The organism is Micromonospora sp. NPDC047756 (assembly GCF_055587245.1).
In genome coordinates this window covers 407,826-461,120 of the sequence record NZ_JBVJGQ010000006.1, presented here as the reverse complement: position 1 = coordinate 461,120, position 53,295 = coordinate 407,826, and the positions used below count along the sequence as shown (strand labels likewise).

Below are 53,295 nucleotides of genomic sequence, written 5' to 3'. Positions count from 1 at the left end.
GGGGTGGGCCGGGTGCTGGTGGTGATCCCCACCTACAACGAGGCCGACAACATCGCCGTGATCGTGGGCCGGGTCCGGCGGGCCGCCCCGGCGGTGCGGATCCTCATCGCCGACGACAACAGCCCCGACGGCACCGGCGCGATCGCCGATGCCCTCGCCGACGGCGACGCGCACGTGCAGGTGCTGCACCGCCAGGGCAAGCAGGGCCTCGGCGCGGCGTACCTGGCCGGGTTCGAGTGGGCGCGCGAGCACGGCTACCAGGCCGTCGTGGAGATGGACGCCGACGGCTCGCACGCCCCGGAGGACCTGCCGGCGCTGCTGGACGCCGCCCGCGACGCCGACGTGGTGATCGGCTCCCGGTGGACCAGCGGCGCGCGGGTGCTCAACTGGCCGCTGCGACGGCTGCTGCTCTCCCGCGGCGGCAACCTGTACGCGCGCCTGGCGCTGGGCATGCCCGTCTCGGACGCCACCGGCGGTTACCGGGTGTACCGGATCAGCGCGTTGGACGCCATCGACCTGGAGTCGGTCACCTCGCAGGGCTACTCGTTCCAGGTGGAGCTGTCGCGGCTGGCGCACCGGGCCGGGGTACGGATCGTGGAGGTCCCGATCACCTTCGCCGAGCGGGAACGCGGCGACAGCAAGATGAGCCCGAAGATCGTGGCCGAGGCGCTGTGGCGGATCACCGCCTGGGGGGTGCGCGACCGGCGCCAGGCGGTACGCCGGGGCCTGAACGGCACCGCCACCGGCCAGGCACGGTGGCCGTGAGCGGTTCGGGCACGGCGGCTGTGGGCGGGGCCGTGTCATGCTGGATGAGCGGAACGCGTCCGTGGTGTCCGCAGGAATGGCGATGAGGTGAGATGCGCCGAGGACTGAGGTTCGTACCGTTGGCACTGTTGCTGGCGGTGGTGCTGGAGCTGGCGGTGTTCGTCGGTGTGGGACGGGCGCTGGGGTTCGGCGCGGCGGTGTTGCTGGTGTTCGCCGCGTCGCTGCTGGGGTTGGTCCTGCTGCGTCGCGAGGGGATGCGCGCCTGGCGGGGGTTCCGGGCCGCAGCGTCGGCCGGGCAACCCCCGGGTGGGCAGGTGACCGACGGGCTCGTCGGGCTGGCCGGGGCGCTGCTGCTGGCGGTGCCCGGCCTGGTCAGCGGGCTGGTCGGGTTGCTGCTGCTGGTGCCGCCGGTGCGTCGACTGACCCGCGCCGGGGTGCGCCGCGCCACCGAGCGGCGGGTGTCGTCGATGGTCGCCGGTGACCTGTTCGGGCCCCGCACGGTGCGGGTGCGCCAGGGTGCGCCGCAACCGACCCCGCAGCCGGAACAGCCCGTGGTGGTCGACGGCGGTCGGGCCATCGAGGGCGAGATCGTCGAACCCGGCCGGCACTGACGCCACGCCACACACTTGGACACGATGGCGCCCCCGGGGAAGAACCCCGGGGGCGCTGTCGTCGTAGCTCGTGCGGCTCAGGCGCGGCCGCGGCGGGTCCGAACCTCCTGCAGGCGTTCCTCCAGGATGTCCTCCAGCTCGGCGATGGAACGCCGCTCCAGAAGCATGTCCCAGTGGGTACGCGGCGGCTTGGCCTTCTTCTGCTCCGGCTCGCTGCCGTCGACGAGTCGGGCGACGCTGCCGTCGAACTTGCATTCCCAGGTCGTCGGGACCTCGGCGTCGACGGCGAACGGCACCTCGAACTGGTGGCCCTTGGCGCAGAGGTACTCGCGGGTCTGACGCGGCGCGAGCTCCGTGTTGCGGTCGGATTCGTAGCTCACCGCGCCAAGGCGGCTTCCGCGCAGCATACGCTCGCCCATGATCGACTTCCCCTCGTTCGTGGTGCTGGTCTTCTGGGTGTAACGGTGTGTCCCCGTCGAGCCATTCCCGCCCGAGGGCGTGAGGCGTCCACGGGTGGGCCGGGACCAAGGGTAGCCGGCCGGGACGCTCACCCGGTGAGGTGATCCCCAGGCGGGTCGGGACAACGGTGCGTGTCCGCTGCCACCGGGGAGGTTAACCGCTTGAGCCTACCGAAGGTTGCGCCACGATCCTCAGGTGGCGTCGCCGGCAGAGGTGGCGCCGAGGCGGGCCAGCGCCAACGCCAGGTCGCTGACCTGGTCGCCGAGCTGCGCCACCCGCCGCTGCGCGAGATCACGGTCGGTCTCGGCGGCGTCGAGTCGTACCGTCAGGGCGGTGCGGTGGCCCTCGGCGGTCGCCGCGGCCTGCCGGGCCACGGTCAGCTCGGCGGTGAGCGTGTCGCGCTGGGCGGCCAGGGCCGCCACCTCCGCGCGCAGCCGCGCCGCGACCTCGGCGGCTTCCTGCCGGGCGTCGTCGGCCTGCCGGGCGGCGACCTCGGCGCGGTCGCGGGCCCGGTCGGCCTGCTCACGCGCGCGGGCGGCGTCGGCGGCCTCGGCGCGGGTCCGCGCCGCGTCGGCGCGCGACTGCTCGATCTGGCGCCGGACGTCCGTCACCTCGGCCTGCCACCGCCCGGCCCGCTCGGTCGCCTCGGCGGCGGCCCGGCTGGCCCGTTCGGCCTCGGCGCGCAGCGCGTCGCGTTCCACGCCCAGGTCGGCCACCCGCTGCCGTTCGGCGTCGCGCTCCGTGCGCAGGTCGCGCGCCTCGACGCGGGCCTGGTCGCGGTCGCGTTCGGCCTGGGCGCGCAGGGCCTCGGCGGCGCTGGCGTCGTGGCGCGCCTGGTCGCGGGCGGCCTCGGCGTGCTGCGCCCGCTCGTCGGCGGCGGTGCCCTGCCGCTGGGCCAGCTCGGCGCGGTGGCGGGCGTCGTCGGCCTCGGCGCGGGCCTCGCGGGCCTGCTCGCGGGCGCGCGCGGCGTCGGCCGCCGCGGTTTCGGCGTCGTCGCGGGCCTCGTCGCGTTCGGTCTGCGCCGAGGCGATCTCGCCGGCGGCCTCCGCGCGGACCTGCGCGAGCTGCCGCTGCACACCCAGCGGGGACAACTCGGCGTGCAGGGACTCGGTCAACGTCTCGACGATCTGGTCGAGCCGGTCCACCGCCTCCCAGGTGCGGGCCACCTGCCCGGGCAGACCGGGGGCGTTGCGGTGGCGCATCCGGCTGTTGCGCGAGGCGCGCTGGCAGGCGCCGTCGTTGTCGCGGCAGTAGCGAAACGGTCGACCCGCGCCGACACGCTGCGGCACCGGCGCTCCACAGTGGGCGCACGGACGGGTCTCGGTGGTGCTGGGCTGGGCGTCCATCGAGGGCGAAGTCTAGTGCCGGCCGGTCAGCTCGCCGCCCGGGCCGTCGCGTCCAGGGTGTAGCGGCGTTGCAGCAGCACCGCCGCCAGCATCGCCACCGCCGGCAGCAACCCGAAGCCGTAGCGGACCGCCGCGAGCGCGGCGTCGGGCTGCGCCGGCGACTCACCGGCCGTCGAGGCCACGAAACCACCCACGGTCAGGCACAGCGCGTACGCGTACGGGCCGAGGGCCGCGCCGGTGGCCTCGGTGGCCGTCCACACCCCGGTGTAGGTGCCGGCCCCGGTGCCGCCGGCGTTGCGGATCACGTCGGGCAGCATCGAGAACGGCAGCAGCTGCATGCCGGCGAACGCCACCCCGAGCACCGCCACCGCGCCGATGAGCACCGGCAGGCCGGCCGGTCGGCCCACCGCCAGCACCAGGGAGCCGATCGCGAACGCGCCCTGCGCGCCGAGCAGCGCCCGCTGCTTGCCGACGCGTCGGGCCACCACCAGCCAGGCCGGGGTGACCAGCAGCGCCGGCGCCACGAACGCGGCCACCAGCACCGTGGTCAGGCCGGGGGCGCGCAGCTCGTACTCGGCGTAGTAGGGCACCCCGGCGAGCACCAGGTGGGTGGTGGTGGACATGGCCAGGTACGCGGCGACCAACCACCGGAACTGCGGATCGCGCAGCGCCGTGCGCAACGCCCGCCACCCGCCGTGCCCGGACGCGGTGCTGGCCGGCGCGGACCCGCGCAGCCGGGCGATACCGGCGACACCGACCAGCATCGCCACCAGCATTCCCACGGCGAGGACCGCGCCCATCCGCTGGTAGCCGGCGCGGGTCGCGGCGTCGCCGCCGGTGAGCAGCGGAGCCAGCAGCCCGGAGACCAGGATGCCCAGGGTCAGCACCACCATCCGGAACGCCATCAGCCGGGTGCGTTCGTGGTAGCCGATGCGCAGGTCGGCCGGGGTGGACAGGTAGGGGACCTGATAGGCGGCGAAGAGCAGGTTGCCGGCGATGAAGAACACCGCCACCCACGCCGCCGCCGGCGCACCGGTCAGGCCGCCGGGCACCGCGAAGAGGGCGGCGAACGCGACCGGCAGGGCGCAGCCGAGCAGCAGCAGGCGACGACGGTCGCCGCGTCGGGTCTGCTCCACGTCGGCGCGGTGCCCCACCCACGGGTGCAGCACCACGTCGGCGATCTTCGGCAGCAGCAGCGCCAGGCCGGCCAGCCACGGCCCGACGGCCAGCACGTCGGTGAGGAAGTAGAGCAGCAGCAGGCCGGGCACCGTCACCCAGACACCCATGCCGAGCGAGCCGGCCGCGAAGCCCGCCAGCGGGCCGCGTGGCAGCGTCGCGTCGGTGGCGGCCGCGGGCCGCCGGTCCAGCCCGGTCATCGCCGCATCCTCTCCGCAATCCAACGGTTGCTGGATTCTAGGGGCAGAATGGCGGCCATGACCATGCCCCGCCGTCGCCCGGGTCGGCCCCGCCGCGACGAGACCCGGCCGACCCGCGAGGTGGTGCTCACCGCGGCGACCGCGCTCTTCGCCGAGCGGGGTTTCGACGCCGTCGGACTGCGGGAGGTCGCCGCCGCCGCCGGGGTCGACGTCGCCACCGTCGCGCACCACACAGGTACGAAGGCAGCGCTCTACGACGCGTGCTTCGCCCGGGTGTTCGCCGCCGAGCGGGACGTGCTGACCGAGGCCGCCGAGCAGGCCCGCGCCGCTCTCGACGCCGGCCCGGACGCGGCGCTACGGGCCCTGCACCAGCTGGTCGACGTCTTCGTCGACTTCCTGGAGGACCACCCCGAGACCACCGCGCTGTGGTTGCGCCGCTGGTTGGAACCGCAGCGGCACGCCGAGCTGGACCAGCGGTACGCCGACCCGTTGTACCGGCTGGTCGCGGAGTTGCTCACCGCCGCCGCGGCGACCGGCGCGCTGGCCGAACCGACCCCGCACATCACCGTGCGCAGTCTGGTGTGGGCGACGCACGGGCACGTGGTGGCGCTGGCGGCGGGCGCGCCCGGCGCTCGGGAACGGCGCGAGTTCCGGGCGTTCGTGCATCGCCTGCTCGACGGGCTCTACGGGTCGCCGACCCCTTGACGGGCCGCCGCCACGCGACGATTATCCATCGGACGTTGGATTAATGGGGGCGGCAATGGGCGTACCACCTCGGGTGGCGGTGATCGGGGCCGGCGCCGCCGGGCTCGCCGCGGTCAAGGCACTGCGCGACGTCGACGTGGCAACGGTGGGCTTCGAGGCCGCCGACCAGGTCGGCGGCCTCTGGGTGTACGGGGCGCCCGACTCGCCCGCGTACCGCACGCTGCACCTCAACACCAGCCGTGGTCGCACCCAGTTCGCCGACCACCCGATGCCGACCGACTGGCCGGACTACCCCGACCACCGTCGTGTCGCCGGTTACCTCGCCGACTACGCCGCGCGCTTCGGCCTGGCCGACACCATCCGGCTGCGGCACACCGTGCGGCGGGTCACCCAGCACTCCGCCGGCACCTGGACGGTGGCCGCCAGCGGCCCGACCGGCCCGGTCGAGGTCACCGTCGACGCCGTGGTCGTCGCCAACGGGCACAACCGGGTGCCGCGACTGCCCGACCCCGGCTACCCCGGCACCTGCACCGCCGAGCAGATCCACAGCCACGACTACCGGGGCCCGGAGCAGTTGGCCGGGCGGCGGGTCCTGGTCGTCGGCGGTGGCAACTCCGCGATGGACATCGCCGTCGACGCGTCGTACGCCGCCACCCGCACCCTGCTGTCGTTGCGCCGGGGCGTCTGGGTGGTACCGAAGTACCTGCTGGGACGACCCTCGGACACCCTCAACGGGGCGTTGGCCCGCCGACTGCCGTGGCGTCTGCGCCAACGCATCACCGAGACGATGCTGAGCGCCACCGTCGGCAACCCCAACCGCTACGGGCTGCCCACGCCGACGCACGGCTTCCTGCAGGACCACCCGACGCTCTCCGACGGGTTGCTGTCGCGGCTGACCCACGGTGACGTCGAGGCCCGACCCGGTGTCGCCGCCCTCGACGGCGACCGGGTGGAGTTCACCGACGGCCGCAGCGACACGGTCGACCTGATCATCTGGTGCACCGGCTACCGGGTGGACGTCCCGTTCCTCGACCCGGCGTTGCTCGCCGGAGGCGCCGACACCCTGCCGTTGTACCGGCACGTGTTCCACCCCGACGCCCCCGGGCTGAGCTTCGTCGGGTTGATGCAGTCCACCGGCTCCGCGTTCCCCCTGGTCGAGGCGCAGGCCAAGCTGATCGCGGCGCACCTCGCCGGCCGGTACGCGCTGCCGGACCCGGCCCGACAGCGCGCCGCGTGCCGGGCCGAACTGCGGGCCGCGACCGCCCGCTGGGGTCAGCGCCGCCCGGCGATGCGGGTGGACTTCGACGTCTACCTGGCCGAGCTGGCCCGGGAGTTGACCGTCGGGTCCCGCCGCGCCCGCTCCACCGCGAGCGGAGCCGGGCGGTGACGAGATCGCTGAGGAGTCGGCGGGTGCTGGTCACCGGGGCGAGCGGGACCTTCGGCCGCCACCTCGGCGCCGCGTTGAGCGCTGCCGGCGCCCGGGTGGTGGGGCTCGACCTGCACGCCCGTCCCGACCACGACGTGCCGGTGCTGGCCTGCGACCTCACCGACGCGGACGCCGTACCCGCCGGGGTGCGGGCCGCCGTCGACCGGCTCGGCGGGCTCGACCTGCTGATCAACAACGCCGGCGTCGGTGGTCCCGCTCCGGCCGAGTTGCCGCCGGACGAGGTGGTCCACCGGCAGCTGGAGGTCAACCTGCTGGCCGCCTGGCGTACCACCGCCGCGGCGCTGCCCCCACTGCTCGCCGCACGCGGACGGGTGATCTTCGTGGCCAGCCGGATGGCGGTGCTGCCGCTGCCGCTCGCCGCCGCGTACGGGGTGAGCAAACGGGCCCTGGTCGCCTACGCCGACGCGCTACGCCACGAGGTGGGCACCCACGTCGGGGTCAGCGTCATCTACCCGAGCATGGTCGCCTCACCGATCCACGACAGCACCGCCGCGGCCGGGCTGTCCCTGCGAGGGGTGTCGCGCCCCGAGCCCGTCGAAGGGGTCGTCGCGGCGATCCTGCGGACCGCCACCGCCCGGCGGGCGCCCCGGGACGTGGCGACCACCGCACGCGGTCGGCTGGAGCTGGCCGTCGGCCGGCACGCGCCCGCGCTGGCCGACCGGCTGGTACGCCGTACCCTCGCCGCCCGGCTCGCCGCCGGTGACCTGGACGCCGCGCCGCTGGCCACCGGGATGCTCGGCCGCCACCGGGAGCGCTGACCGCCCGGGTCAGGGCGTGGCGACGGCAGCGCGCGAGCGGTCGGCGGCGATGCGCACGGCCAGCGCCGCGAGGGCCGTGCCGGTGACCCACCGCTGCACCCGCAACCACACCGGCCGGCGGGCGAAGAACCCCGCGAGGGCGCCGGCGCTGAGCACGATCAGCGCGTTCACGCTCAGCGCCACGATGATCTGGGTCAGGCCGAGCAGCAGGCTCTGCGTGGCCACGTGCCCCCGCGTCGGGTCGATGAACTGCGGTAGCAGCGACACGTAGAGGATCGCGATCTTCGGGTTCAGCAGGTTGGTGACCAGGCCCATGGTGAACAGCCGCCGGGGCGGGTCCGGTGGCAGCGGCGCGGGCCGGAACGGTGACTGCCCACCCGGACGCAGCGTCCGCCAGGCCAGCCACAGCAGATAGCCGGCGCCGGCCAGCTTCACCACCGCGTACAGCGTCGGCACCAGGACGAAGACGGTGGCCAGGCCGGCGACCGCCGCCGCCAGGTAGACGCCGAAGCCGGCGGCGACCCCGAGCAGGGAGATGAGGCCGGCACGGCGGCCCTGCGCCACCGAGCGGGACACCAGATAGACCATGTTCGGGCCGGGCGTGAGCACCAGCCCCAACGCCACCAGCGCGATGCCCAGCAGCGCACCCGTACTCACCATGACAATTCCCCCGTCCGATGGATCCCTCACCGACCGTAATCGGATTGAACGTCCCTACCCAGGGCCACCTGGCCGGCGGTGGCCTGCGATCCGGGGTGATCCACTCGCGTTCGGGGCGGCGGCGGCACCGTTGGCGGGAATGCTCACCGTCGCGGGCGTGCTGACCAGTGGCGAGGACGTGCCGCCGGCCGCAGGCGGCGCGTTACGGTGGCCAGGGAGGTGCCGCACGGTGACCGAGGCGTGGAAAGCGTCAGTGGAGGCGAAGATCCAGGACGCCGTTCAGCGCGGCGAGTTCGACGGCCTGCCCGGCATGGGCAAGCCGATCCCCGGTCGGGGCACGCCGTACGACGAGGCGTGGTGGATCAAGAGCTTCATGGAGCGCGAGGCGCTCCACAGTGACCTGCTCCTGCCCACGTCGCTGCAACTGCGCCGACGCATCGAGCAGGTCCCCGACGAGGTCCGTGACCTGCCCACCGAACAGTCGGTCCGCGACTTCGTGGGGCAGCTCAACGCGCAGATCGTGGCGTGGTTGCGCTTCCCCGACGACGGCCCCCGGGTCGCGGTGCGCCCGGTGAACACCGAGGACGTGATCCGCCGCTGGCGCGCCGAACGTGCCCGCCCCAGGGTCAGCACAACCGTCACCGAAACGGCGGACGTGCCGCCGCCCGCACGCCGACCCCGCCGGAGCTGGTGGCGGCGCTGGCGTCGTCGGGGCTGACCGCCGGGCCACCGCCACGGCAGACTGTGCCGATGCTGATCGAATCGCGGTCACCCGGCACGCCTTCGACGCCGGGTGTCGCCCTGCGTCAGTGGTGCGCCGACGACCTGGACGAGCTGGTGCGGGCGTACCGGGATCCGGTCCCGACGTGGCGCGTCTCGACCTGCTGCACCAGGTGGACAACGTGGCGTCCTGCCGGGTGGCGCAGAAGTGCGGCTTCGTGTTCCAGGAGGTGATGCCGGCCCGGCCGCCCTTCCCGCTCGACGGCCACCGGCACTCGCTGCACGCCGGCTAGCCGGGCGGCGCCTGTCCGCGCCGACCGTCCGCACCTGTCGCGAACGGACCTGACCCTGACGCTCCAACCGGGTGGTCGCCTTCCGGGTGACCACCCACCCCGCACCACCGGTGCGATTCAGTCGACAGCGGCCTGCCAGCTCCAGGAGGTACGCCGGGCCCGGCCGGGTAGCTCCCCGCGACCGGTCATCCAGAGCAGCACCTCGGGCGCCGCCCCGGACGGGGCGTCCGGGAAGAGTCGTCGCAGCACCAACGCGCTCAGCCGCTGCGACGGCTGCCACGGCACACCGAGACCGAGGGTGATGTCGTGGGTGTGCAGCACGGTCTCGGCCACGCCCATCGCGGCGAAACCGGCCGGATCGCACGGGCCCCAGTGCCAGGCCCGCGTGTCCGGCGAGGCGGCGTCGACGGCGGCGGCGAGCAGACCGGCGCAGGCGCGCACCACCGTGAGCACCTGCGTCGGGCTCGCGTCGGGGGAGACCCGCAGGTCGTACGGCAGATAGCCGTCATCGGGGCGGCCGGTGACCTGGCCCGCGTACGCGAGGAGGTCGTGCGCGACGTGCGCCGTTGTCGTCCAGCAGCTCCAGCTCAGCGAACCGGCCGGCACCGACCAGTCGCGGTCCTGGTGGGGCAGCAGCACCCTGGTCATCTCGTCGGCTGCCTCCCGCAGGTCGGCGCCGGTCACCGCCGACACTCGCCGACCCCCCGGGTAGCCGCGGGCTTGGGAATTCCGTCGTGGAGGATGAACGTCGAGGCATGCAAGAATCCATCTTCGCATATGCGGGGAGGCGAGCGGAGTGTTGCCCAACCATGTGGTGGACACGACGGTGTTGCCTCCGGCGGACCGCTTCGCGTTCTGGTACGCCCTGGTCGCTCAGGAGACGGCGCCGGCGCACATCAGCAGCGGTCACCTGGACAACTTCGTGGCCTATGCGCAGGCCATCGATCTCGGCCGCATCCGGATGACCTCGTTGCGCTACCCGTCGTTGGACTCGATCCGGCCCACGACACTGGTCCGCAGAACCGAGGGGGAGGTCTACCAACTCGCGTTGCCACTGACGGGTCTCAGCACGTTGATCCAGGACCGCACCGAGTCCGCGCTGGAAGCCGGGAACCATTTCACGCTCCTGGACACCGCGCGGCCGCACGTCGCCCGACACCGCGCCGACGGCTCCGGTCCCGCCACCACGATCACCGTGCAGATTCCCCACACGGCGCTGCCCCTGGCACCGGACCAGCTCCGCCGCCTGCTGGCCACGCCGATGCCGTCGCACCTCGGCGTCGGTGGGCTGCTGTCCCATCACCTACGCAGCATCGCGGCGCACCCGGAGCAGTTCGAGCCGGCCCAGGCCGAGATTCTGGGCGGGGTGGCGGTGGACCTGCTCACAGCGGCGCTCGCCCAGTACCTCGACATCGAGGACACCCTGTCGCCGGAGGCGCGGCAGACCGCGCTGCGGGCCCGGGTTGTCGACTTCATCGACCGCCACCTCGACAGTGACGAACTCGACCCTCGCAGCATCGCCGCCGCCCACCACATCTCGGTGCGGTCGCTGCACCGGCTGTTCGAGGCGGAGGCGACAACCGTTGCCGAACTCATCCGCGCCAAGCGCCTCGAGCAGTGCCGGCGTGATCTAAGCAACCCGCTGCTCCGGCAGCCCATCCAGGCCATCGCCGCCCGCTGGGGTTTCCCGGACAAGGCACACTTCAGCCGCCTCTTCCGCGCCCACTACGGGCGTTCGCCGCAGGAGTACCGTACCGGCGTCGCTCGCCAGGACCGGTGATCCGGCCGATCGTCACCGGCGGCGGTCGGTCGGGTCGTCGGCGACGAAGTCCCGGACCGCGGCGCGGATGCTCTCGCCGTACGGGTCGTCCGGCAGCCGCACCAGGTGTTCGCGGGCTCGGGCGAGGTGCTCCCGGGCCGGGCCGACGTTGCCCAGGCGTCGGTGGCAGTCGGCCAGGTTGAGGTACAGCGACGGCAGGAACGCCTGGACCTGGAGCGAGGGCAGATACCGCTGGGCGCGTTCGTCGGTCAGGTCGCGGACGGCGGCCAGGGCACGCTCGTCCCACGCCAGCTCCGCCTCGGTGGTGTCCTGCAGATCGGCGAGGTAGTGCGCCAGGGTGCAGCGGTGCAGGGCGTCACCGGTGGGGCCGAGTTCGTCCCACAACGCGGTGAGCAGCTCCCGGGCTCGGGCAGGTGCGCCGTTCTGGCCGAGCTGCACGGCCTCCACGATGCGGGTCATGGTCGGGTCGGCGGTCGTCTGGTCGGTCATGTCGCCGATGGTCGGGCCTTGACCAGGTCGAGGGTCAAATCCGGGTTACGTTAGAAAATTACAATGATCTGCTCAGATCTTGCACTCCACTGTCGACTCTCTCTAGACTGCCGGGGGTGAGCGAACATTCGCTGGTCGAGGCGAGAGATCTGACGAAGGTCTATCCGGCACGTGGGTCCACGGCGGAGTTCCGCGCTGTCGACGGCATCGACTTCGCGCTCGAACGGGGTGAGTCGTTCGGACTCCTCGGCCCCAACGGCGCGGGCAAGTCCACCACCATGCGGATGATCGCCGCCACGTCGCCGATCAGCGGCGGCAGCCTGCGCGTGCTGGGCATGGACCCGATGAGGCAGGGCCCGGAGATCCGGGCCAGGCTGGGTGTCGTCACGCAGGACGACTACCTGGACAACGAACTCACCGTGCGGGAGAACCTGCACATCTACGGGCGATACTTCGGCCTGCCGCGGGCCGTCATCCGCGACCGCGCGACCCGGCTGCTCGACTTCGCCCAGCTTCAGGAGAAAGCCGGCGACCAGGTCGAGACGCTGTCCGGCGGCATGCGGCGGCGGCTCACCATCGCCCGCTCCCTGATCAACGAACCGGACATCCTGCTGCTCGACGAGCCGACCACCGGCCTCGACCCGCAGGCCCGACACGTCCTGTGGGACCGGCTCTTCCAGCTCAAACAGCAGGGCGTCACGCTCATCCTCACCACGCACTACATGGACGAGGCCGAGCAGCTCTGCGACCGCATCATCGTGGTCGATCACGGCCGCATCGTCGCGCAGGGCTCACCCCAAGAACTGATCACCCGGTACGCCACCCGGGAGGTTCTCGAACTCCGCTTCCGCCTCGACGAACGCGACACCGCGGCGGAGAAACTGCGGATGTCGGCGCTGGCCACCGGCGGCAACGACACCGACGGCCGCGTCGAGCCGCTCCCCGACCGAGTGCTCGTCTACACGGCAGACGGCGAGGCGGCCCTCGCCACCGTGCACGCCATGTCGCTCACGCCGCTCACCGCCCTCGTCCGCCGGGCGACGTTGGAGGACGTGTTCCTCAAGCTCACCGGCCGATCGCTCATCGAGTAGCAGGAGAACCACTGGTGTTTCGTGTGTTCGGGTACTGGTTGACCCGCTACCGGCGTACCTGGCGGGGCTCGATCGTGATCAACGTGTTGAACCCGTTGCTGTTCCTCATCGGCATCGGCGCCGGGCTGGGCGCCCTGGTCGACGACAACGCGCCCGCCCAGATCGCCGGCGTCTCGTACGCGGCGTTCTTCGCCCCGGGCATGCTGGCCGCCGCCGCGATGCAGAACGCGTTCCTGGAAGGGGCCCCCGGCGTCGCCCGGGCTGCCGGCTTCGGGGCCTACCGCAGCGCCACACCGACGCCACTGCGGCCCGAGCAGCTCGCCGCCGGTCACCTGCTCTTCATCACCTTCCGGGTGCTCATCGCCAGTGCCGCCTTCATCGCGGTGATGGCCGCGTTCGGATTGGTCGGCGGATGGTGGGCCCTCGGCGCCCTGCTCGGCGCGACGCTGACCGGGGTCGCGTTCGCGGCGCCCGCCGCCGCGTGGGCGGTCGGCGTCCGCAAGATGCGCCACATCGACACGGTGTTCCGCTTCGTCATCATGCCGCTCTACATGTTCTCCGGCACGTTCTTCGCCGTCTCGCAGCTACCCGAGTGGATCCGACCGGTGTCCTACCTGCTGCCGCTGTGGCACGGGGTGGAGCTGTGTCGCACCCTCAGCCTCGGCACGGCGACGGTCGTCGGCAGCTCCGTGCACATCGGCTACCTGCTGGCACTCGCCGTCGGTGGCTTCCTGGTCGCGAGGGTCACCTACCGCCGGCGGTTGCATCCGTGACGGCCCACGCCCGAAGCCTCCTGGAGGCACCATGACCACCGTCGCCGTACCCACCTGGACGAGACGCCGGGCCCTGGCGCTCATCGAACGCAACTTCATGATCTACCGGCGGTCGGTCACGCCACTGCTCAACGCGCTCGTCGAACCGATCCTGTACCTGCTGTCCATCGGCGTCGGCGTCGGGATGCTCGTCGGCACGGTCCCCGGGGTCGACGTCCCGTACGCCGCCTACGTGGCCCCGGCGATCCTGGCGACCACGGCGATGAACACGGCATTCAACCAGACGAGCTTCGGTGTGTTCATCCGGATGAGGGTGGAGAAGACCTACGAGGCGATCCTGCCGACGCCGCTCTCCGTCACCGACCTCGCCGTCGGCGAGGTGACGAGCGCGATGATCAACGGACTGCTGACGTCGATCGGATTCCTCGCCCTCATGGCCGTCGGTGGGCTGGTCACGTCGGCCTGGGTGCTGCTGGCCCTGCCGGCGTCGTTGCTGATCTCGTACGCGTTCGCGGCCGGCGGGCTGGCCGTCACCACGTACCTGCGCGATTTCCCTGACTTCCAGTACATCCAGCTGTTCATGCTGCCGATGTACCTGTTCGCCACGACGTTCTACCCCCTGTCGGTCTACCCGGAGGTGGTCCGGCCGGTGATCCAGGCGCTACCGCTCTACCACAGCATCGAGCTGGTCCGGGAACCCGCGTTGGGCCACGTCGGCTGGGAGTTGCTGATCCCGGTGGCGTACCTCGTCGCGTTCGGCTCGATCGCGATGTACGTCGCCACCCGTCGCATGACCCGGGCGATGCTGCGCTGACCGGCTCGAGGAAGCCTCATCGCCGGGCCACGATGGCTTCGATCACGGAGCGGACGGGTGACGGTGGGGTTCCAGCATCCTGGCGACAACCCCAGCGAACACCCGACACCACCGCGAACGCCGTCGCGGTGACCTTCGCGACGGCGCTACCGGACCTCCCGGCGCTCACCGACGCCGAACGCGCCCTGATGGCCGAGTGGCTCCACCGATCGCTGACCCACCCGACCCCGTGACCAGATGGCGGTGAAAGCACTCGACGGGATCGGGCCGGGGGAGATAGCTTGCGGGTGACCGCGACACCGCCTGAGGAGGTGAGACCCATGAACGTTGCAGCGATGTGGGTGCTCCCCCTTGCCGTCACGGTCGGGCGATCGACGTAGGTGTCGCCGGGAGCGCCCTGCCAACACGGCACTCCCGAAAGGCAACACCTGTGCACCCTTCGCAACTCTCTACCGAGTCACCATCGACCGATCGCACCTACGACGTGATCATCGTTGGTTGCGGGGCGACCGGCGCGATGCTGGCCGCCGAACTACGACTGCACGACGTACGGGTCCTCGTGCTGGAGAAGGAGATCGAGCCGCCGTCGGCTGTCCGCATCGTCGGCCTGCACATCCGCAGTCTGGAGCTGATGGCGATGCGTGGGCTGCTGGAACGCATCCTCCCGCACGGGCGGCGGCGTCCGGCCAGCGCCTTCTTCGCCGCCATCCCCAAGCCCGCGCCGGAGGGCCTGGATTCCCGGTACGCCTACCTCCTGGGTATCCCGCAGCCGGTCATCGAACGTCTGCTCGAAGAACATGCCGTAGCGCTGGGCGCGCAGGTCCGGCACGGGTGCGCGGTCGCCGGTCTCGCGCAGGACGACGAGGGTGTGACCGTCGAACTGGCCGACGGGGAACAGCTGCGTTCGCGCTATCTCGTCGGCTGTGACGGCGGGCGCAGCACGGTGCGCAAACTGCTCGGCGTCGGCTTTCCCGGCGAGCCCGCCCGGACCGAGAGCCTGATGGGCGAGATGGAAGTAGGCGTGCCGCAGGAGGAGATCGCCATCAGGGTGGCCGAGATCCACGAGACCCCACAGCGATTCTGGCTTCGGCCAGCGGGCGTCGGGGTCTACAGCGTCCTGGTGCCCGCCGCCGGGATCAGCGACCGCGCCGAACCGCCCACCCTCGACGATGTCAAGCAGCAGTTGCGCGCCATCGCCGGGACCGACTTCGGCGTGCACTCACCGCGCTGGTTGTCCCGCTTCGGCGACGCCACCCGGCTGGCCGACAGGTATCGGGTCGGGCGGGTGCTGCTGGCCGGCGACGCCGCGCACATCCATCCGCCCATCGGCGGGCAGGGCCTCAACGTGGGCGTCCAGGACGCAGTCAACCTCGGCTGGAAACTGGCCGCGCGGATCCGCGGCTGGGCACCGGAGGCACTGCTGGACACCTACCAGGCTGAACGCCGCCCCGTCGCCGAGGCGGTGTTGGACAACACCCGAGCCCAGACGGAGTTGCTGTCCACCGAGCCGGGCGCACAGGCGGTGCGGAGGCTGCTCATCGAGTTGATGGACGTCGACGAGGTGAACCTCCGTCTGCTGGAGAAGATCACCGCCATCGGCATCCGTTACGACTTCGGCGCCGGCCCCGACCTGCTCGGTCGCCGCCTGCCCGACATCGCCGTGAAGCAGGGCCACCTCTACGGGCTGCTGCACCACGGCCGGGGCCTGCTGCTGGACCGTACCGACCGCCTGGCCGTCGACGGCTGGTCAGACCGGGTCGATCACCTGGCGGATCCGAGTGCGGCACTGGACGTCGCCGCTGTTCTGCTGCGCCCCGACGGGCACGTCGCCTGGATCGGAGACGACCAGCAGGACCTGGACGCGCACCTCTCCCGCTGGTTCGGCGAGCCCGCCCACTGATCCCTGGCCGGCGGCATCGACGCCGACGGCGGCGGGCCGGACCAGCCAGCGGCGACCGGGCACGGGGCGACTCTCTGCTGGGTCGCCCCGCGCCCCGGTCACTCAGGTGCGGTTGAACCGCCAACGAGTCGCGGTCAGCCCGTCCGGGCCGTAGCCAAAAGCCCGGACGGGGGAGACCTCGTAGAAGGCGTACTGGGGCGATCCCGGCAGACTGTCGTCATGGACTCGGCCATCCCTGATGGCGAACGTCCAGTCGTACTTCGCGGCGAAGGCGGCGGCCACCCGGCGCAGTACGGCGTCGCCCGACACCTGGTGGGCCTCACCGCTCACCACCAGGTCGAGGTCGTCGCTGCTCACCGTGATGACAGCGCGCCGGTTGTGGGCCAGGTTGCGGCTCTTGCGGGAACTCGGGCGGCTCGCGATGCACGGAGCCCCGTCCACCAGCACCGACATCACCGGGGCGGCGTGTGGACGCCCACCCGGTCCCACCGTCGCCAGCCAACACGTGGGCGCCGACTCCAGACAGGCCAATGCCTGGCTCCAGGGCTTGACTGTCGCCACGTCGGTGTTGAAAGGTGTCGCATCCTCCTGCCGGAAGAGGAGTTCGACGACCGGTGTGTCGACTGTCATGACGGATCCTCTGTCGTGTCGTACTCGTCGTGCAGCCGCCACCACTGGTACGGCTGGGTCTGCGGCCAGCCTTCCGGCGAGTCCTCCCAGGTCTCCTGCCGGCCGTACGGCGTCAGATCGAGAAAGGACCAGTTGCTGCCGAGTCGTTCCACGCCGCGGGAGGTGGTGGTGTAGGTGCGGAAGATCCGGTCGTCGGCGCGGAGGAAGACGTTCAGCGCGAACCCGTCACCGGTTCCCATGTCGGCGTTGAAGTTGTTGTTCAGTGACGAGTACCAGGGCAGGGCCCAACCCATCCGCCGCCGCAGCGCCTGGAGGTCGTCCAGCGGGCCATGGGACGTCAACGCCAGAGTGGTGTCGCGGGCATTGAGGTGGGCCGGATGTCCGACGTTGTCGGTGAACAGCGAGCAGCCGGAGCAGACAGCGTCGACGCCGTGCCACATGAAGGTGTAGACGATGAGCTGACGGCGGCCTTCGAACAGATCGGTCAGACTGGCAGGCCCGGACGGGCCCTCGAACACGTAGTCCTGCTCGACCGGCGTCATCGGCAGCCGGCGGCGCGCCGCGGCCACTGCGTCGAGCTGGCGGGTGAGTGCCTTTTCGCGGACGCGCAAGGTGTTCACTGCGTCTTGCCAGTCCCCGGTCGGCACGATCGGCGGATGGTTCATGCGGGCCTCTTTTCGGCTTCCACGCAGGCGTGGAGGGGGCGCAGACCAGTCAGTTCCTTGAAGAGATGGACTGATGTGACGCTAACAGAGTCAGTTCCCTGAAGGAACCATCTTGCGTATCGTGGTGTCATGCAGCGAACGCAGTTCGGCGCCATGGCGTGCTCGATCGCCCGCACCCTCGACGTCATCGGTGAGCCGTGGTCTCCGCTGATCCTGCGGGACGTCTACGCCGGCACACACCGCTTCGAGCAACTCCAGCGAGGGCTCGGCATCTCCCGCAAGGTGCTCACCGAGCGGCTGAACTGGCTGGTCGAGCAGGGCGTCCTGGCCCAGCGTGAATACTCGGCCCGGCCGGTCCGACACGAGTACCTGCTCACCGACAAGGGCCGGGAGCTGTGCGATCTGCTGCTCGTCATGGTGCGCTGGGGTGACCGGTGGACGGCGGGCGACGCCGGCCCGCCGGTGCTCTACCGCCACCACGCCTGCGGCAAGATCAGTCACGTCGAACTACGGTGCTCGGAGTGCGAACAGCCCATGCGGGCTACGGACATCGATCTGCTGCCCGGGCCTGGGGCACACCCACCATCGTGACCATCGGCGCGGTCAACACCCTTCGTCCGGTCCCGTCGACAGCGGCCGATCGACCGCGGCGAGTTCGGTGAGAACCGGATGTAACCGACCGGCCAGCGTCGGGTCCGTACGGGTGAGTTCCGCGGTCAGGGCCGTCACCGCGGCCGAGAGCGCACGGCGCAACTCGGCCTCGTCAGTGGAACGGACCAGTGCCGTTTCCAGCGGGCCGGTGACGTCGGCGGGCAGAAGGTGGGCGCCCTTGGCGTAGCTGGTGGGGTGGCCCAGACGCTGACAGGCGAGTGCGATTGTCTGGGTCCGCATGGCGCTGATCCAGTGCTCCGCCTGCCAGAATCTGCCTCGTTCGATGCTGATCCGGGCGTGCAGCGCGTGGTGCCAGGGCAGGCCGGCCGTGCCGTCGTGGCCGCTCGACGCCGTGGCCCGCGATGCTGTGCAACGGTCCCTGGTGTTTCGGGGATGCTGGCACACTGCTCCTGTGCCAGCTCTGACCGCCGAACTCGTGGTCGATGGTCGTGACCCGCGAACCCCGGCACTCGCCCCGAACGGGCGCCTGCTCTGCTACGTCCTCGCACCGAGCAGTCGCACCGGCGACCACCTCGACACCGAACTCTGGCTCGTCCACACCGATCCCGCCGTCGCGCCGCGCCGGGCGACCGACGACACGGCAACCGAGTCCCAGCCGCGCTGGTCGGCCGACTCGGAAACGCTGTTCTTCCTCTCCGACCGCGCCGAGCGCGGCATTTCGCAACTGCACGGGCTGACCCTCGCCGACGGCACGGTGACCACGTTGACGAGGTGGCGCGCGGGTGTCCTCGACCACCTGCCGCTCACCGACCCCAACCTGGTCGCTCTGCTCGCCGAGGACGAACCCACCGAGCAGGACAATCGCCGAGCCCGCGACCGCGACGACGCCATCGTCGTCGGCGAGCGCGAACCACGTGCCCGGTTGCGCCTGCTCGACATGCGCACCGGCCAGGTCACCACGCCGCAGGCGTTCGGTGACCGACACGTCGTGGACCTGCGGCAACGTCCCGACGGCGGTCCCCTGGCCGTCCTGTCGTGGGCCAGCGCCGACAGCGACCACGGCCCGCGAAACGGCCACCTGCACCTGTTCGACCCCACGACCGGGACCGCGGAGAACCTCGGACCGGTCGAGGTCGACGCACGGTCTCTGGCCTGGTGGCCGGGCGAGGACGGTTGGCACCTCGGTTACCTCGCGCTCACCCCACCGCTGTTGCAGGCCGGCACCGCCGTGTTCGACCTCGCCATGGAGACCCGCGTCCTGCGCAACCGCACCGCTGGCCTCACGATGTGCCCGACCGAACTGTGCCAGACCGACGCCGCTCCGCTGGTGGTGTTCGCCGACGGCCTGAACACGACACTGGCCAGGCTCGACCCCACCGGCCTCACGACCCTGTCGCACCACCCCGGACGCCTCGACAATCTCACCACCACCCCTGCCGGCGACGAGATCGCGGTCCTGACCTCCACCCGCTATCAGCCCGCGAATGTTCACACCGGAGCGCCGTCCGGCCCGCTGCGCAGAATCACCAACACCCGACCGGAACTGGACGGCATCGCACTCGGCACCCAACAACCGCTGGCTTATCGCGCCGCCGACGGCCTTGCCCTGGACGGCCTGCTCGTACTGCCGGTTGGCAAAACCGCGTCGGAGGGCCCGTTCCCGCTGGTCACGATCGTGCACGGCGGCCCGTACGACCGCTACGCCGATCGTTGCCAGTTGTTCTGGTTCCCCAGCGCGCAGTGGCTGGCCGCAGCCGGCTACGCGGTGTTTCTGCCCAACCCGCGCGGTGGCCAGGGCCATGGTCACCCGTTCGCGGCCAGCGTCGCCGGCCAGGTCGGCCAGCAGGAGTGGACCGACATCCTGACCGGCGTCGACCTGCTCATCGCCGAAGGCATCGCCGACCCTGACCGGCTGGGCATCGCCGGCTGGAGCCACGGCGGCTTCATGTCCGCCTGGGCCGTCGGCCAGACCGACCGCTTCCGCGCCGCGCTGGTCGGCGCCGGAGTCGTCGACTGGGGCATGCTCGCCGCGACCGGGGAGAACGGCCAGTTCGAAGCCGCGCTCGGTGGCAGCACCGGCTGGTCCGGCATCGGCCCCCACCCGCACGACGCGGTCAGCCCGATCTCCTTCGCCAGCCGCATCCGCACGCCGGTGCTCATCCTGCACGGCGCCGAGGACACCAACGTCCCCCTCGGACAGGCCGTGTACCTGCACCGGGCGCTGCGCCACTTCGACGTCGAGCACGAGTTTGTGATCTACCCGAGAGAGGGCCACTCGATCCGGGAACGCCACCACCAACTCGACGTCCTGCGACGGACCCGCGCCTGGTTCGATCACTGGCTCCGAGTCTGATCGGAGGCACATGGACGAGATCCTGTTCACCTGACCGGCCTTGGGGCAATCACACGACGCGGCGCTTGTCGGCTGGATGCGACACCTGGGACAGCGCTGCCGCAAGGTCGGTAGCGGCCTCATACGCAGCCGCAGCCCGTGTGGTTTCGTCCGCGGTCAACGCGACACGGTCGACACGGGCCAGCATCTCGATCGCCGTGGCCGGATCGTCCAGGACCATCGCGATCTCGGCGCGGTACACGAGCACCTCCACCAACGCGACCGGGTCGTCATTTGTATCGGGATGGCCCAGCGCACTGTCGAGAATCCGAGCCGCCTGCCGGGCGTCCCCTCGGGAGTCGGCCTGCACGACGGCGTTCGCCATCGCCTTGCCCAACCGCCCAGTCGGCGTCGGCGCGGGGGCGACCGAGGCGTTCTGGAAGACGCGGATCCAGTTGCCGCCTGGGTCGACGATGCTGAAGCCGCTCAGCCCGTCGGCGTTCTTCCGCGCGCGGGGCCGGGTCATCCGGGGCGTCCCGGCGACCAACACCTTGCCGTACGCGGCGCGCATTCCGGCCGCGAAAGCCCGGTACAGCTGCCCCGTGTCCGAGGTCAGCACGAGACACGAACCGTAGGACTGCGCCGGATCGAACCCCGCGATCTCGAAGAACTGCAGATGTAGATCTTCGCGTTGCAATCCCACGCACGGGTTGGGTTTGCGCTGCTGGTAGGTGGTGTGGAAACCGAGCACCTCGTAGAAGGCGACGATGTCGTCGATGGACGCGCAGGGCAGCAGGGGAACGGTCACCTCGTTGGTCACCCGTACTTCGTAGCCGTCGGGAGCAGGCACACGCACATGGAAATGACCGATCGGCGGCCGCGGACGACTGAACGGCCGATACAGCGCGAGCTGTAACGCGTCGCCGGTTGGGGCCAATTCCTCAACCCTGCAGCTGGTCGGCGTACGTGGTGATCCACAGCGCGTCGCGTTGGTAGAGCCCGACGTGACGGCGAATGTCCTCCTGGCCCTGATCAGCCCGCTCCTCGGTGAAGGCGGCGAGGTCGTGCAGTCGGTGGACGGCGACCTGGAGGACATGGGCAGGGTCTTGCGCCGAGCCGTAGGCGTCGCAGAGCATGCGCAGACGACGCGCCCGCTCGGCCAGATCACTGTCGATCGCGTCGCCGTTGTCGGGGTGGGCCAGCGGCACCAGCCGGTAGGCGAGGTAGGCCAGATCCCACGACCGGGGACCGGGCGAGGCCGTGTCCCAGTCGATGATTCCGGTGAGCCGCCGGTCGGTGAAGACCATGTTGTAGGGCGCGAAGTCGTTGTGACAGATGACCTCAGCGGGCTGTCGCACCGGAAACCGCCACACTCCGCCGGCGGTGTCGAAGCCGGCACTGGCCTGGTGAAGTCGTGCGAGGTGAAGACCTGCATCGGCGAGGATGCCGTCGCTCCAGATCCAGTCCGGCAACGGGTACTGCGGCACGATGCCCGGCAGGAAGGAGACGCTGTCGCGTCCGTGCTCATCGGTTCCGAGCGGTTGCGGAACCCAGGTGACGCCGCGCTCCCGAAGATGTCGTAGTAGGCGCTGGATTGTCGGGCTCCATGCCCCATGACCGCGCCGAACAGTGGCACCCACCCGGGTCGCACCCCCCATGTTGCCGCCGGGCAGCGCTTCCTCCTGCTCGTCGGCTGCGTTCGGGCTGTGGTCATCCATGGCGACATCCTCAGCGCGGGAGGGCCGGGATGCCACCACGTTCCCGAGCCGGACTGAAGCGAGGGGCTACGGCCAGCCCAGGCAATTACAGGATTAGCGTTAATAAAAATCCAGTAATTACCTGGGACAAAAGGTACGTAACATGCATGCACCATAATGACAGTTCTTGTGCGTAAGGACTTAGGTTGGTGTACGCGTCTGGGTTGTTCGCTGCGCGCGTGTTGGCCGGAAAGTCAGCTGGCCTCTCGGGGCGGCACCGATGACGGCCCCGACTGGAGGTACACCAGTGCGCGGCGCAGCGCCTCAGGGCTGTCCCGGAAGTGCCCAAGTGCCGAGTTGCACCCGTTGCAGAGGAGCCCCCGAACGGTGTTGGTGCCGTGGCAGTGATCCACGACCAACCGGAACGCCTGGGCGGAGGGTTTGCCGTCCTTCCGGGGACGGCCGGCGAGAGTTGCCGGGAGGTCATCCTCATGGATGCCGCAGATGGCGCATCGGAACCCTTGCCGTGACCTCAGTTCATCGTAGAACGGCTCGGTGATCCGGTACTTGCTCCAGAGATTCATCGCTCGATTGGAGCCCGGCCGGGAATCCCTACTGGCCTGATTCACACGACGGGAATAGTCGCGGCACGGTTGACAGGAGAGCATCGTGCGACCGGTCGCGCCGACGAAGGACTCTGCCGGCCGAAGCTGCTTGCACCGCCCGCAGATCTCTGACTCGTTCACGATCCTCACACCCTGACAGCTTGAGTGGCGCTACCGGCATCGGAAAGCGTTGGAGGGCGACTACGAGCGGCCGTACGCGGCGCGGGCCTGGGCCACCTCGACTGCCTCGCGTTCACGCCACCGGCGCTGTGCCTCCCGGTTGCACGTCCGGCAGACCCGGCGGTACCGGCCGGTCGCCGGGTCGAGCTCACGATCGTGGCCGTTGCGGCACTGCGCCGCCTGGTTCCGGCGGCGGCCGGCCTCGGCACGACTGAGCTGCCGCAGATGAGTCGGCTCGATACAGTCGGCGGCGCCGCAGGTCTGGTCGACGTCGAGGGCGGGGTCGTACCCGCCGAGAAAGACGACGTACGCGGCGATGTGCGCCCACGCCCGGCCCGCGACCTTCTGGTGCACCCCACGTCGCTGCCCGTAGCCTTCGACGACCAGGCAGCCGCTCTCGGTACGGTGTGAGCGCTCCAGCAGGTAGGCGCGCAGCGACTCCTCGGTGTGGTAACGGGACAGACCCTTCACGGCCGCGAGCACCGTGTCACCGTACCCACGTCATGCACCATCGTCGACTGACGCTGACACGATCAGTAGGTGTGAAGCCGCTCAAGGAATCTGGTCCGCTCACGGCGCGGCTGGGTGGCCGTCGCCAGCATGAGGTGATCGCCCGGGGTCCCACGTCTGACGGGTATCGTCTCGATCCATGCCCCGTGGAGCGGTGTTCTTTGATGTCGATGGAACGCTGACGCCGACCAGTAGCGGCCAGCACCTCGCCGAACTCGTCGGCAATGCCACGGAGATCGCACAAATACAAGCCGGCTACGGAGCCGGCATCTTGAGCAGTGACGAGTCTTGCGTGCTCGAGGCTCGTGGGTGGGCAAACAGGACACCTACTGAAGCTCAGGCGTTTCTGGAGTCGATGCCGCTGGTGGACGGCATAGCAGAGACGGTTTCGTGGTGCCGGGCCCACTCGCTCGTGCCTGTGCTGGCCACGCTGGCGTGGGACTTCGTCGGTACCTACCTGTGCACCCGCTTCGACTTCGACCGGGCGTGCGGGCCACGCTTGCAGATAGTCGACGGCCGCTACAGCGGCGAGGTCGCCGAGCAGTTCGACGAGTACGCCAAGCGCGACTTCGCCGTCAGGGTGGCCGCCGAGTTGGGTGTCGACCTCCGGCATTGCGCGGCCCTCGGCGACGGGCGATCGGATGTGCCGCTGTTCGGCGTGGTTGGCTGTGCCATCGCGTTCAACGCAACCCCCGAAGCCCGTGCCGCCGCCAGCACAACGGTCGATGGCCCTGATCTTCACGCCGTCGTGCCCGCTCTGAGCGCCTGGCTGGAGACCATCGCCTTGCCCGTTGACTGACAAACGCTGGGAGAAGCGTCCTCCCGGCAGCTACCGAGGCGCGCTTGCAGTTAGGGGTGGAGGAGCGGTGTGAGCGTCGTACGGCGGCAGTTGCTCGGCCATGTCGCTGATCTGGTGCCGACGTTCCCCGCGCCGCGGTGCGTGCGGGTGGCCGTTGACGGGGTCGACGGGGTGGGTAAGTCCACGCTCGCCAGCGAGTTGGCCGCGTTGTTGAGCGACCGAGGACGTTCTGTCGTGGAGGTCGTCCCGGGCGGAGGCGGTTGACGGTTGGACGGCCGCCGGCGGATGATCCAGCGATGTCGCTCCGGTCAGCGAGCCGGGACGCTGGTTCTCATGGGCGCCATGATCGCCGCCATCCGGTGGCTTCAGGGGAGCGGATCGCATGAAGTTTCTTCTCACGTCGGGGGGCATCAGCAACCCGAGCATCTCCGACGCGCTCGTCGACCTGTTGGGCAAGCCGATCGCCGAGGCAACGGCTCTGTTCGTTCCCACCGGTGTCTACCCCTTTCCCGGCGGCGCCGAGAAGGCGTGGAAGGCGATTCACGGCCAACCCGACATCCCGCTGTGCCAGCTGGGTTGGAAGTCCCTGGGGTTGTTGGAGCTCACCGCGCTGCCAACGATCCGGGAAGAGAACTGGGTCCCGGCGGTCCGGGAGGCCGACGCCCTCCTCGTCTGGGGCGGCGATGTGCTGTACCTGACCTACTGGCTGCGCCAGTCGGGCCTGGCCGACCTCCTGCCGTCGCTGAGTGACACGGTTTATGTGGGGGTCAGCGCCGGGAGCATCGCGGTCACGCCCTACAACTGCGACGCCGAATTCGATCGTCAATTCGTCCCCGACGGCAGCGGCAGAGCGCAGGACGCCGACCGGGCGCTGGGGCTGGTGGATTTCACGCTCTACCCCCACCTCAACCATCCGGACATGGAGGACACCGAGCTGTCCCACATCGAGAAGTGGGCGTCCGGAATCCCGGTCCCGACCTACGCCATCGACGACAACACCGCCATCACGGTGGTCGGCGACAGTGTTGAGGTCATCTCCGAAGGAGACTGGAGACTGATCAACCCCTGACCGAGACGCCCCATCGGCCGACTGCAGGGGGCCTGCTACCGCGACAACCGCCCTGCTCCTGATGCCTCAGAGCGGGTTGCCATAGCCGCCGGGTGCGACGCCGCAGTTTCGGCAGGCCCGTCCCACGCGGCGGTCCTCGTCGCCGCACGCCAGGCATCGTCCGGCCGGGTCGACCCCTGCGGCGTACGCATCGAGCACCCGCTGCACCACGATGGGAAGCTGCTCGGTGGGATGCTTCTGCGGATCGGGGCAGTAGGCGATGTCGTGGCAACCCCACGAGTCCCACGGATGCGGCGTTGTAGGGACTCGTTGGCCGGCCTGCTTCTGCAGTCGCCGCTGGGCCGCGAAGGCGACCGCCCTTGCCAGCACCAGAGCGCGGGCTGTCTCGAGTTCACCGAGGGCCCGAACCAGCGACGGGGGATCGACCTCAATGTTCCCGGGTATGCGGTGCCGGGTCGCCAGGTGATGCCAGGTGGCGTGGAAGCCGTACGGCGCGAAGTGGTAGAGGCAGTCCCGTAGGTGCGACCGGCGCCGTCGAGGGCTGAGACTCTCGTCGCGTACCCGGCGGGCGGTCGCGGGGAAGCTGGTCATTCAAGGACGATCGCTACGAGCGGCCGTACGCGGCGCTGGCCTGGGCCACCTCGGCCGCGTCGCCGCCCGTGACCTTCGATGACCAGGCGGCCGATCTCGGTGCGGTGTGAGCGCTCCGGCAGGTAGGCGCGTCGCGACTCCGCGGTGTGGTACCGGGACAGATCCTTCACGACCGAGAGCACAGTGTCACCGTACCCACGTCGCGCAGCCGCGTCGAACGACGGCGGACACGCCGACGCGCCCGCTCGGCGATCCGGCCGTGCTGTCCGCACCGGAGCTGCCATCGGCGTCGCTCGAGGCTGACGTCGGCCGACTGATGGCGGCGGCCGACGAAACGGAGCGTGGGCTGGTGGCGGCGCTGACGGCATTGTTGGCGCGGTGGCGTGACGAGCCCGGCCTGACGCTGCACTGGTGCGGAGACTGACCGGCTGGGCGGCGCCCGGCGGCGTCACCGACAGACGTCCCTGGTCGGTGACGCCGACGACCGTGTCAGGTGCGGATGCGGTAGTGCAGGCACGCCACACCGTTGCCGAATGGGCGACTGCTCAGCAGCTCCAGGTCGAGGCGGGTGCCGCTGGGCAGGCCCGGTTTGCCCCCGCCGGTGAGGATGGGGTGGATCAGCAGGTGGCACTCGTCGACCAGCCCGGCCTGGAACGCCTGCGCCGCGAGGTGTGCGCCCCCGATGGTGAGATCGCTGGTGGCCGAGGCTTTCATGGCGCGTACCGTGGCGGGGTCGAAGCTCCGTTCGAGCCGCGCCCTGGCGGTCGAGGTCGCGTCCAGCGTGGTGGAGTAGACGACCTTGTCCGCTGCCTGCCAGACGTCGGCGAAGTCGGCGGTGAGCGTCGATCGTGCGGCGAGAGCAGGGTCGGTCTCCCACACGGCCATCGACTCGTACAGGCGCCGACCGTAGAGGTAGGTGCCCATCGGCCGAACCAGGTCGGTGATGAACGCGAGGTACTCGTCGTCGGGTGGGGTCCAGTCGAAGCGGCCGTCTTCATCCTCGATGTAACCGTCGAGGGACACGTTGGTCACGTAGATCAGCTTGGCCATGGCGCTACGCCTCGACGGCGACGGATTGGACATTGCCGAGTGTCGCGTCCAGCTTGGAGAACGCCTCGTTCCAACCCTGGTTGGCCGGGGCGGACAACCCCTCGGAGAGCCACTGACGGATCTCGAGTCGCGTCCGTCCACCGGATTCGTCGTGAAACTCGACCCGCATCCTCGTCTCGTGCGGCGCGATGCCCTCCGGAAGTCGCCCGGTGACGTGCGCGATGCCGTCGATCAGCTCGCCGTCGACGACGTCGGTGAGGTCGATGTGGACCTCGACTCGCAGGCCGGGTTGGGTCGGGAAGACCTCGGTCCACCGTTGGTAGCCGCCAGGCCGGACGTCGAAGTCCATCTCGTCACGGGGCAGTGAGTTGCCGATCGGCCCCCACCATGCCGCCAGGTGGTCCGGGTCGGTGAAAGCTCGGTAGACCAGCTCCCGTGGCGCGTCCACCACGCGCGTGATGACGATTGGCGGCTTGTCGCTGTCCATCACATCTCCTTGTCGTGAGCCTTGCTCGGTGATCCCCGGTCAGGAATCGCCGAGTGGTGGGCCGTTCGGCTGGCGGCCTGCACGGCCGCGAGGTGGGCGTCGAGGCGGGTGAGGGACGTGTCCCAGAACCGCCGGTAGCGCTCGATCCACTCGGCCGCTTCGCGCAGCGGGGCGGCCTCGATGTGGCTCATCCGCAGCTTCCCCGACCGGGTGCGGGAGATGAGCCCGGCGCGTTCGAGCGCCTTCAGGTGCCGCGACACCGCCGGCATCGAGATCGGGAGCGGAGCGGTGAGCTCGGTGACCGTGGCGTCGCGGTCGGCCAGCTCGGCGAGGATCGCCCGTCGAGTCGGGTCGGCGAGCGCCGAGAACACCGCGCTGAGTTGATCGCTATGAGACACCAGAGCCTCCAGTCACTTAACCAAGACGTTAAACGTAGGCCGAGCCCGCCGCAACTACCAGCGGTGATTGGCAGGGATGGTGTCGACAGGCTGGTCAACGTCAACGTCAACGTCGACGGCCCGGTCGCGTGCTCGCGCCGGAAGCGAGGTTGGTGGACGGGCGGTGAGCATGGCGCGCACGCCCAGGCCCAGCCGGGTCAACGCGAGTGCGGCGGCCAGGACGACCACGACACGGATGCCGTGACCGACGTCCGGCGCCCACAACTGGAGCTTGGCCAACCCGGCACCCTCCCAGAAGGCCGGCACCTGCCAGGCTGCGCCGACGGCCACCAGCGCGGAGGCACCGATCCAGGCGGTGGTGGCGGCGATCGTCCGGCCACGGGAACGCGCCGGCGGGACGCGGTCGCCCCTGCGCTCGCGCAGGACGCGGGCCCAGGACCAGGCCAACAGGGCGAGCAGCACCGCGGCGAGACCGAGCAGGCCGGCCAGGGCCCAGACCTGCATCGGATCTTCGGTGGCGGGCGCGGGTGCGCCGCCGTGCAGGATGCGGGTGAGGTTGAACGCCCCGGCGCTCAGTGGCGCGTCCATGTGCAGGCCGTAGAGGTTGGTCATGATGATCACTGCGAGGTTCGAGTCGGGTGCCAGCACGATATGGGTGAAGAAGTCGGGGGTCGCGCCGGCGTGCCAGACGATGCGGGCGCCGACACCGTCCAGAGTGCTGTTCCTCCAACCGAGCCCGTAGGTGCCGTGAGATGTGGCCACGGTGCCGGTGTGCAGCTGTCGCGTGCCGTGCGGTCCGAGGATCCGGGTGTCGCCGTAGCGGCCACCGCCGAGCTGCGCGATGGCGTAGTGGGACAGGTCGTCGAGGCTGGCGGCGAGGAAACCGTAGGGCACCCCGGCGGTGTCGAACGGCGGGGCGAAGCGCTGCGGCCGGCCGAAGTAGTACCGGTGACCGGGCGGAACGCCGACGGCGCGGGCCTCGTCGGCGGTGGCCGCGGAGTGCGTCATCTGGAGCGGGTCCAACACGTGACGGCGCAGGTAACCGCCGAAGGTGTCGCCGGTGACGTGCTCGACGAGCGCGCCGAGGATCATGTAGTTGGCGTCGCTGTACCGATGCGTCTGTCCGACGGCGGTGGTGGGCCGCACGCCGGCCAGGTCCCGTACGGATCGGGCCAGCGCGCCGGGGCGGTTGTCGTAGCGGTCGGTCAGGTCGGTGCTCCACACCTGCGGCAGGCCGCTGGTGTGGGTCAACAGGTGCCGGACGGTGACCGTCCGGGCGGTGACCGCGTCGCCCAGACGCAGCCACGGCAGGTACGTGGAGGCGGTGCTGTCGAGGTCGATCCGGCCGGCCTCGACCAGTTGCGCCACCGCCAGCGCGGTGAACGACTTGCTGGTGGACCCGAGCAGGAACGGGGTCTGCGTGGTGATCGGTCGGCCGTCACCGTCGACACCCCACGCGCCTCGCTGCACGACCTCGTCGCCGCGAATGACCGCGTACGCCAGCCCGGGTGCCTTGATCTGCTCGAGGTACGCGCGCAGGTAGCGTTCGCCGGCGGCGAGGTCGTCGACAGCCGCGGGGCTGGCCACGACCGGGGCGGCCAGCCCCGCGGCTGTCACCATCAGGCAGCCCACCACGGCGACGAGCCGTCGGGCCCGCGTCAGCGCGTCATTCCAGGTGCTCATGTGGCGCGTCCTCCCCGTCGGTGGGCCGTCAGCCGATTTGACTGAGCAGCTTCTCGAGCGCGGCCAGGCGCTGCCGAACCTCGCCGAGCTCGTCCCGCACGCCCTTGATCTCGTCGGCTGTGGCCTGGGCGCCGGTGGCGCTGCGCTCGGCCAGCACCCGGTAGCCCTCTTCTCGAGCCGCCGCGTACCGGGCGCGGTAGATGCCCGTCCCGATGAGACCGGCGACCACGATCATCGCGGTCACGATCACCGCCAGGGCGATGGTGGAGGTCTGGGCGATGTCCAACGCCATCTGATGGGTCATTGCTCACTTCTCCTGTTCTGCGGCCGGCCCCGAGCCGGTCAGGTTCTGTGCGGCCAGTGCGATCGCGTCCAGGTCGAGGGACACCGTGAACGGCACCGCCTGGACGTACTTCACCGAGCTGCCGTCCGGTGCGGTCACCAGCTCACCGGTCACCAGGCCGGCCGCTTCCAATTTCTGCAGGTGCATGTAGAGCAGCGGCCGGTTCATCTGTAGCTGCCGGGCCAACTCGCTGACGTAGGTCCGCTGCCGGGCCACGGCGGCCAGGATCCGCAGCCGGTGCGGGCTGGCCAGTGCGGCCAGCAACGACACGAGTTCGTCACCGGTCGGCGAGGTGCCGCTCATCCTGGTTTCCCTTCTCAATGAGGGTGTCAGATTCCTCTAACGCCCCCTGTCAGGTGAGTCTGACAGGGGAGGGTGGGAGGTGTCAACGAAGCGCCGCAGCGCTTGTCACCGAGCCCAGGGCGGTAGCCAGACCTCGACGTCGGGGAACTGCGCCCACCGGGAGGCGAGGTAGTCGCGCAGTGCCCGCAGCGCGGGATGCGGGTTGTCGTCGCGCCAGATGAGCGACAGGGGGTAGACGGGGGCCGGGCCACGCACCGGTACGCGTCGCAGGTCGTAGCTGTCCGGCCACAGGTACCGGGTGCGCTCGCCCGCGAGGGTCGCCAGCTCCGCCGAGTCGGCGATCTCGGCCAGCAGCGCCTCGTTGCCGAAGACCGGCCCGACCAGGTCGATGGTGAGACCGAACGCGGCGGCCAGTTCGTCGTAGTAGTCGGCCCATTCGGTGCCGGGGGCCATGCCGGGCATCCAGATGCGGTGCTCGGCGAGGCGCGCGGGCGTCACGGTACGGGCGTTGGCGAGCGCATGGCGGGGGCCGACGAGCAGTTCGTGGTGCTCGTCGATCACGCGAGTGGTCCTGATCGCGGCGGGCAGGTGACGCGCGGCGACGGTGACGGCGTGGAAGGTGGCGTCGACAGTCCCCGCCTCGACGGCGGCCATCGCGGCGTGGACGTCGGCGTCGAGGGTGACGACGTCGAGCTCGATGCGGGGATGCGCGCGGTGGAAGTCCTGCAACAGCACCGCTGGAGCGATCCGTCGGCTGTGCACGTCGACGCGCAGTGCCCGTCGGCCCGGGCGTACGGAGGCGTCGGCACGCGCCTCGGCCCGGAGCAGTTCACGGGCGTGCGGCAGGAAGGTCTGGCCGTCGACGGTGAGGTGGGTGCCGCGCGCGGTGCGGGTGAACAGGCGTACCCCGAGGTCTTTCTCCAGTGCGGCGATGCGCTTGGAGACGGCCTGCTGGGTGATCGACAGCGCGGCGGCGGCGTCCTGGAACTGGCCGGCGTCGACGGCGGCGACGAAGGTGCGGACGGCGTCGAGATTCACCCGGCAAACCCTACGGGCACAACGTCTGGTTGTGGCTCGCCGTCTATCGCGTTGTTTGATCCCTCGTCACTGAGCTTGCTGTGATCACGGCGGTCAACGGCGAGTTGTCGGGAGTGGGAGGTGTGGGTTTGTCCACGAGACGATCCCTGGGACGGCGGTTCGGCTGGTTGTGGGCGTCGTACGCGGTCAGCGCCTACGGCTCGGGGCTGGGTTTCGGGGCGTTGCCGTTGATCGCCGTGCTGGTGTTGGAGGCCAGCCCCGCCCAGGTGTCCGTGCTGGCCGCGCTGGGGCCGGCCGTGGGGGCGCTGGTCGCGTTGCCGCTCGGGCCGTGGGTGGAGTTCCACCGCAAACGGCGGGTGATGATCGCGATGGACCTGGCCCGGTTCGCGGTCCTGCTGACGGTCCCCGTCGCGTACGCGCTGGGCCGGCTCAGTTTCGGGCAACTGCTGGTCGTCTCGGCCGTGCTCGCCACCGCCAAGATCGCCTTCAACGCGGCCAGCGGCGCCTTCCTCAAGGCTCTCGTGCGGCCGGACGACCTGCTGGTGGCGAACGCGCGGTTCGAGTCGACGACCTGGAGCTCGATCGCGCTCGGGCCGCCGCTGGGCGGCGCCGCGGTGGGACTCCTCGGGCCGGTCGTCACCGTCGTGGCCGACGCGCTCAGCTACCTGCTCTCCGCAATGGGCCTCAGCGTGATTCGCGGCCACGAGGACCCTCCCCGGCGCGCCGGCGCGGGTCGGATCCGGGCCGGTGAGCTGCTCGACGGCTGGCGGCACCTGCTGGCCCATCCCGGCCTGCGGGCGCTCTACCTCAACCAGTTGCTCGTCGCCGGGCTGATCATGGCCACCGAGCCGTTGTTGGCCGTGCTCCTGCTCGGCGAGCTGGGCTTTGCGCCGTGGCAGTACGGCCTCGCCTTCGCCGTGCCCTGCGTCGGCGGGCTCATCGGGTCACGCCTGGCCCGTCGGGTGGTGGCACGCCACGGCCAACACCGGATCATCCGCGTCGTGGGCGCGGTGCGCGCGATCTGGCTGATCGGCCTCGCCTTCGTCCAGCCCGGCGTGACTGGTCTCGCCACGGTGATCGCCGTCGAGTTCGCGATCATCATCAGCATGAGCCTCTACAACCCGGTGCTCGCCACCTACCGCCTGGAACAGACGCCGAAGGATCGCATCGTCCGCACTCTGTCTGCCTGGTCGATCGGCAGCAGCGCCGCCATCGCCGTCCTCAGCACGCTCGGTGGGCTGCTCGCGCAGGCCACCAGCCCGCGCACGGCGATCACGGTCGCCGGGCTGGTGATCTTCCTGAGTCCGCTGCTGCTGCCCCGGCGCTCCGACGCCGATCGGCCGGCACCGGAGCGCCCCGCACGGGTCTCCACGATCGCGTGATGGTTCAGCCGGCGTTCCTGGCGCGCGAGTGGCAGGCCGGGACCCGCACGTCGCCGTCGTGATCGTTCACCACGGCGACGTGCGGGTCGGGCAGACACCTCAGGCCTGGCGGCCGAGCCACTCCCGGTAGGCGGTGGGCGCGATGACGGCGTCGTCGCCGGCGATGAGAACGTCACCGGACATGGCGGCGAACATGCCGCTGGTGTCGTCGGTGGTGACCGTGCGCTCATCACCGCGGGCGGCGAGGGTGACGCGCCCCAGCTCGTCGAGGGCGAAGACGTCCGGGCCGGCGACGTTGCGGATGCCCTTGAGTGGCGCGCCCATGCTGACCTCGGCGACGGCCTGCGCCACGTCGGCGGCGGCCATCGGCTGCACCGGCGTGCTGGGCAGGCGGACGGTGGTGTCGTCGGCAGTCCAGGACATGATCGACTCGACGAACTCGAAGAACTGGGTGGCGCGGACGATCGAGTACGGGATCGGACCGGCGGTGAGGATCTCCTCCTGGAGGGTCTTGGCGCGGTAGTAGTCCAGGTCGGGCACCTGGTCGACGCCGACGATGGAGAGGATCACCGCGTGGCCGACGCCCGCGCGAGCGGCGGCGGCCAGCAGGTTGTCCATGGTCGTCTGGAAGAAGGCGGGCGAGGCCTCGTCGAAGGTCGGCGAGTTCGTGAGGTTGACGACGACCTCGGCGCCGGCGAGCCCGTCGGACAGTCCCTGCCCGGTGAGCAGGTCCACCCCGGTGGACGGCGAGAGCGGCACCGCCTCGTGCCCCGCAGCCTGCAGGATCTTGACGACCTGCGACCCGATGAGGCCGGTCCCGCCCAGTACGGCGATCTTCATGCCCATGCACCTTCCCGTCACGTGTGGTCCGACCGCTGAAGCCCAGCCGATACTCGGACCTTCCTTGTCCGAGAAACTATACTCGGACACAACGAGTCTGAGTAACGGGGTGACTAGGGTGACGTCATGAAGATGTCCGGCGGGGTCGAGTGGGCGCTGCACTGCTGCGTGGTGCTCACCGCCAGCCACACGCCCGTCTCGGCGGCCAAGCTGGCGGAACTGCACGACGTCTCCAGCAGCTACCTCGCCAAGCAGCTCCAGGCCCTCGCTCGCGCCGGCCTGATCCACTCCGTGCAGGGCAAGTCGGGCGGCTACGTGCTGACCCGCGCGCCGGAAAGCATCACCCTGCTCGACGTGGTCCGGGCCGTCGACGGTCCCGGCCCGAGCTTCGTCTGCACGGAGATCCGCCAGCGCGGCCCCTTCGCGACCCCGGCCGACGCCTGCACCACGCCGTGCCCGGTGTCCCGCGCCATGTGGGCGGCCGAGGACGCGTGGCACCAGGCGCTCGCCGCGGTCACCATCGCCGATCTCGCCCGGGACGTCGACGCCACCTCCGGCCCCGAGGCGCTGGTCGGCATCCAGGCCTGGCTGACCGGCGGAGCCTGACCCGGCCCGGCAGAGCCGGGCGAACACGGTCAGCCGGCGTGGCGTACCTCGGTGTCCCAGATCTGCGTCCACGGACGCCGCAGCCCCCGGCACACGTGGATCGGTCCGCCGTTCTCGTCGTTCTCCACCTCGACCCGCTGGTCCACCCGCCCGGCCAGGGTGCACTGCTCGAACCAGGTGTTGAGCTGGTCGGGGCGCTCCCAGCCGACGGCGATGACCACGTCCGCGTCGGCGGGCGGGCGGCCGAAGTCGACCATGCTGTTGTGCCCGGAATATGCCCGCGGCAGACCACGGGCCGGCCCGTAGCGCGCCACCGCGCCGGCCTCACCGTAGTTGCCGGTGAGGACGACCGCCCGCGAACGCTCCGACGGGGACAAACCACGATGGACAGCCGCGAGAGAGTCGGCGAACTCCGGCCAGCCGATCGTCTCTCCGGCGTCGTAGTTGACGTCGACCACGAAGGCGGGCAACCGATCGGCCGGCAGCACCGGCAGCAGCAGCACGACATTGGGCAGCAGGAACGGCACCACACCCAGCACGAGCACCCCCCGACGCCACCACAGTGACCCGCGTGCGGCCCACGCCACGGTGACGACCGCACCAGCGGCGGTGAGGACCAGCAACAGCGGCGCGTCGTAGTAACCCTTGCCGCCGCCGATCAGCACGATGCCGACCACCACCAACCACGCCCAGCCCACCGCCCGGTAGGCCCGCCACACCGGACGGCGAAGCAGCGCGACGAGACCGGCGATCCAGATCGGCACGGCGTACGGGCTGATGATGACGAACTGGAGCGTCAACGCGTTGAGCCGGCCACTGTAGGAGCTGTCGCCGTCGGAGATGGACCCGGCGACGCCGAGCTGCGGAAAACCGTTGGTCGCCTGCCAGATCAGGTTCGGCGCGGCCAGCAGCACGGCGATCCCGGCCCCGGCGAGAACCCACCGGTCGCGCAGCAGCCGGCGTGGCCCGGCGATGAGCACCCCGGCGACCAGGCCCACGGCCAGCAGCGCCGGCAGCAGCTTGCTGAGCATGCCCACACCGATCGCCAGCCCGATGCCCAGCGCCCAGCGGCTGTCACCGGTGCGCAGCAACCGCACCGCACACCACGCCGCGACCAGCCAGACCAGCAGGTCGACGGTGGTGGTGCTGAGCAGGTGACCACTGGCGAGCACGATGCCGGAGAGCGCGGCGAGGACCGCCGCGAAGAGCTGCCCGCCCCGGCCGGCGCCCAACTCCCGGGCGATGGCGGCGACCAGCAACACCGCGCCGCCGGCCAGCACCGCCGACGGGGTACGCAGCACCACCAGGTTGCCCGGGGCGATCGTGTCGAGCAGCCGGGCCAGCACCGGGACCAGGGGCCCCTGATCGACGTAGCCCCAGTCGAGGTGTCGACCGGCGAGCAGAAAGTACAGCTCGTCGCGGTGGTAGCCGTAACGGCCGGCAAGCAGCAGGAGCGTCACTGAGGTCGCGGCGGCCACCAGCCACGGGCCGCGGGTGCGGACGCCAGGCTCCGGCGGCTGCCCCGACGGCGGCGACTGGGTCGGCCGCTGAGGTCGGTCGATCTCGATCGCGGGCTCGCTCACCCGCTCATGATGACTGGCGGCGTCGCCGCGTGGGTGCCCCGACCGGCGTTCGGCACCGTACCGAATGCGGGTGGCCGAGGCGGGTGCGAAGATCAGCTTTGTCACTCGGACCGAAAGGACGATATGCGCTATCGCACTCTGGGCAACACCGGCACCGTGGTGTCCACCCTGTGTCTGGGCACGATGACCTTCGGCGCGGAGACCGACGAGGCCGGCAGCTTCGCCCAACTGGACCGGTTCGTCGAGGCCGGCGGCACCTTCATCGACACCGCTGACGTCTACTCCACCGGCGTCTCCGAGGACATCATCGGGCGGTGGCTGCGCAGCCGACCCGACGTGCGTGACCGCCTGGTGATCGCCACCAAGGGGCGCTTCCCGATGGGGTCCGGGGCGAACGACGCCGGCCTGTCCCGGGTGCACCTCACCCGCGCCCTGGACGCCAGCCTGCGCCGTCTCGGCGTCGAGGCCGTCGACCTGTACCAGGCGCACGCCTGGGATCCGCTGACCCCGCTGCCGGAGACGCTGCGGTTCTTCGACGACGCGGTCCGCGCCGGCAAGATCCGCTACGCGGGAGTCAGCAACTTCACCGGTTGGCAGTTGCAGAAGGCCGCACTGCTCACCCAGCACCTCAACCTCACCCCGATCGTGACCCTGCAACCGCAGTACAACCTGCTGGCCCGGGACATCGAGTTCGAGCTGGTGCCGGTCTGCGAGAACGAGGGCGTCGGCATCCTGCCGTGGTCACCGCTGGGCGGCGGGTGGCTGACCGGCAAGTACCAGCGCGACACCACGCCCACCGGCGCGACCCGACTCGGCGAGAACCCGCAGCGCGGTGTCGAGGCGTACGCGGGTCGCAACGCCGAGGAGCGCACCTGGCGGGTGCTCGACGCGGTCCGCCAGGTCGCCGATGACCGGGGGGTGTCCATGTCGGCGGTCTCGCTGGCCTGGCTCGCGGCCCGACCGGCGGTCACCTCGGTGATCCTCGGGGCGCGGACCACCGACCAGCTCGACGACAACCTGACCGCAGGCGACCTGGTCCTCGACGCCGAGCAGATGCGGCTGTTGGACGAGGCGAGCGCCCCGCTGGTGGGCGACTACCCGTACGGCGCGGCCGGGGTGCGTCAGCGCGGCCGTGACCTGCCGGCCGGATCATGACGTCGTTTCCCGATCCCACCGACCCGGCCGGCAACCGCACCGAGGTCTTCCTGCGCTACCTGGACTACTTCCGCGAGTCCACGGTGGCCAAGGTGTCGGCGCTGGCCGAGCCGGAGCTGCGGCGCAGCAGGCTGCCGTCCGGATGGACGCCACTGGAGCTGCTCACCCACCTGCGCCACGTCGAGCGACGCTGGATCGAGTGGGGCTTCGAGGGCCGGGACGTCGCCGATCCGTGGGGCGACCGTCGTGACGACCGGTGGTATGTCGCCCCCGACGAGACCCGCGCGGACCTGGTGGCGGCGCTGCGGGCGCAGGGCGCGCACACCACGGCCGTGGTGACGGCACACGACCTGGCCGAGATCGGTGCGCCGGGCCCGCGGTGGAGAGACGCGGACCCGGCGTCGCTGGAGCGGGTGCTGTTCCACCTGGTGCAGGAGTACGCCCGCCACCTGGGCCACCTCGATGTGGTCGCCGAACTGGCCGGCGGACCGACCGGGGAGTGAGATTCGATAATGGGCTGATGCCGCTGCTCGTCGCACCAGCCCTGCCCGCCGGGAGCCTCGCCGCCCAGGAGCAACCCCACCTTCCGGTCCGTCCCGGGCTGGCCCTGCGGCCGTGGCGCGACGACGACGCCCCGGTCGTCCGGGCGGCCTTCGACTGTCCGCAGATCCAGCGGTGGCACGTCCGCCGCATCGACGGCGACGACGAGGCGCGGGTGTGGACGGCGCAGTGGGCCGGCCGTTGGCGTGACGAGACGGCCGCCAGCTGGGCGATCGTCGACGCCGACGACCGGCCGCTGGGTCAGGTGGGGTTGCGGGGCGTGCTGCTGGCCGAGGCGGCGGCGCACCTGTCGTACTGGTTGGTGCCCGCCGCGCGTGGTCGGGGTATCGCCACCGAGGCGTTGAGGGCACTGACCCGGTGGAGTTTCACCCGGGCCGGTCTGCACCGGCTGGCCCTGGAGCACTCGACGGCCAACACGGCGTCGTGCCGGGTGGCCGCGCGGGCCGACTTTCCGATGGAGGGCGTGCTCCGGGGGTCGGGTCGCCACGCCGACGGCTGGCACGACATGCACCTGCACGCACGGCTGCGCACCGACGGCCCGGTCTGATCACTGCTTCACTCGATGCGCGGCGCGGATGGTGTCGGCGTCGCGCCATTGGCGTCAGCGCCTCGCATCGCTCTCGGCAGTCGCAGCGCGACGACGCCGGTGGCCACCAGCCCGCCGACGCCCGCGACCAACAGTGTCACCGGGGCGGATGTGGCGTCCAGCAGGACACCACCGGCGAGGTAGGACGTCGCGGCGGCGACCCCGATCGCACCGTACAGATTGCCGAAGACCCTGCCGAGCATGCCCGCTGGCACCGTACGTTGCAGCAGGGTGCTGGACGCGACGTCCATGGCCGCCAACCCGAAGCCACGGAGTGCCTGCAGGGCGATCGCGGCGGCGACGGCCCAGGCGAGCCCGGTCAGCAGGTTGCCGACACTGCTGACGGCGAAACCCGCGATCAGCAGCAGCGGCATCGACGCCCTGGTGCCCCACCTGGACAGCATGGCGTAACCGGCCACCAGCCCGACACCGACGGCGCCCAGCAGAAGCCCGACCGCTGATTCGCCGACGTGGAAGGTGTCCTTGGCCAGCAGCACCAGGGCCACGTCGTCGACCCCGTTGAAGGCGACCACCGCGGTGAAGCCCAGGAAGATCACCCGCCCCGTCGGAACACTCAACAGATAGCCGAGGCCCGCTCTGGCCTGTCGCAGCAGGGACGGCTGGCGCTCGTCGCCGGTCGTCGGCGGGAGGGAGGGGAGCGTCGCGAGCAGCACGGCCGAGACCAGGAACGACACGGCGTCGACGAGCAGCACGCCACGCAGTCCGACCAGGGGGAACAGAGCCGCGGCGAGCAGGGGGCCGACCGCCTCCGCCGCGTTGGAGCCGAACCCGAGGGTGGAGTTGGCGGTCTCCAGGTCACGGTCCTCGACCAGGGCGGGCATCGCCGCCCGCGACGCCGGCTGAAAGAGCTGCGACGCGGTGGCGCGAATCGCGACGAGGGCCAACAACATCGGCAGCGAGGGCATTGTCAGCACGATGACCAGCAGGACCGCAGCTTGGACCAGCTCGCAGGCGACCATCAGTCGTCGGAGATTGAGCCGATCAGCGAGGGCGCCGGTGAAGGGACCGAGCAGGGATGGCGCGAAATCTCCGACCAGGAGCAGAAGCGCGACCGCCAGCCCTCGTCCCGTCGTCTCGGCGACGTGGAAGATCAGCGCGACAAGGCTGAGTGAATCGCCCGCGTACGAGACGAGCCGTGCCGAGAAGAGCGTTCGGAACGGTCTGTTGCGGCGAAGCAGCTGGGTGGGACGCAATGGTGCGGCGTCGGCCGTGGCGGACGCCGCACCGGACATGTCGAAGATCCCCTGTCGCCGAGGGTCGCGGTGAGACGTCGTGCCACTGATAGGTGAAGGTAGCCATCGAAGCGTCGGTGAGCACCGTATTTACCGTTGTCGGGAGCTGATGTCAGGAACTGACCGGGACGGTGGTGGTGGCGCCGTTGGCGTCGGTGACCCGTACCTCGGTCGCTGTCGCGGGCAGCAGTGCCGCGTCGCGGCCGGCGTCCTGCCACTGGCCGTCGCCGACCCGGAAGCTCAGCGCTGACCCCTCGGAGGCGACGACAACGCCCTGCTCGTCGGGCAGTCGTAGCCGCACAGGCAGGGGTGCCGACCAGTCCGCAGTGGTGCTGGCCACCGCCTCGAACGGAAGGTATTTGCGGGCGAGCAGCGCGATGACGCGCGACGGGTCGTCGTCGTACTGGACGGTTTCCACGAGCAGCCGCCGGCCGTCGGGGGTCGCCCCGTAGACCCACAGGAGGGGAGAGCCGTTGTGCGTGTGTGCTCCGACCGGGTCGAGGTAATCGGCGAGGGCTTCGGTCGGCGCGTTCACCTCTGCGGCAGCCGGGTCGGTGCCCCAGACCTGCTCCGCGCCGGGCAACGTGTGGCGCAGAAGCGGTGGTGCGGGTCGATCCTTGTGGTCGGGGAAATAGATCTCGCTCGTGCCGTCGATGGGAATCATGTTCTGCCGTTCAACGGGAGTCCGGGAGAGCGCGACGGTGAGCTTCGTGCGCTGCGGCGGCACCGACAACACCGCCGCACCGTCTCGGAACACCACCGGCTCGAAGGTCCGCTCGACCTTGCCATCGGGCATGGACCGCAGGTGCGCGGAGAACTGCACCGGTTGCCCGAAGTCCAGCACCAGGAGCACGTCGCGCTGCGATCCGAGCAGTGCCGCCTGCTCGAGGCCGTCCGTTTCGCCGTCGGTGGCCTGCGTCAGGGTGCGCACGCGGGGGCCGCCGGCGGTGGGCTCGACGAAACCCACCGTCGTGCCGTGCGCGGTGGGGTGGGCCACGTAGGCGGCCGGGCCAGCAGGCGTGGCTCCCGCCCACACGACGTGCGGCTCGCCGCGGGTCCGATCCCCGACCTCCTTGATCCGGCGCTGCCACACCTGGCGGACCTGTCGCAGGTATCCCTCGTCGGCGGCCAGATCACCGCGAGTCGGCTGGTCGAGCAGCGGTGAAGCCGCACGGGTGTCCCCGGCGTCGCCGGGCAGGTCGAGAACGCCGGCCGTGGGCACGGCCACCACTGCCGCGCAGAGCGCCGCCACCACCACCGCTCGCCGGCGCACCACCCGCCGCCGACCACCCCGACGCACCTCAGCGAGCAGGCCCGGCGGGCTGACCAGGTCATCCGTAGCGCGATGCAGGATGCCGCGCACGTCACTGTCGTTCATGGTCATCGCGAGCTCCCGGTTCCAGTGATGGGTGTGACGAGGTTCGACCCGGTCAGTTCCTCGCGCAGCCGAGCCAACCCACGGGAGGCGTGACTCTTCACCGCGCCCTCTGAACAGCCCATCGCCGCCGCAACGTCGACGATCGGCAGGTCTTCCAGGTAGCGGAGCACGACAGCGGCCCGCTGCCGAGCCGGCAACGACCGCAGCGCCCCGACGACCAGCTCCCGAACCGCCACCGCGTCGGCGTGGTCCCGGGCCACCCCGTCATGCTCTCCCAGCGACTGCTCCGGACGACGGGCCCGCCACCGCCACCGGTTGATCGACCGGTTGACCAGGGCCCGTCGCGCGTACGCCTCCGGGCTGCCCTGCACCCGACGCCAGCGCACATACACCTGCTCCAGCACCTCCTGAAGCAGGTCCTCCGCGGCGTGCCGGTCCCCGGTCAGCAGGAAGGCAACCCGCAACAGCACCGCCGACCGTGAGCGAACGAAGTCGTCGAACTCCGCCCCACGCGAATCCCTCATCCGACCTCCCGGCCTCGTCAACCAGCAAGACACCAGGTGCGCTCGCGAGGTTTACCGGTCCCGGCAACTGTGCCCGGTGCATCCGTCCCGCCGGGGCCCGTCGTTCACCGTGCTTCGGCCCAGCCGACGAAACGCGGGGTCAGATCGGGCAGTGCGGCGTCCGGGTTGAGCCTGGTGAGATCGGCGGCGGCTTCCTCCTGGATGTTCGCCAGGTGAACCAACAGACCCGGCCGGTCCTCCCGATACTCACCGAGCAGGCGCAGCTTCGCGGCCGAACACGGCCACAGGATGCCGCAGACCGGGCAGCGCCAGGACGGCCGCAGCGGGGAGTGCTTCGGTCGCTCGGGCATCAGCCGACCCCCACTGCTGCGCGGTGCCGAGCCGGTGTGGACAGAGCGGCCTGGACCTGTAAGCCGTGGCGCATCACGAACAACTCGCGCCGGGCGACCGCTTCGCCCTTCCTGCTCAGCTCGTACGCGTCGAGCCAGAGCCAACCCTCGTAGGTGTGCCGGTCGGGCAGTTCGCGGATGACTCGCACGACGATCGGCTTGATGAATTGGACGCTCGCGGCGGTGGTCAACAGGACCACGTCACCGGCTCCGAGAGTGTCCCGTACCCCGTTCTGCACAGCTTCCTCCTTGTTACGGCGCGCTCTACACCGCACTTTGCCGGTGGTTGCTGGACAAACACACAGCGTTACGTAACCTCTTCAGCGCAGCGGATTTGTTCCAGGGGAGGGATGCCATGAACCATGCCTTTGTCGCGGCGCTGGCTGCGGCGGGTCACACCGCCGAGAGCCTCGCGGGCCAGCTCGGCGTGCACCCGAAGACCGTCGCCAGGTGGGCGAACCCGGGCCACATCCCTCAGAGCCGCCACCGTGCGACGGTCGCGGGCCTGCTGGCGAAGGACGCCGACGCGCTGTGGCCGGACGTGGTCCGTCGTCGTGAGCCGGTGTGGTTCCGGCCGTGGGTCGACCTCGAACGTGAGGCCGTGACGCTGCGGTCGTTTCAGCTCGCTTGGGTTCCCGGACTGCTGCAGACCGAGGCGTACGCGCGGGCGACCCTGGCCGGTGGGGTGCTGTCGCCGGAGGCGGTCGCCGAGTTTGCCGACGCACGCATCGCCCGGCAGGCGATTCTCGGCCACAGCGGCGGGCCACTGCTGATCGCCGTACTCGACGAGGGGGTGCTGATGCGGCGCGTCGGTGACGACCGGACGTTGATGGCGGCGCAGCTCGCACGCCTGGTGGGCTACACCGAGACCGGCACCATCCAGCTGCACATCGTTCCGTCGGACGCGCCCAGTTACCCCGGCCTCGACGGACCGTTCACCATTGCCGACATGCCGGACGGGTCACGGGTCGCGCACGTCGACAGTGCGGCGCAGGCGCAGATCCTCGATCAAACGTCGGATCTTGTTAGCCTGGAACGACGGTGGGAGCGCATTCGCGGCGAGGCACTGCCCCGAGGGCGTTCGTTGGACCTTCTCAGAGAAGCGGCGGCCTCATGGACATGACCGGTGCGCGGTGGCGGAAAAGCACGAGGAGCGGCGGCAACGGCGGTGACTGCGTCGAGGTCGCCGACAATCTTCCGGGCGTGGTCCTGGTCCGCGACACGAAGGACCGCGACGGCGGCACACTGATCTTCAGCGCGCAGTCGTGGCGTGGCTTCCTGACGATGGCCCGCGACGCCGCCTGACCGACCACATCGAACAAAAGGCTCCCGGTCAGCGCTGGGAGCCTTTGTCGTGGGTAGGCCCGGTCGTCGGTCACCGCGCGTCGACGATCAACGGTCAACGGACGGCGACGGCGGGTTGCGGTTGCGGAGTGGTCGGCCAGGTGAGTCGCCGTACGCCGGGAACGAGGACGGTTCCTCAGCACCCTGCTGCGTCGGGTGCTGCTCGTCGCCGAGGAGCCACCGAGCACGCCGCAGGCCGACTGGGCGGGGCCGAAAATCGCGTGGCGGCGCGCGTACCGTTGATGCGAGGGTGACCGGCGTGACTGCGCATGTGCTGGCCGGGGCCCTGGCCGACGACGGACGGCGACGGATCTTCGCGGCGATCGTGTTGGGTGCGACCAGCGCGACCGAGGTCGCCGCACGGACCGGCCTGCCGGCGCGGGTGGTGCTCACCGGGGTCCGCCGGCTCACCGACGCGGGTCTGGTCGCCGGCGCGGACGGCGCGCTCGCGGCGGACGAGGCGTCGCTGCGGGCCGCCGCGCGTGACAGCCGCCCGGCCGACGACGCCGGGCACGGCGTCGACCCGGTGCTGCGGACCTTCCTGCGGGCGGGCGTCCTGGTGAGCCTGCCGGCGCAGCGCGGCCGGCGTCGGGTCCTGCTCGCGCACATCGCCGAGCAGTCGTTCGAGCCGGGCACCCGCTATCCGGAGCGGGCCGTCGACGACGCGCTCAAGCCGTGGTGCGCCGCGGGCGGGTCGGATCACGCGACGCTACGCCGGTATCTGATCGACGAGCAGTTGCTCACCCGCGAGCACGGCATCTACCAGCGGCTCTGAACCTCGACAATGGTGAGGAGTCGACGCGTCGAGGTTGCTACCATCGCCGTCATGGCACGAGGTATCTGGTCGCAGAAGGTGCGCTCCGCCCGCTGACGGCGGCGCCCTTCGTTCTGCTGAATTCGCGCTCGCCGTCCCGGTTCCCGCCGGGCGGCCGTCAGTCGCTGCCCGGCTCCATCGCGAGCTGCGGAGCACCCGTTGAACCTCACACCGAGCCCCGAAACCATGTCCCGGCCCGTCGAGGCCGGCAGCGCGCACGTCCGCGCCACCGACGTCACAGTGACCCGCGGGTCCCGTCGCGTCCTGACCGACGTCTCGGTCACCGTCTCCGCCCGTTCGAAGGTGGCGGTCGTCGGCGAGAACGGTCGCGGCAAGACGACGCTGCTGCACGTCCTCGCCGGGCTGATCACGCCGGACAGCGGCACCGTGCGGCGGGCCGGCACGATCGGACTGGCCCGCCAGGAGCTACCCGCCCGCGACGGCGAGACGGTCGGCGCCCTCACGTCCGAGGCCCTCGCCGCGTCGCTCACCGCCCTCGCCGCGCTGGACGAGGCGACTCTCGCCCTGACCGCCGGCGCCCCGAGCGCCGAGGACCGCTATGCCGCCGCGCTCGACGCGGCCACCCGCCTCGACGCGTGGGATGCCGAGCGTCGCGTCGACGTGGCACTGGAAGCCCTCGACGCCTGCACCGACCGCGATCGTCCCCTGGCGACGTTGTCGGTGGGGCAGCGCTACCGGGTGCGGCTGGCGTGCCTGCTCGGCGCCCGCCACGACGTGCTGCTGCTCGACGAGCCGACCAACCACCTCGACGCCGACGGCCTGGACTTCCTGACCCGCCGGCTCCGCGAGCACGACGGCGGTCTCGCCATCGTCAGCCACGACCGGGCGCTGCTGCGCGACGTCGCGGACCGGTTCCTCGACCTCGACCCCACCCCCGACGCGAAGGCGCGGCTGCACGCCGGCGGTTATGACGCCTGGCAGGAGGCCCGCCGTCGCGAGCGGGAGCACTGGGAGCAGGAGTACGAGCAACAGCAGACCGAGCATCGACGACTCCAGGACGCGGTGTCGAAGGCCCGCGACCGGCTCTCCACCGGCTGGCGGCCGGACAAGGGGACCGGCAAGCACCAGCGCCAGTCCCGCGCGCCGGGCGTCGTGCAGGCCCTGAACCGGCAGCAGGACGCGCTGCGGGTGCACCGGATCGACGTACCGAAACCACCGCCGACGCTGCGGTTGCCGGACCTCGGCGTACGGCAGGGCGCGCCGCAGGTGCGCGCGCACGGTGTCGCCGTCGAGGGGCGGCTCGCCGGCCGGTTCGACCTCACCATCGACGGCGGTGACCGGCTGCTCGTCACCGGGCCCAACGGCGCCGGGAAGTCCACCCTGCTCGCGGTGCTCGCCGGCGCGCTCGAACCCTGCACCGGGCACACGTGGACGGCGAGGGAGGCCCGGGTCGCACGACTCACCCAGGAGACCGCCGGCCAGGCCCCCGACCTCACCGCCGACGAGGTGTACGCCGGCCAGGTGCGACGACTGGTGTCCGCCGGGGTGCTGCCCGCCGCCGAGGCCGTGTCGCTCGGATCGCTCGGGCTGCTGCACTCCGCCGCGACGCGTACGCCCGTCGGGCGGATGTCGCAGGGGCAGCAGCGCCGCCTCGACCTGGCGCTGGTGCTGGCCGGGCGGCCCACCCTCATCCTGCTCGACGAGCCGACCAACCACCTGTCGTCGACGCTGGCCGACGAGCTGACCGCCGCGATCCGCGCGACCAGTGCCGCTGTCGTGGTCGCCACCCACGACCGGCAGCTGCTGCGGGACCTGGCCGACTGGCCGCTGCTGCGGGTCGGCGAGCCCACGACGCCGAGCACCCCGGCGACCGGATAAAGCCGTTGACCGGGCGGTGATGATCAACAGGTGACCGTCACCGCCCAGCCCACCTGGACGACAAGCACCAGCCGGCCCGACCACCTCGACGCGGTGCTGCTGCTGCGCGAGTACATGACCGAGATGGTGGTCCGCTACCACCGTCGCCCGGCCCGGCCCGGTGAGGTCGACGCCGCCCTGGCCGAGATGCCCAGCGACGACCTGACCGCGCCGAGCGGGCTGCTCCTGCTCGCCCGCCACGGCACCGACCTGGCCGGCTGCGCCGGGCTGCGTTGGCGACCGGGATGGGCCGAGCTGACCCGGGTGTTCATCCGCGGCGAGCATCGCGGCGCCGGTGGGGGCGCCGTGCTGCTCGCCGCCGTCGAGGAGCGGGCCCGCGCGGCCGGGGCGGACCGGATCCGGCTCGACACCCGGCACGACCTGGTCGAGGCCCGCGCTCTGTACGCCCGGCACGGCTACGTGGAGATCCCGGCGTACTCGCGGGGCCCCTACGCCGAGCACTGGTTCGAGAAGCGGTTGACGAACGCTCCCGAAGGCGCTAAATAAGAAGAGGAAGTTGAGTCACCACGGCTCAACTCATCACCTTCGGCCAGGAGATCCGAGGAGGCATGACCATGTTGATGCGTACCGACCCGTTCCGCGAGATCGACCGGCTCGCCGAGCAGTTCTTCGGTACGGCGGCCCGACCCGCGACGATGCACCTCGACGCCTACCGCGACGGCGACCACTTCTACGCGGCGTTCGACCTGCCCGGCGTCGACCCGGACAGCATCGACTGCACCGTCGAGCGCAACGTGCTCACCGTCCGCGCCGAGCGTCGCCGCGCCACCGGCGACGGCGTCGAGCTGGTCGCCGCCGAACGCCCGATGGGCACGTTCACCCGGCAACTGTTCCTCGGCGACACGCTCGACACCGACAAGCTGGAGGCCGGCTACGAGAACGGGGTGCTGACGCTACGCATCCCGGTTGCCGAGCGCGCCAAGCCCCGCCGGGTGACCATCCAGGCCAACGGCACCGCCCGCCGGGAGATCAACGCCTGACCCGACACGGTGACGGGTGGGATCGGCGCGCCTGCACGCCGATCCCACCCGAGGCTGAGAGCCTTTTTCACATGGTGTTCTCCGACGCTCCGGTGCTCGCCCGCCCGTCCGCGCCACCGGCGCTGCCGAGCGGGCCGGTCGAGGTCACCGAGGCGTGGCTGCGCAACCGGCGGCTGTCCGAGCACACCCGAGACGCCTACCGACGTGACGTCACCGGCTGGCTCACCTGGTGCGGCGGTCACGACCTCGACCCGCTGCGGGCCACGTTCCTGCACGTCAACGAATACGCCCGAGCCCTGGAGAGCAGCGTCGGCACCCGCAGTGGCCGCCCACTGACCCCGGCGACCGTCGCACGCCGGCTCTCGGCGCTGTCCAGTTGGTACGACTTCCTGGTCAAGCTGGGCGCCGTGCCGGCCAACCCGGTCTCCGGCGCCGACCGCCCCCGCGTCGACCGGGACCACTCCGCCACCGTAGGGCTCACCCCCGAGGAGGTGGACGCGCTGCTCAGTGCCGCCGACGCGGACACCGGCGCGACCGCCGTCCGCAACCGGGCGGCCCTCGCGCTCCTCGCCGACCTGGGCCTGCGGGTCGGGGAGCTGATCTCGCTGGACCTGACCGACCTCGGCACCGAACGCGGCCACCGCAGCGTGCGTTTCGTCGGAAAGGGCGGCAAACAACGCCGCCGCGCCCTCACTCCCGGCACCGGGCACGCCCTGGACGCCTACCTGGCCCAGCGGGCCGCCACCACCGGCGTGCCGGTGCCGCAGCTCACCGGCCCGCTGCTGGTCACCGCCAGCGGCGCCCGGCTGGACCGGCACTCGGTGTTCCGGATGGTCCGTCGGCTCGCCCGCGCCGCCGGCATCCCGGCCTGGGCGAAGCTGTCCCCACACTCGCTACGGCACGCCTTCGCCACCACGGCCCGCTCGGAGGGCGTGCCGTTGGAGGACGTGCAGGACGCCATGGGCCACGCCGACCCGCGTACCACCCGCCGCTACGACCGGGACCGGCACAACCTCGACCGCGACCCGGCGTACGCGGTGTGGGCCGCCCGGTCGCGTCGTCGCGGCTGACCCGGGGTCAGGGGGCGTCGAGGGGCCAGAAGGTCACGCGGGCCGTGCCGTCGCGGCAGATCAACCCGGCGCCGACCCGGCGACAGTCGGTCACACCCGCCGGGAGCACAGCGGACACCCGATGACCGTCGCGCCCCACCGTCGCGACCAGGGAACGCCTGCCGTCGGCGGCCATCCCCAGCACCACCAGGGGTTCCGTGGCGACCCGTGGGCCAGCGACCGTTCGCCAGCGGGCCCCGCCCGGCCACGTCCACACCCGCACCCCGCTGCCCGCGTCGATCGCCCAGCGTCCCTGCTCGTCCTGACCGCAGAGCAGACCCTGGCAGGGCCGCAGGATCAGCTCACCCGGCTGCACCGGCGACCACCAGCGCGGCACCAGCCCGGGTAGGTCGTAACCGGTCAGCGCCACCGCTCCGCCGCGCGGGTGGCGTAGCACCAGGTGCGCCCCGACGACCTGGGGATTGTCCGGGCCGTAGTCGGCCGGTGGAAGCTGTCCCCGCCCACGTTCGGTGCCGTCGTGGGCGTCGAGCAGCCGGACCAACCCGTCGTCCTGCACCAGCAGCACCCGCCCAGGCAGGCCGGGCAGCGCCCGCAGCACCGCGGTGGACGGCAGCGGGACCGACCACCGGGTCGCGCCGGTGGCCGGGTCGACGCCGTGCACCGTGCCCTCGACCCGCCGACCCGGTTCGGCGGCGCTGCGCACCTCGCTCACCGCGACCGCCGCGTCCCCAGCCGCGTACACCCGCTCGGGTCGCCGCCACAACGGCTCGCCGGTCCGCAACGACCGCCCGGTGGTCATCCGTGCCCCGAGCGCCTGGTCGCGCTCGACCAACAGCAACACATCACCGGCGACCTCGGCGGACCACCCTGCGGCGGGCGGCACGGAGACCCGCCAACGCGGCGGTCCGTTCGGCGCGGCCGAGTCGTACGCGCTCAGCGTCGGCGGGTTCGGCTCAGGGTCGACGACCAGCAGGAGCGGCCCCGCGCCGAGCACCGTCGCCCGGGCGGGCAGCGCCGGCCCGGGCGACGGCGTCAGGCGCGCGGCCGGGGCGGCACCGCCGAGCAGCAGCACACCGGCCGCCACCAGCACCGCCACCCGCCACCGGCGGGACACCTGCGGTGGTGGCCGGCGCTCGTCCAGGGGCGCGCCCCTGTCGTCACCCAGCTCGATCAGCACCGACATGGCGTTCACCCGTCCGCTCGCGCCGGCCGGTCAGCAGAGCAGGTCGAGGTGATGGTGGGCGTCCTCGGCGATCTCCTCGTGCCGCAGCCAGCGGCGCGCCCACAACCGGGCGGCCAACTCCGCCTGCTCGTCGCCCCACGCGGCGTGCTCGACGAGCAACGCCGCGGTCAGCGCGTACGCCAGGCGCAACGCCAGACCACGGGCGCCCGCGATCACCGCCGGCGCACCCGGTTCGACGGTCACCGCGGCGATGGTCTCCGCCACCTGCGCGGCGGCGGTGGCCAGGGTGTCGGCCAGCACCGGCGACAGCGGCCGCGCGAGGTCGACGGCGGCGGTCAGCCGGCTCAGCAGCGGCGCCCCGGCGTCCTCCCGGGTCAACGCGCGCAGCACGTCCAGGGCCAGCACGTTGGTGGTGCCCTCCCAGATCGGCAGCACCTGGGCGTCGCGCAGCAGGCGGGGCACGCCGGTGTCCTCCACGTAGCCGGCCCCGCCGAAGCTCTCCACGTACTCGCTGGCGGAGCTGACGGCGAGCCGACCGGTGGCGAGCTTCGCCAACGGTGCCACGATGCGCAGCTCGGCCGCGGCCTCCGGGTCGGCGCCGACCTCGACCCGCCCGAGCAGGGCGAAGGCGTGCCCGGCGAGAGCGAACGCGCCCGCCGCGTCGACCGCGAGGGTTCCCAGGGTGGCCCGGTGCAGGGGCGAGGACACCAGCGGGCCGCCGGCGACGTGCCGCGCCTCGGCGTACGCGCGGGCGTAGGCGAGACCCCGTCGCATCCCGCCCGCCGCCGCGGCGGCATTGTGCACCCGGGTCACCACGACCAGGGTCATCGCCCGGACCAGACCGGGTACCGCCGGGTCACCCAGCGGGAGGGCGTACGCGTCGCGCAGGCCGATCTCGGCGGTGGGTAGCGCCCGGGTGCCCAGCTTGTCCTTGAGCCGGTGCACTGTGACACCCGGTGCGGGAGCGCCGGGCGCCGCGCCGTCGGCCAGCGGTGAGTCGACCGCGTACCGGGGAACGAGGAACGGGGCGAGCACCCGGCTGCCCGGCCCGGCGCCCTCGGGCCGGGCCAGCGCCACCGCCATCGCCGCGTCGGCGGCGGAGCAGAACCACTTCTCCCCGGTCAGCCGCCACGAACCGTCCGCCGCGGGTCGGCCGAGGGTGCTGGAGCGGCCCAGATCGGAACCGCCCTGCGACTCGGTCATCCACTGCCCGCTGGTGATCGCCGTGGCCGGGTCCGTCGAGATCAGCCGGGGCAGCCACGCGTCGCGGACCGTAGCGTCGACGTCGGGCATGCTGAGCAGCGCCGCCGCCCCGTCGGCCATCGCCACCGGGCAGGAGAACGTCGCCGACTCCGGCCCGTACAGGTGCAGCAGGGCATGCTGCACGACCCGCGCGGCGGCCCCCCAGGTGCCCCGGGCGTCCGGCAGGTAGGGCAGCGCCACCACGGCGTGTCGGGCGGCGGCGGCGCGTTGCGCCTGCCAACCCGCGGAGGTGTCGATGCGGTCGATCCGGGCACCCCACGGGTCGTAGCGCACCAGCGTCGGCGGGTGCGCCTCCGCGTCGGCGTGCGCCGCGCGCAGCGGGCCGGTGACGTCGGCGGCCAGGTCCGCGAGACGGCCCTTCGCGGCGGCGTGCCCGCCCGGGCCGAGATGACGCTCCAGCCAGGACCGCAGCAGAGCATCCCCGGCGTACGGGTCGACGGGGGGTGGTACCGGCTGCACGAAGCGGCTCATCGATCGGCTCCTGGCACTGCTCGGGGGTGTGCGCCGACGGTAAACGATGCGAGGCCGCCGCGAACAGGGCACACCCGCCCATCGGGCGCACCCAGTTTCCGGCTTGTCGCCCGTCGGCGTGACCGTCTTCTCTACGGTCGGTAGTCGTGGGTGCGGGCCAGTCGTGGAGCCGACCGGCCCGGCGTCACCGCCCGATGCGCACCGGGTTGGCGTTCGCCGGGTTCGGCGTGGCGCTGTGCTGCGTGGGGGTGGCCGGGCTGGGCGCCTGGAACCTGCAGACCGTCCGGCAGGCCGCCGGCCCGATCCGGGAGACCGCCGACGGTTTCCTCAGCGAGGTGGCCCTCGGCGACAGCGACCGGGCGTACGAGCGGCTCTGCGCGGACGCGCGCAGCCGTTGGAGCGCGATCGGCTTCACCAGTTGGGTGCGGACACCACCGATGGTCACCGACTACGAGATCACCGACGTGTCGGTCGCGACCCGCAGCGGACGACCACACGGCACGGTGACCGTGAAGGTGACCCGCGACGGTGGGATGAGCGAAGAACGTCGCCTGCCGGTGGTCCGTGAGGACGGGAGCTGGCGGGTGTGCGGTGACCCCTTCTAGGCCCACGGTCGCCGCCCCGCTACGCCCACAGTTGCTGCGACCGCGCGAGGGGGTGCAGCCGACCACCTCGACGGAGCTCTTCTTCGACCTCGTCTTCATCTTCACCATCACCCAGCTGTCGCACTACCTGCTCGCGCACCTGGACTGGCGGGGCGCGGGGCGTACCGGTCTGTTGCTGGCGTTGGTGTGGCTCGTCTGGGTCTACACCACCTGGCTGACGAACTGGCTGCAACCGGACCAGGGGCCGGTGCGGACGATGCTGATCGGGGTGGGGCTGGGCAGCCTGCTGCTGTCGGCGACGATCCCGGAAGCATTCGGCTCGACCGGCCTGCTCTTCGCGCTGGTCTACGTCATCGTGCAGGTGGGCCGCACCCTGTTCGCGTTGTGGGCGGTGCAGGGCAGTCCCTGGCTGGTGGCCGGATTTCAGCAGTCGCTGCCGTGGATCACCGGCACGTCGGTGCTCGTGGTCGTCGGTGGCCTGGTCGGCGGCGCCGCCCGGGACGCGGTGTGGGCGGCGGTGATCGTGATCGAGGTGGTCGGTCTGTCGATCGGCTATCCGCTGCCGCGACGGGGACGCAGCCGACCCGAGCGGTGGATGGTGGAGGGCGGGCACCTGGCCGAACGGTGCGCGGCGTTCGTCCTGATCGCGTTGGGGGAGTCGATCCTGGTCACCGGCAGCACCCTCACCTCGCAGGTGAACCTGGTGACGTTCGGGGCGTTCCTGCTGGCGTTCGGTGGCTCGGTGGCGCTGTGGTGGGTGTACTTCGCCCGCTCGGCCCCGGCTGCCACACAGGTCATCGCCCAGGCCGGGGAGCGCACCGGCGCGTTGAGCCGGGTCGCGTTCAACTTCCTGCACCCGGTGATCGTCGCCGGTGTCGTCGTCGCGTCGGCGGCCGACGAGCGGTTGCTGCGGGAGCCCGGCGCGCCGGCCACCACCGTCGACGTGCTGCTCACCCTGGGTGGTCCGGCGCTGTTCCTGGCCGGGCACGCCGCCTACAAGGCGCTGCTGTGGCGGATCCTGCCGATCAGCCGGGTCGCGGCGGTGGTGGTCCTGCTGGCGCTGATGCCGACAGGTGTGGTGCTGGGGGCACCCGTCGCGGTGTGCGCCGCGGTGGCGTTGGCGGTGACGGTCGCCGTGATCCTGACCGACCGGTTGCGGGTGCGGGCCACCGCGTCCGGGTAGCGGTCCTGACCGTCCGGCGCACCGGTTTCCGCCACAACGGTGGTGGGACCTCAGTCGCGGGGGCCGAGGTCTCCGCTGCGGTAGTGCCGGCGGCAGAGCACCTGGTAGCGCACCTCGGCGGTGTCGACGGTGTCGCCGATGACGACCTGGGCGCCCTCACGGACGACCCGCCCGTCGACGACGCGCGCGTTGAGCAACCCTTCGCGGCCGCACCAACAGAGCACCTCGACCTGAATGCGGGCCACCTCGTCGGCCAGCTCGAACAGGCGTTGCGCGGCGGGGAACATCCGCGACCGGAAGTCGGTGGCCAGGCCGAACGCGAACACGTCGACGTCGTAGCTGTCGACCAGTTCGGCCATCTGCTCGACGTGCTCGACGGTGTAGAAGCACGCCTCGTCGCAGATCAGGTAGTCGACGCGTACCCCGTCGGCCCACCGGCCCCGCACCAGGGCCCGCAGGTCCAGGTCGTCGGTGACCTCGATGGCCTCGTGGGCCAGGCCGATGCGGGTGGTGACCTGCGGTCCCAACGACCGGTCGATGCGGGTGGTGACCAGCCCGCGCCGGCCCTGCCGGGCGTGGTTGTAGTTCATCTGCAACGCCATCGTGGACTTGCCGCAGTCCATCGGCCCCCAGAAGAACTTCAACGCCGCCGCGTGCACCGGCCGCCCGTCGAGCCCACGCGCCGCCGCGCACCCGGCCGGAGCGTGCGGCTGGCCGGAGAACGGGTGGGCGAGGCAGGTCGGGGCGGTGGTGGCGTCGTCAGTCACGGTCGGGCAGCCTAGCCGATCGGCCACTCCTGATCTGTCGGGTGCGGGATGCGTGCTCAGAGCACCCGCGGTGGCGTATTGCCGGCGGCGATGATGGCGCGGCGCATCGGCACGGCGGCGAGGAGCAGGAAACCGACCACGAAGAAGATCAGCAGTGAGACCAGGCCCACCCGGTAGGAGGAGGTGAGCTGGAACACCAGGCCGAAGGCGAGCGGGCCGAGCCAGCTGGTGCCCTTGTCGCTGATCTCGTAGAAGCCGTAGTACTCGCCTTCCTTCCCGGTGGGGATGAGCTGGCTGAACAGCGACCGGCTCAGCGCCTGGCTGCCGCCCAGGACCAGGCCGATGGCCGCGCCGAGGACCATGAACGGCACCGGCGCCTCGGCGGGCAGCCGGAACGCGGCGATGATCACACCGGTCCAGAGGACCAGGCTGAGCAGCACGGTCTTCCACGCGCCGACGCGCCGGGCCAGCGCGCCCAGG

At 71.4% G+C, this 53,295-nt stretch carries 64 protein-coding genes (2 of these 64 running past the window's edge); 32 read left to right on the top strand and 32 right to left on the bottom strand.

The window, feature by feature from the left end:
- Both ACZ6NZ_RS22240 and ACZ6NZ_RS22235 read left to right on the top strand, forming a co-directional pair.
- Positions 1-765 carry the 3' portion of a polyprenol monophosphomannose synthase gene (locus ACZ6NZ_RS22240; RefSeq protein WP_366606887.1) on the top strand. It extends 45 nt beyond the left edge of the window, so 765 of the gene's 810 nt are visible here — the last part of the coding sequence; the start codon falls outside the window, past its left edge; its stop codon occupies positions 763-765.
- A gap of 92 nt (positions 766-857) precedes the next feature.
- A complete protein-coding gene (locus ACZ6NZ_RS22235; RefSeq protein WP_465859950.1) occupies positions 858-1,376 on the top strand; it encodes an FxsA family protein in 519 nt (172 codons plus the stop codon).
- Positions 1,377-1,453: 77 nt separating this feature from the next.
- Here the strand turns inward: ACZ6NZ_RS22235 and ACZ6NZ_RS22230 are convergent, their stop codons facing one another.
- From ACZ6NZ_RS22230 to ACZ6NZ_RS22220, 3 genes are all read right to left on the bottom strand, one after another.
- The gene (locus ACZ6NZ_RS22230; protein WP_030327608.1) at positions 1,454-1,795 is read right to left on the bottom strand and encodes an RNA polymerase-binding protein RbpA; all 342 of its coding nucleotides are present in this window, start codon (positions 1,793-1,795) and stop codon (positions 1,454-1,456) included.
- A gap of 231 nt (positions 1,796-2,026) precedes the next feature.
- Positions 2,027-3,181 (bottom strand): hypothetical protein, encoded by a 1,155-nt coding sequence (locus tag ACZ6NZ_RS22225; RefSeq protein WP_465859949.1) that lies wholly within the window; start codon positions 3,179-3,181, stop codon positions 2,027-2,029.
- Between the two features lie 26 nt (positions 3,182-3,207).
- Positions 3,208-4,557, bottom strand: coding sequence for an MFS transporter (locus ACZ6NZ_RS22220; protein ID WP_465859948.1), 1,350 nt, complete (start codon positions 4,555-4,557; stop codon positions 3,208-3,210).
- 57 nt (positions 4,558-4,614) lie between these two features.
- On the opposite strand from ACZ6NZ_RS22220, the gene ACZ6NZ_RS22215 reads away from it, so the two are divergent.
- From ACZ6NZ_RS22215 to ACZ6NZ_RS22205, 3 genes are read left to right on the top strand one after another with little or no spacing between them, the layout of a single operon-like run.
- Positions 4,615-5,262, top strand: coding sequence for a TetR/AcrR family transcriptional regulator (locus ACZ6NZ_RS22215; protein WP_465859947.1), 648 nt, complete (start codon positions 4,615-4,617; stop codon positions 5,260-5,262).
- 55 nt (positions 5,263-5,317) lie between these two features.
- Complete coding sequence (locus ACZ6NZ_RS22210; protein WP_465859946.1) at positions 5,318-6,649, top strand: flavin-containing monooxygenase; 1,332 nt, start codon at positions 5,318-5,320, stop codon at positions 6,647-6,649.
- On the top strand, positions 6,646-7,467 hold the full coding sequence (locus ACZ6NZ_RS22205) for an SDR family NAD(P)-dependent oxidoreductase (protein ID WP_465859945.1): 822 nt from the start codon (positions 6,646-6,648) through the stop codon (positions 7,465-7,467). The genes ACZ6NZ_RS22210 and ACZ6NZ_RS22205 overlap by 4 nt, the downstream gene beginning before the upstream one ends.
- A 9-nt stretch (positions 7,468-7,476) precedes the next feature.
- Here ACZ6NZ_RS22205 and ACZ6NZ_RS22200 read toward each other — a convergent pair whose 3' ends face one another.
- Positions 7,477-8,127 (bottom strand): LysE family translocator, encoded by a 651-nt coding sequence (locus tag ACZ6NZ_RS22200; RefSeq protein ID WP_465859944.1) that lies wholly within the window; start codon positions 8,125-8,127, stop codon positions 7,477-7,479.
- Positions 8,128-8,266: 139 nt separating this feature from the next.
- Between ACZ6NZ_RS22200 and ACZ6NZ_RS22195 the strand changes: the two genes are divergently transcribed.
- Positions 8,267-8,845, top strand: a complete 579-nt coding sequence (locus tag ACZ6NZ_RS22195) for a DnaJ family domain-containing protein (protein ID WP_465859943.1) — start codon at positions 8,267-8,269, stop codon at positions 8,843-8,845.
- A gap of 148 nt (positions 8,846-8,993) precedes the next feature.
- Positions 8,994-9,140 (top strand): hypothetical protein, encoded by a 147-nt coding sequence (locus ACZ6NZ_RS22190; protein WP_465859942.1) that lies wholly within the window; start codon positions 8,994-8,996, stop codon positions 9,138-9,140.
- A 117-nt stretch (positions 9,141-9,257) separates the two neighbouring features.
- Here the strand turns inward: ACZ6NZ_RS22190 and ACZ6NZ_RS22185 are convergent, their stop codons facing one another.
- Positions 9,258-9,824 (bottom strand): maleylpyruvate isomerase N-terminal domain-containing protein, encoded by a 567-nt coding sequence (locus tag ACZ6NZ_RS22185; RefSeq protein WP_465860124.1) that lies wholly within the window; start codon positions 9,822-9,824, stop codon positions 9,258-9,260.
- Between the two features lie 112 nt (positions 9,825-9,936).
- Between ACZ6NZ_RS22185 and ACZ6NZ_RS22180 the strand changes: the two genes are divergently transcribed.
- A complete protein-coding gene (locus ACZ6NZ_RS22180; protein ID WP_465859941.1) occupies positions 9,937-10,920 on the top strand; it encodes a helix-turn-helix domain-containing protein in 984 nt (327 codons plus the stop codon).
- A gap of 12 nt (positions 10,921-10,932) precedes the next feature.
- Here ACZ6NZ_RS22180 and ACZ6NZ_RS22175 read toward each other — a convergent pair whose 3' ends face one another.
- Entirely contained in the window at positions 10,933-11,409 is a 477-nt protein-coding gene (locus ACZ6NZ_RS22175) for a hypothetical protein (RefSeq protein ID WP_465859940.1), read from the bottom strand.
- A 116-nt stretch (positions 11,410-11,525) separates the two neighbouring features.
- Between ACZ6NZ_RS22175 and ACZ6NZ_RS22170 the strand changes: the two genes are divergently transcribed.
- The 4 genes from ACZ6NZ_RS22170 (at position 11,526) to ACZ6NZ_RS22155 (ending at position 15,987) form a co-directional block, all read left to right on the top strand.
- Entirely contained in the window at positions 11,526-12,500 is a 975-nt protein-coding gene (locus ACZ6NZ_RS22170) for an ABC transporter ATP-binding protein (protein ID WP_465859939.1), read from the top strand.
- Between the two features lie 14 nt (positions 12,501-12,514).
- Positions 12,515-13,273 carry an ABC transporter permease gene (locus ACZ6NZ_RS22165; RefSeq protein WP_465859938.1) on the top strand — a complete coding sequence of 253 codons (759 nt, stop codon included), beginning with the start codon at positions 12,515-12,517 and terminating at the stop codon, positions 13,271-13,273.
- Positions 13,274-13,304: 31 nt separating this feature from the next.
- Positions 13,305-14,087 carry an ABC transporter permease gene (locus ACZ6NZ_RS22160; RefSeq protein WP_465859937.1) on the top strand — a complete coding sequence of 261 codons (783 nt, stop codon included), beginning with the start codon at positions 13,305-13,307 and terminating at the stop codon, positions 14,085-14,087.
- 517 nt (positions 14,088-14,604) lie between these two features.
- Complete coding sequence (locus ACZ6NZ_RS22155; RefSeq protein WP_465860123.1) at positions 14,605-15,987, top strand: FAD-dependent monooxygenase; 1,383 nt, start codon at positions 14,605-14,607, stop codon at positions 15,985-15,987.
- 102 nt (positions 15,988-16,089) lie between these two features.
- Here ACZ6NZ_RS22155 and ACZ6NZ_RS22150 read toward each other — a convergent pair whose 3' ends face one another.
- Positions 16,090-16,617, bottom strand: a complete 528-nt coding sequence (locus tag ACZ6NZ_RS22150) for a pyridoxamine 5'-phosphate oxidase family protein (RefSeq protein ID WP_465859936.1) — start codon at positions 16,615-16,617, stop codon at positions 16,090-16,092.
- On the bottom strand, positions 16,614-17,282 hold the full coding sequence (locus ACZ6NZ_RS22145; protein ID WP_465859935.1) for a DUF899 domain-containing protein: 669 nt from the start codon (positions 17,280-17,282) through the stop codon (positions 16,614-16,616). The genes ACZ6NZ_RS22150 and ACZ6NZ_RS22145 overlap by 4 nt, the downstream gene beginning before the upstream one ends.
- A gap of 129 nt (positions 17,283-17,411) precedes the next feature.
- Here ACZ6NZ_RS22145 and ACZ6NZ_RS22140 point away from each other — a divergent pair, with 129 nt between their 5' ends.
- The gene (locus ACZ6NZ_RS22140) at positions 17,412-17,873 is read left to right on the top strand and encodes a winged helix-turn-helix transcriptional regulator (RefSeq protein ID WP_366606918.1); all 462 of its coding nucleotides are present in this window, start codon (positions 17,412-17,414) and stop codon (positions 17,871-17,873) included.
- Between the two features lie 12 nt (positions 17,874-17,885).
- Here ACZ6NZ_RS22140 and ACZ6NZ_RS22135 read toward each other — a convergent pair whose 3' ends face one another.
- The gene (locus ACZ6NZ_RS22135; RefSeq protein ID WP_465859934.1) at positions 17,886-18,173 is read right to left on the bottom strand and encodes a hypothetical protein; all 288 of its coding nucleotides are present in this window, start codon (positions 18,171-18,173) and stop codon (positions 17,886-17,888) included.
- A 172-nt stretch (positions 18,174-18,345) separates the two neighbouring features.
- Between ACZ6NZ_RS22135 and ACZ6NZ_RS22130 the strand changes: the two genes are divergently transcribed.
- Positions 18,346-20,247, top strand: a complete 1,902-nt coding sequence (locus tag ACZ6NZ_RS22130; protein ID WP_465859933.1) for a S9 family peptidase — start codon at positions 18,346-18,348, stop codon at positions 20,245-20,247.
- A 49-nt stretch (positions 20,248-20,296) separates the two neighbouring features.
- On the opposite strand, the gene ACZ6NZ_RS22125 is transcribed toward ACZ6NZ_RS22130, so the two are convergent.
- From ACZ6NZ_RS22125 to ACZ6NZ_RS22110, 4 genes are all read right to left on the bottom strand, one after another.
- The gene (locus ACZ6NZ_RS22125) at positions 20,297-21,046 is read right to left on the bottom strand and encodes a VOC family protein (protein ID WP_465859932.1); all 750 of its coding nucleotides are present in this window, start codon (positions 21,044-21,046) and stop codon (positions 20,297-20,299) included.
- A gap of 121 nt (positions 21,047-21,167) precedes the next feature.
- On the bottom strand, positions 21,168-21,944 hold the full coding sequence (locus ACZ6NZ_RS22120) for a phosphotransferase enzyme family protein (RefSeq protein WP_465859931.1): 777 nt from the start codon (positions 21,942-21,944) through the stop codon (positions 21,168-21,170).
- A 233-nt stretch (positions 21,945-22,177) separates the two neighbouring features.
- Positions 22,178-22,507 carry an endonuclease VII domain-containing protein gene (locus ACZ6NZ_RS22115; protein WP_465860122.1) on the bottom strand — a complete coding sequence of 110 codons (330 nt, stop codon included), beginning with the start codon at positions 22,505-22,507 and terminating at the stop codon, positions 22,178-22,180.
- 222 nt (positions 22,508-22,729) lie between these two features.
- On the bottom strand, positions 22,730-23,191 hold the full coding sequence (locus tag ACZ6NZ_RS22110) for an HNH endonuclease (RefSeq protein WP_366606927.1): 462 nt from the start codon (positions 23,189-23,191) through the stop codon (positions 22,730-22,732).
- A gap of 166 nt (positions 23,192-23,357) precedes the next feature.
- Between ACZ6NZ_RS22110 and ACZ6NZ_RS22105 the strand changes: the two genes are divergently transcribed.
- The 3 genes from ACZ6NZ_RS22105 to ACZ6NZ_RS22095 all read left to right on the top strand — a co-directional run bounded on the left by ACZ6NZ_RS22105 (position 23,358) and on the right by ACZ6NZ_RS22095 (position 25,086).
- Positions 23,358-24,017 (top strand): HAD family hydrolase, encoded by a 660-nt coding sequence (locus tag ACZ6NZ_RS22105; RefSeq protein WP_465859930.1) that lies wholly within the window; start codon positions 23,358-23,360, stop codon positions 24,015-24,017.
- Between the two features lie 69 nt (positions 24,018-24,086).
- Positions 24,087-24,281 carry a hypothetical protein gene (locus tag ACZ6NZ_RS22100; RefSeq protein WP_465859929.1) on the top strand — a complete coding sequence of 65 codons (195 nt, stop codon included), beginning with the start codon at positions 24,087-24,089 and terminating at the stop codon, positions 24,279-24,281.
- Between the two features lie 118 nt (positions 24,282-24,399).
- The gene (locus tag ACZ6NZ_RS22095) at positions 24,400-25,086 is read left to right on the top strand and encodes a Type 1 glutamine amidotransferase-like domain-containing protein (protein ID WP_465859928.1); all 687 of its coding nucleotides are present in this window, start codon (positions 24,400-24,402) and stop codon (positions 25,084-25,086) included.
- Between the two features lie 66 nt (positions 25,087-25,152).
- Here the strand turns inward: ACZ6NZ_RS22095 and ACZ6NZ_RS22090 are convergent, their stop codons facing one another.
- Positions 25,153-25,677, bottom strand: a complete 525-nt coding sequence (locus ACZ6NZ_RS22090; protein ID WP_465859927.1) for a hypothetical protein — start codon at positions 25,675-25,677, stop codon at positions 25,153-25,155.
- Positions 25,678-25,936: 259 nt separating this feature from the next.
- Here ACZ6NZ_RS22090 and ACZ6NZ_RS22085 point away from each other — a divergent pair, with 259 nt between their 5' ends.
- A complete protein-coding gene (locus ACZ6NZ_RS22085; protein WP_465859926.1) occupies positions 25,937-26,101 on the top strand; it encodes a hypothetical protein in 165 nt (54 codons plus the stop codon).
- A 65-nt stretch (positions 26,102-26,166) separates the two neighbouring features.
- Here ACZ6NZ_RS22085 and ACZ6NZ_RS22080 read toward each other — a convergent pair whose 3' ends face one another.
- The 7 genes from ACZ6NZ_RS22080 to ACZ6NZ_RS22050 form a co-directional block, all read right to left on the bottom strand.
- Positions 26,167-26,727, bottom strand: coding sequence for a dihydrofolate reductase family protein (locus tag ACZ6NZ_RS22080; RefSeq protein WP_465859925.1), 561 nt, complete (start codon positions 26,725-26,727; stop codon positions 26,167-26,169).
- 4 nt (positions 26,728-26,731) lie between these two features.
- On the bottom strand, positions 26,732-27,214 hold the full coding sequence (locus ACZ6NZ_RS22075) for an SRPBCC family protein (protein ID WP_465859924.1): 483 nt from the start codon (positions 27,212-27,214) through the stop codon (positions 26,732-26,734).
- Positions 27,214-27,612, bottom strand: coding sequence for an ArsR/SmtB family transcription factor (locus ACZ6NZ_RS22070; RefSeq protein WP_465859923.1), 399 nt, complete (start codon positions 27,610-27,612; stop codon positions 27,214-27,216). The genes ACZ6NZ_RS22075 and ACZ6NZ_RS22070 overlap by 1 nt, the downstream gene beginning before the upstream one ends.
- Positions 27,613-27,666: 54 nt before the next feature.
- A complete protein-coding gene (locus tag ACZ6NZ_RS22065; protein ID WP_465859922.1) occupies positions 27,667-29,295 on the bottom strand; it encodes a serine hydrolase domain-containing protein in 1,629 nt (542 codons plus the stop codon).
- Between the two features lie 28 nt (positions 29,296-29,323).
- Entirely contained in the window at positions 29,324-29,599 is a 276-nt protein-coding gene (locus ACZ6NZ_RS22060; RefSeq protein WP_465859921.1) for a hypothetical protein, read from the bottom strand.
- A 3-nt stretch (positions 29,600-29,602) separates the two neighbouring features.
- Entirely contained in the window at positions 29,603-29,941 is a 339-nt protein-coding gene (locus ACZ6NZ_RS22055; protein ID WP_124857925.1) for an ArsR/SmtB family transcription factor, read from the bottom strand.
- 105 nt (positions 29,942-30,046) lie between these two features.
- A complete protein-coding gene (locus ACZ6NZ_RS22050; protein ID WP_465859920.1) occupies positions 30,047-30,979 on the bottom strand; it encodes a LysR family transcriptional regulator in 933 nt (310 codons plus the stop codon).
- A 128-nt stretch (positions 30,980-31,107) separates the two neighbouring features.
- On the opposite strand from ACZ6NZ_RS22050, the gene ACZ6NZ_RS22045 reads away from it, so the two are divergent.
- On the top strand, positions 31,108-32,361 hold the full coding sequence (locus ACZ6NZ_RS22045; RefSeq protein ID WP_465859919.1) for an MFS transporter: 1,254 nt from the start codon (positions 31,108-31,110) through the stop codon (positions 32,359-32,361).
- 99 nt (positions 32,362-32,460) lie between these two features.
- On the opposite strand, the gene ACZ6NZ_RS22040 is transcribed toward ACZ6NZ_RS22045, so the two are convergent.
- Positions 32,461-33,201, bottom strand: a complete 741-nt coding sequence (locus tag ACZ6NZ_RS22040; protein WP_465859918.1) for an SDR family oxidoreductase — start codon at positions 33,199-33,201, stop codon at positions 32,461-32,463.
- Between the two features lie 126 nt (positions 33,202-33,327).
- Here ACZ6NZ_RS22040 and ACZ6NZ_RS22035 point away from each other — a divergent pair, with 126 nt between their 5' ends.
- Positions 33,328-33,807 carry an RrF2 family transcriptional regulator gene (locus ACZ6NZ_RS22035; RefSeq protein WP_366606957.1) on the top strand — a complete coding sequence of 160 codons (480 nt, stop codon included), beginning with the start codon at positions 33,328-33,330 and terminating at the stop codon, positions 33,805-33,807.
- A gap of 29 nt (positions 33,808-33,836) precedes the next feature.
- On the opposite strand, the gene ACZ6NZ_RS22030 is transcribed toward ACZ6NZ_RS22035, so the two are convergent.
- Complete coding sequence (locus ACZ6NZ_RS22030) at positions 33,837-35,390, bottom strand: ArnT family glycosyltransferase (RefSeq protein WP_465859917.1); 1,554 nt, start codon at positions 35,388-35,390, stop codon at positions 33,837-33,839.
- A 123-nt stretch (positions 35,391-35,513) separates the two neighbouring features.
- Between ACZ6NZ_RS22030 and ACZ6NZ_RS22025 the strand changes: the two genes are divergently transcribed.
- Genes ACZ6NZ_RS22025 through ACZ6NZ_RS22015 form a run of 3 tightly spaced genes read left to right on the top strand, consistent with a single transcriptional unit; the run spans position 35,514 to position 37,653 of the window.
- Positions 35,514-36,545, top strand: coding sequence for an aldo/keto reductase (locus tag ACZ6NZ_RS22025; protein ID WP_465859916.1), 1,032 nt, complete (start codon positions 35,514-35,516; stop codon positions 36,543-36,545).
- Positions 36,542-37,048 carry a DinB family protein gene (locus tag ACZ6NZ_RS22020; protein WP_465859915.1) on the top strand — a complete coding sequence of 169 codons (507 nt, stop codon included), beginning with the start codon at positions 36,542-36,544 and terminating at the stop codon, positions 37,046-37,048. The genes ACZ6NZ_RS22025 and ACZ6NZ_RS22020 overlap by 4 nt, the downstream gene beginning before the upstream one ends.
- A gap of 17 nt (positions 37,049-37,065) precedes the next feature.
- Entirely contained in the window at positions 37,066-37,653 is a 588-nt protein-coding gene (locus ACZ6NZ_RS22015; RefSeq protein ID WP_465859914.1) for a GNAT family N-acetyltransferase, read from the top strand.
- Positions 37,654-37,661: 8 nt separating this feature from the next.
- Here the strand turns inward: ACZ6NZ_RS22015 and ACZ6NZ_RS22010 are convergent, their stop codons facing one another.
- The 5 genes from ACZ6NZ_RS22010 to ACZ6NZ_RS21990 form a co-directional block, all read right to left on the bottom strand.
- Positions 37,662-38,945: an MFS transporter gene (locus tag ACZ6NZ_RS22010; RefSeq protein ID WP_465859913.1), complete on the bottom strand. Its 1,284-nt coding sequence runs from the start codon at positions 38,943-38,945 to the stop codon at positions 37,662-37,664.
- A gap of 112 nt (positions 38,946-39,057) precedes the next feature.
- Positions 39,058-40,329, bottom strand: coding sequence for a hypothetical protein (locus tag ACZ6NZ_RS22005; RefSeq protein WP_465859912.1), 1,272 nt, complete (start codon positions 40,327-40,329; stop codon positions 39,058-39,060).
- The gene (locus ACZ6NZ_RS22000) at positions 40,326-40,847 is read right to left on the bottom strand and encodes a SigE family RNA polymerase sigma factor (RefSeq protein ID WP_465859911.1); all 522 of its coding nucleotides are present in this window, start codon (positions 40,845-40,847) and stop codon (positions 40,326-40,328) included. The genes ACZ6NZ_RS22005 and ACZ6NZ_RS22000 overlap by 4 nt, the downstream gene beginning before the upstream one ends.
- A 104-nt stretch (positions 40,848-40,951) precedes the next feature.
- A complete protein-coding gene (locus ACZ6NZ_RS21995) occupies positions 40,952-41,197 on the bottom strand; it encodes a flavin reductase (RefSeq protein ID WP_465859910.1) in 246 nt (81 codons plus the stop codon).
- Positions 41,197-41,475 (bottom strand): hypothetical protein, encoded by a 279-nt coding sequence (locus tag ACZ6NZ_RS21990; protein ID WP_465859909.1) that lies wholly within the window; start codon positions 41,473-41,475, stop codon positions 41,197-41,199. Before ACZ6NZ_RS21990 ends, ACZ6NZ_RS21995 begins: the two co-directional genes overlap by 1 nt.
- Before the next feature lie 116 nt (positions 41,476-41,591).
- Here ACZ6NZ_RS21990 and ACZ6NZ_RS21985 point away from each other — a divergent pair, with 116 nt between their 5' ends.
- From ACZ6NZ_RS21985 to ACZ6NZ_RS21955, 7 genes are all read left to right on the top strand, one after another.
- Positions 41,592-42,359, top strand: coding sequence for a DUF5753 domain-containing protein (locus ACZ6NZ_RS21985; RefSeq protein ID WP_465860121.1), 768 nt, complete (start codon positions 41,592-41,594; stop codon positions 42,357-42,359).
- Complete coding sequence (locus ACZ6NZ_RS21980; protein ID WP_465859908.1) at positions 42,350-42,541, top strand: DUF397 domain-containing protein; 192 nt, start codon at positions 42,350-42,352, stop codon at positions 42,539-42,541. Before ACZ6NZ_RS21985 ends, ACZ6NZ_RS21980 begins: the two co-directional genes overlap by 10 nt.
- A 298-nt stretch (positions 42,542-42,839) precedes the next feature.
- Positions 42,840-43,355 carry a DUF2087 domain-containing protein gene (locus tag ACZ6NZ_RS21975; protein ID WP_366606979.1) on the top strand — a complete coding sequence of 172 codons (516 nt, stop codon included), beginning with the start codon at positions 42,840-42,842 and terminating at the stop codon, positions 43,353-43,355.
- 198 nt (positions 43,356-43,553) lie between these two features.
- Entirely contained in the window at positions 43,554-45,233 is a 1,680-nt protein-coding gene (locus tag ACZ6NZ_RS21970; RefSeq protein WP_465859907.1) for an ABC-F family ATP-binding cassette domain-containing protein, read from the top strand.
- 30 nt (positions 45,234-45,263) lie between these two features.
- Complete coding sequence (locus tag ACZ6NZ_RS21965) at positions 45,264-45,779, top strand: GNAT family N-acetyltransferase (RefSeq protein ID WP_465859906.1); 516 nt, start codon at positions 45,264-45,266, stop codon at positions 45,777-45,779.
- 68 nt (positions 45,780-45,847) lie between these two features.
- Positions 45,848-46,273 carry an Hsp20/alpha crystallin family protein gene (locus ACZ6NZ_RS21960; RefSeq protein WP_465860120.1) on the top strand — a complete coding sequence of 142 codons (426 nt, stop codon included), beginning with the start codon at positions 45,848-45,850 and terminating at the stop codon, positions 46,271-46,273.
- Between the two features lie 71 nt (positions 46,274-46,344).
- A complete protein-coding gene (locus tag ACZ6NZ_RS21955) occupies positions 46,345-47,343 on the top strand; it encodes a tyrosine-type recombinase/integrase (RefSeq protein WP_366606985.1) in 999 nt (332 codons plus the stop codon).
- A gap of 7 nt (positions 47,344-47,350) precedes the next feature.
- On the opposite strand, the gene ACZ6NZ_RS21950 is transcribed toward ACZ6NZ_RS21955, so the two are convergent.
- Both ACZ6NZ_RS21950 and ACZ6NZ_RS21945 read right to left on the bottom strand, forming a co-directional pair.
- Positions 47,351-48,526 (bottom strand): outer membrane protein assembly factor BamB family protein, encoded by a 1,176-nt coding sequence (locus ACZ6NZ_RS21950; protein ID WP_465859905.1) that lies wholly within the window; start codon positions 48,524-48,526, stop codon positions 47,351-47,353.
- Between the two features lie 30 nt (positions 48,527-48,556).
- Positions 48,557-50,260, bottom strand: coding sequence for an acyl-CoA dehydrogenase family protein (locus tag ACZ6NZ_RS21945; RefSeq protein WP_465859904.1), 1,704 nt, complete (start codon positions 50,258-50,260; stop codon positions 48,557-48,559).
- A gap of 146 nt (positions 50,261-50,406) precedes the next feature.
- On the opposite strand from ACZ6NZ_RS21945, the gene ACZ6NZ_RS21940 reads away from it, so the two are divergent.
- Both ACZ6NZ_RS21940 and ACZ6NZ_RS21935 read left to right on the top strand, forming a co-directional pair.
- Positions 50,407-50,865: an Rv0361 family membrane protein gene (locus tag ACZ6NZ_RS21940; protein WP_465859903.1), complete on the top strand. Its 459-nt coding sequence runs from the start codon at positions 50,407-50,409 to the stop codon at positions 50,863-50,865.
- The gene (locus ACZ6NZ_RS21935; RefSeq protein ID WP_465859902.1) at positions 50,852-52,048 is read left to right on the top strand and encodes a low temperature requirement protein A; all 1,197 of its coding nucleotides are present in this window, start codon (positions 50,852-50,854) and stop codon (positions 52,046-52,048) included. Before ACZ6NZ_RS21940 ends, ACZ6NZ_RS21935 begins: the two co-directional genes overlap by 14 nt.
- Before the next feature lie 50 nt (positions 52,049-52,098).
- Here ACZ6NZ_RS21935 and ACZ6NZ_RS21930 read toward each other — a convergent pair whose 3' ends face one another.
- A complete protein-coding gene (locus ACZ6NZ_RS21930) occupies positions 52,099-52,815 on the bottom strand; it encodes a thymidine kinase (RefSeq protein ID WP_465859901.1) in 717 nt (238 codons plus the stop codon).
- Positions 52,816-52,871: 56 nt separating this feature from the next.
- A protein-coding gene (locus ACZ6NZ_RS21925) for an MFS transporter (RefSeq protein WP_465859900.1) crosses the window boundary here: on the bottom strand, positions 52,872-53,295 show its end. Its footprint extends 968 nt past the window's final position; the window shows 424 of its 1,392 coding nt (coding positions 969-1,392); its start codon lies off the right edge, out of view; the stop codon is at positions 52,872-52,874.

Excerpts from the sequence above, each read along its gene's own strand:
- ACZ6NZ_RS22235 (WP_465859950.1), top strand. The coding sequence starts at position 858 with ATGCGCCGAGGACTGAGGTTCGTACCGTTGGCACTGTTGCTGGCGGTG.
- ACZ6NZ_RS22230 (WP_030327608.1), bottom strand. The coding sequence starts at position 1,795 with ATGGGCGAGCGTATGCTGCGCGGAAGCCGCCTTGGCGCGGTGAGCTAC.
- ACZ6NZ_RS22225 (WP_465859949.1), bottom strand. The coding sequence starts at position 3,181 with ATGGACGCCCAGCCCAGCACCACCGAGACCCGTCCGTGCGCCCACTGT.
- ACZ6NZ_RS22220 (WP_465859948.1), bottom strand. The coding sequence starts at position 4,557 with ATGACCGGGCTGGACCGGCGGCCCGCGGCCGCCACCGACGCGACGCTG.
- ACZ6NZ_RS22215 (WP_465859947.1), top strand. The coding sequence starts at position 4,615 with ATGACCATGCCCCGCCGTCGCCCGGGTCGGCCCCGCCGCGACGAGACC.
- ACZ6NZ_RS22210 (WP_465859946.1), top strand. The coding sequence starts at position 5,318 with ATGGGCGTACCACCTCGGGTGGCGGTGATCGGGGCCGGCGCCGCCGGG.
- ACZ6NZ_RS22200 (WP_465859944.1), bottom strand. The coding sequence starts at position 8,127 with ATGGTGAGTACGGGTGCGCTGCTGGGCATCGCGCTGGTGGCGTTGGGG.
- ACZ6NZ_RS22195 (WP_465859943.1), top strand. The coding sequence starts at position 8,267 with ATGCTCACCGTCGCGGGCGTGCTGACCAGTGGCGAGGACGTGCCGCCG.
- ACZ6NZ_RS22175 (WP_465859940.1), bottom strand. The coding sequence starts at position 11,409 with ATGACCGACCAGACGACCGCCGACCCGACCATGACCCGCATCGTGGAG.
- ACZ6NZ_RS22160 (WP_465859937.1), top strand. The coding sequence starts at position 13,305 with ATGACCACCGTCGCCGTACCCACCTGGACGAGACGCCGGGCCCTGGCG.
- ACZ6NZ_RS22155 (WP_465860123.1), top strand. The coding sequence starts at position 14,605 with ATGCTGGCCGCCGAACTACGACTGCACGACGTACGGGTCCTCGTGCTG.
- ACZ6NZ_RS22150 (WP_465859936.1), bottom strand. The coding sequence starts at position 16,617 with ATGACAGTCGACACACCGGTCGTCGAACTCCTCTTCCGGCAGGAGGAT.
- ACZ6NZ_RS22145 (WP_465859935.1), bottom strand. The coding sequence starts at position 17,282 with ATGAACCATCCGCCGATCGTGCCGACCGGGGACTGGCAAGACGCAGTG.
- ACZ6NZ_RS22140 (WP_366606918.1), top strand. The coding sequence starts at position 17,412 with ATGCAGCGAACGCAGTTCGGCGCCATGGCGTGCTCGATCGCCCGCACC.
- ACZ6NZ_RS22135 (WP_465859934.1), bottom strand. The coding sequence starts at position 18,173 with ATGCGGACCCAGACAATCGCACTCGCCTGTCAGCGTCTGGGCCACCCC.
- ACZ6NZ_RS22120 (WP_465859931.1), bottom strand. The coding sequence starts at position 21,944 with ATGGATGACCACAGCCCGAACGCAGCCGACGAGCAGGAGGAAGCGCTG.
- ACZ6NZ_RS22115 (WP_465860122.1), bottom strand. The coding sequence starts at position 22,507 with ATGAATCTCTGGAGCAAGTACCGGATCACCGAGCCGTTCTACGATGAA.
- ACZ6NZ_RS22105 (WP_465859930.1), top strand. The coding sequence starts at position 23,358 with ATGCCCCGTGGAGCGGTGTTCTTTGATGTCGATGGAACGCTGACGCCG.
- ACZ6NZ_RS22095 (WP_465859928.1), top strand. The coding sequence starts at position 24,400 with ATGAAGTTTCTTCTCACGTCGGGGGGCATCAGCAACCCGAGCATCTCC.
- ACZ6NZ_RS22090 (WP_465859927.1), bottom strand. The coding sequence starts at position 25,677 with ATGACCAGCTTCCCCGCGACCGCCCGCCGGGTACGCGACGAGAGTCTC.
- ACZ6NZ_RS22080 (WP_465859925.1), bottom strand. The coding sequence starts at position 26,727 with ATGGCCAAGCTGATCTACGTGACCAACGTGTCCCTCGACGGTTACATC.
- ACZ6NZ_RS22075 (WP_465859924.1), bottom strand. The coding sequence starts at position 27,214 with ATGGACAGCGACAAGCCGCCAATCGTCATCACGCGCGTGGTGGACGCG.
- ACZ6NZ_RS22065 (WP_465859922.1), bottom strand. The coding sequence starts at position 29,295 with ATGAGCACCTGGAATGACGCGCTGACGCGGGCCCGACGGCTCGTCGCC.
- ACZ6NZ_RS22060 (WP_465859921.1), bottom strand. The coding sequence starts at position 29,599 with ATGACCCATCAGATGGCGTTGGACATCGCCCAGACCTCCACCATCGCC.
- ACZ6NZ_RS22055 (WP_124857925.1), bottom strand. The coding sequence starts at position 29,941 with ATGAGCGGCACCTCGCCGACCGGTGACGAACTCGTGTCGTTGCTGGCC.
- ACZ6NZ_RS22040 (WP_465859918.1), bottom strand. The coding sequence starts at position 33,201 with ATGAAGATCGCCGTACTGGGCGGGACCGGCCTCATCGGGTCGCAGGTC.
- ACZ6NZ_RS22035 (WP_366606957.1), top strand. The coding sequence starts at position 33,328 with ATGAAGATGTCCGGCGGGGTCGAGTGGGCGCTGCACTGCTGCGTGGTG.
- ACZ6NZ_RS22025 (WP_465859916.1), top strand. The coding sequence starts at position 35,514 with ATGCGCTATCGCACTCTGGGCAACACCGGCACCGTGGTGTCCACCCTG.
- ACZ6NZ_RS22020 (WP_465859915.1), top strand. The coding sequence starts at position 36,542 with ATGACGTCGTTTCCCGATCCCACCGACCCGGCCGGCAACCGCACCGAG.
- ACZ6NZ_RS22015 (WP_465859914.1), top strand. The coding sequence starts at position 37,066 with ATGCCGCTGCTCGTCGCACCAGCCCTGCCCGCCGGGAGCCTCGCCGCC.
- ACZ6NZ_RS22010 (WP_465859913.1), bottom strand. The coding sequence starts at position 38,945 with ATGTCCGGTGCGGCGTCCGCCACGGCCGACGCCGCACCATTGCGTCCC.
- ACZ6NZ_RS22005 (WP_465859912.1), bottom strand. The coding sequence starts at position 40,329 with ATGACCATGAACGACAGTGACGTGCGCGGCATCCTGCATCGCGCTACG.
- ACZ6NZ_RS22000 (WP_465859911.1), bottom strand. The coding sequence starts at position 40,847 with ATGAGGGATTCGCGTGGGGCGGAGTTCGACGACTTCGTTCGCTCACGG.
- ACZ6NZ_RS21995 (WP_465859910.1), bottom strand. The coding sequence starts at position 41,197 with ATGCCCGAGCGACCGAAGCACTCCCCGCTGCGGCCGTCCTGGCGCTGC.
- ACZ6NZ_RS21985 (WP_465860121.1), top strand. The coding sequence starts at position 41,592 with ATGAACCATGCCTTTGTCGCGGCGCTGGCTGCGGCGGGTCACACCGCC.
- ACZ6NZ_RS21980 (WP_465859908.1), top strand. The coding sequence starts at position 42,350 with ATGGACATGACCGGTGCGCGGTGGCGGAAAAGCACGAGGAGCGGCGGC.
- ACZ6NZ_RS21960 (WP_465860120.1), top strand. The coding sequence starts at position 45,848 with ATGTTGATGCGTACCGACCCGTTCCGCGAGATCGACCGGCTCGCCGAG.
- ACZ6NZ_RS21955 (WP_366606985.1), top strand. The coding sequence starts at position 46,345 with ATGGTGTTCTCCGACGCTCCGGTGCTCGCCCGCCCGTCCGCGCCACCG.
- ACZ6NZ_RS21950 (WP_465859905.1), bottom strand. The coding sequence starts at position 48,526 with ATGTCGGTGCTGATCGAGCTGGGTGACGACAGGGGCGCGCCCCTGGAC.
- ACZ6NZ_RS21945 (WP_465859904.1), bottom strand. The coding sequence starts at position 50,260 with ATGAGCCGCTTCGTGCAGCCGGTACCACCCCCCGTCGACCCGTACGCC.